This window comes from Deinococcus indicus (assembly GCF_002198095.1).
Taxonomy (GTDB): domain Bacteria; phylum Deinococcota; class Deinococci; order Deinococcales; family Deinococcaceae; genus Deinococcus; species Deinococcus caeni.
Genome location: NZ_NHMK01000024.1, coordinates 56,276 through 109,085 on the forward strand (window position 1 = coordinate 56,276; position 52,810 = coordinate 109,085).

Annotated in this window: 46 protein-coding genes and 1 riboswitch (1 of these 47 only partly in view); of the genes, 21 read left to right on the top strand and 25 right to left on the bottom strand. The window is 70.2% G+C overall.

The features are described from left to right. A protein-coding gene (accD, locus tag CBQ26_RS15430) for an acetyl-CoA carboxylase, carboxyltransferase subunit beta (protein ID WP_088249524.1) crosses the window boundary here: on the top strand, positions 1-138 show its 3' portion. It extends 717 nt beyond the left edge of the window; 138 of the gene's 855 nt are visible here — the last part of the coding sequence; the start codon falls outside the window, past its left edge; the stop codon is at positions 136-138. Then, positions 135-1,109: an acetyl-CoA carboxylase carboxyltransferase subunit alpha gene (locus CBQ26_RS15435; protein ID WP_088249525.1), complete on the top strand. Its 975-nt coding sequence runs from the start codon at positions 135-137 to the stop codon at positions 1,107-1,109. Before accD ends, CBQ26_RS15435 begins: the two co-directional genes overlap by 4 nt. Before the next feature lie 103 nt (positions 1,110-1,212). Here the strand turns inward: CBQ26_RS15435 and ttcA are convergent, their stop codons facing one another. Continuing rightward, positions 1,213-2,103: a tRNA 2-thiocytidine(32) synthetase TtcA gene (gene ttcA, locus CBQ26_RS15440; RefSeq protein ID WP_088249566.1), complete on the bottom strand. Its 891-nt coding sequence runs from the start codon at positions 2,101-2,103 to the stop codon at positions 1,213-1,215. Positions 2,104-2,355: 252 nt separating this feature from the next. Between ttcA and CBQ26_RS15445 the strand changes: the two genes are divergently transcribed. The 4 genes from CBQ26_RS15445 to CBQ26_RS15460 all read left to right on the top strand — a co-directional run bounded on the left by CBQ26_RS15445 (position 2,356) and on the right by CBQ26_RS15460 (position 11,758). After that, positions 2,356-4,734: a transglycosylase domain-containing protein gene (locus tag CBQ26_RS15445; RefSeq protein WP_088249526.1), complete on the top strand. Its 2,379-nt coding sequence runs from the start codon at positions 2,356-2,358 to the stop codon at positions 4,732-4,734. A gap of 647 nt (positions 4,735-5,381) precedes the next feature. Continuing rightward, on the top strand, positions 5,382-7,682 hold the full coding sequence (locus CBQ26_RS15450) for a hypothetical protein (RefSeq protein ID WP_088249527.1): 2,301 nt from the start codon (positions 5,382-5,384) through the stop codon (positions 7,680-7,682). A 65-nt stretch (positions 7,683-7,747) separates the two neighbouring features. After that, complete coding sequence (locus CBQ26_RS15455) at positions 7,748-11,491, top strand: GEVED domain-containing protein (protein WP_088249528.1); 3,744 nt, start codon at positions 7,748-7,750, stop codon at positions 11,489-11,491. A gap of 27 nt (positions 11,492-11,518) precedes the next feature. Further along, positions 11,519-11,758, top strand: a complete 240-nt coding sequence (locus tag CBQ26_RS15460) for a hypothetical protein (RefSeq protein WP_088249529.1) — start codon at positions 11,519-11,521, stop codon at positions 11,756-11,758. 224 nt (positions 11,759-11,982) lie between these two features. Here CBQ26_RS15460 and pnp read toward each other — a convergent pair whose 3' ends face one another. Next, positions 11,983-14,148, bottom strand: a complete 2,166-nt coding sequence (gene pnp, locus CBQ26_RS15465) for a polyribonucleotide nucleotidyltransferase (protein ID WP_088249530.1) — start codon at positions 14,146-14,148, stop codon at positions 11,983-11,985. An 87-nt stretch (positions 14,149-14,235) separates the two neighbouring features. Between pnp and CBQ26_RS15470 the strand changes: the two genes are divergently transcribed. The 6 genes from CBQ26_RS15470 to CBQ26_RS15495 all read left to right on the top strand — a co-directional run bounded on the left by CBQ26_RS15470 (position 14,236) and on the right by CBQ26_RS15495 (position 20,004). Further along, entirely contained in the window at positions 14,236-14,436 is a 201-nt protein-coding gene (locus CBQ26_RS15470; RefSeq protein ID WP_088249531.1) for a hypothetical protein, read from the top strand. Positions 14,437-14,518: 82 nt separating this feature from the next. After that, positions 14,519-15,346: a 2,5-didehydrogluconate reductase DkgB gene (gene dkgB / locus CBQ26_RS15475; RefSeq protein ID WP_088249532.1), complete on the top strand. Its 828-nt coding sequence runs from the start codon at positions 14,519-14,521 to the stop codon at positions 15,344-15,346. A gap of 92 nt (positions 15,347-15,438) precedes the next feature. Next, positions 15,439-16,548, top strand: coding sequence for an oxidoreductase (locus CBQ26_RS15480; RefSeq protein ID WP_088249567.1), 1,110 nt, complete (start codon positions 15,439-15,441; stop codon positions 16,546-16,548). 124 nt (positions 16,549-16,672) lie between these two features. Then, positions 16,673-17,338 (top strand): Type 1 glutamine amidotransferase-like domain-containing protein, encoded by a 666-nt coding sequence (locus CBQ26_RS15485; RefSeq protein ID WP_088249533.1) that lies wholly within the window; start codon positions 16,673-16,675, stop codon positions 17,336-17,338. A gap of 72 nt (positions 17,339-17,410) precedes the next feature. After that, entirely contained in the window at positions 17,411-19,450 is a 2,040-nt protein-coding gene (locus tag CBQ26_RS15490; protein WP_088249534.1) for a molybdopterin oxidoreductase family protein, read from the top strand. 11 nt (positions 19,451-19,461) lie between these two features. Further along, the gene (locus CBQ26_RS15495; protein WP_088249535.1) at positions 19,462-20,004 is read left to right on the top strand and encodes a dihydrofolate reductase family protein; all 543 of its coding nucleotides are present in this window, start codon (positions 19,462-19,464) and stop codon (positions 20,002-20,004) included. Positions 20,005-20,016: 12 nt separating this feature from the next. On the opposite strand, the gene CBQ26_RS15500 is transcribed toward CBQ26_RS15495, so the two are convergent. The 3 genes from CBQ26_RS15500 to ruvB all read right to left on the bottom strand — a co-directional run bounded on the left by CBQ26_RS15500 (position 20,017) and on the right by ruvB (position 22,735). Beyond that, positions 20,017-20,376 (bottom strand): ArsC/Spx/MgsR family protein, encoded by a 360-nt coding sequence (locus CBQ26_RS15500; protein ID WP_172418127.1) that lies wholly within the window; start codon positions 20,374-20,376, stop codon positions 20,017-20,019. Between the two features lie 42 nt (positions 20,377-20,418). After that, the gene (locus CBQ26_RS15505; RefSeq protein ID WP_216360378.1) at positions 20,419-21,654 is read right to left on the bottom strand and encodes a NupC/NupG family nucleoside CNT transporter; all 1,236 of its coding nucleotides are present in this window, start codon (positions 21,652-21,654) and stop codon (positions 20,419-20,421) included. Positions 21,655-21,739: 85 nt separating this feature from the next. Further along, on the bottom strand, positions 21,740-22,735 hold the full coding sequence (gene ruvB / locus CBQ26_RS15510) for a Holliday junction branch migration DNA helicase RuvB (RefSeq protein ID WP_088249536.1): 996 nt from the start codon (positions 22,733-22,735) through the stop codon (positions 21,740-21,742). A 120-nt stretch (positions 22,736-22,855) separates the two neighbouring features. On the opposite strand from ruvB, the gene CBQ26_RS15515 reads away from it, so the two are divergent. Next, positions 22,856-23,635, top strand: coding sequence for a VOC family protein (locus tag CBQ26_RS15515; RefSeq protein ID WP_088249537.1), 780 nt, complete (start codon positions 22,856-22,858; stop codon positions 23,633-23,635). Positions 23,636-23,651: 16 nt separating this feature from the next. On the opposite strand, the gene CBQ26_RS15520 is transcribed toward CBQ26_RS15515, so the two are convergent. The 5 genes from CBQ26_RS15520 to CBQ26_RS15540 form a co-directional block, all read right to left on the bottom strand. Then, positions 23,652-24,362 (bottom strand): SCO family protein, encoded by a 711-nt coding sequence (locus CBQ26_RS15520; protein WP_088249538.1) that lies wholly within the window; start codon positions 24,360-24,362, stop codon positions 23,652-23,654. 103 nt (positions 24,363-24,465) lie between these two features. Next, entirely contained in the window at positions 24,466-26,922 is a 2,457-nt protein-coding gene (locus CBQ26_RS15525; RefSeq protein WP_088249539.1) for a cbb3-type cytochrome c oxidase subunit I, read from the bottom strand. Further along, positions 26,919-28,154 carry a cytochrome c oxidase subunit II gene (gene coxB, locus CBQ26_RS15530; RefSeq protein WP_229844103.1) on the bottom strand — a complete coding sequence of 412 codons (1,236 nt, stop codon included), beginning with the start codon at positions 28,152-28,154 and terminating at the stop codon, positions 26,919-26,921. The genes CBQ26_RS15525 and coxB overlap by 4 nt, the downstream gene beginning before the upstream one ends. Positions 28,155-28,437: 283 nt before the next feature. Next, on the bottom strand, positions 28,438-29,373 hold the full coding sequence (locus tag CBQ26_RS15535; RefSeq protein ID WP_088249541.1) for a heme o synthase: 936 nt from the start codon (positions 29,371-29,373) through the stop codon (positions 28,438-28,440). After that, positions 29,370-30,404, bottom strand: a complete 1,035-nt coding sequence (locus tag CBQ26_RS15540; RefSeq protein ID WP_088249542.1) for a COX15/CtaA family protein — start codon at positions 30,402-30,404, stop codon at positions 29,370-29,372. Before CBQ26_RS15540 ends, CBQ26_RS15535 begins: the two co-directional genes overlap by 4 nt. A gap of 153 nt (positions 30,405-30,557) precedes the next feature. Between CBQ26_RS15540 and CBQ26_RS15545 the strand changes: the two genes are divergently transcribed. Then, positions 30,558-31,037 carry a DUF420 domain-containing protein gene (locus CBQ26_RS15545; protein WP_088249543.1) on the top strand — a complete coding sequence of 160 codons (480 nt, stop codon included), beginning with the start codon at positions 30,558-30,560 and terminating at the stop codon, positions 31,035-31,037. A gap of 212 nt (positions 31,038-31,249) precedes the next feature. After that, positions 31,250-32,071 carry a 3-methyl-2-oxobutanoate hydroxymethyltransferase gene (gene panB, locus CBQ26_RS15550; RefSeq protein WP_088249544.1) on the top strand — a complete coding sequence of 274 codons (822 nt, stop codon included), beginning with the start codon at positions 31,250-31,252 and terminating at the stop codon, positions 32,069-32,071. Between the two features lie 340 nt (positions 32,072-32,411). Here the strand turns inward: panB and CBQ26_RS15555 are convergent, their stop codons facing one another. From CBQ26_RS15555 to CBQ26_RS15565, 3 genes are all read right to left on the bottom strand, one after another. Next, positions 32,412-33,764: a Glu/Leu/Phe/Val family dehydrogenase gene (locus CBQ26_RS15555; protein WP_229844104.1), complete on the bottom strand. Its 1,353-nt coding sequence runs from the start codon at positions 33,762-33,764 to the stop codon at positions 32,412-32,414. Positions 33,765-33,822: 58 nt separating this feature from the next. Then, positions 33,823-35,067: a Glu/Leu/Phe/Val family dehydrogenase gene (locus CBQ26_RS15560; protein WP_088249545.1), complete on the bottom strand. Its 1,245-nt coding sequence runs from the start codon at positions 35,065-35,067 to the stop codon at positions 33,823-33,825. 554 nt (positions 35,068-35,621) lie between these two features. Beyond that, positions 35,622-36,602, bottom strand: coding sequence for a polyprenyl synthetase family protein (locus CBQ26_RS15565; RefSeq protein ID WP_088249546.1), 981 nt, complete (start codon positions 36,600-36,602; stop codon positions 35,622-35,624). 166 nt (positions 36,603-36,768) lie between these two features. Here CBQ26_RS15565 and CBQ26_RS15570 point away from each other — a divergent pair, with 166 nt between their 5' ends. After that, positions 36,769-37,353: a hypothetical protein gene (locus CBQ26_RS15570; protein ID WP_088249547.1), complete on the top strand. Its 585-nt coding sequence runs from the start codon at positions 36,769-36,771 to the stop codon at positions 37,351-37,353. 81 nt (positions 37,354-37,434) lie between these two features. On the opposite strand, the gene CBQ26_RS15575 is transcribed toward CBQ26_RS15570, so the two are convergent. From CBQ26_RS15575 to CBQ26_RS15590, 4 genes are all read right to left on the bottom strand, one after another. Then, positions 37,435-38,406 carry a phosphotriesterase family protein gene (locus tag CBQ26_RS15575; protein WP_088249548.1) on the bottom strand — a complete coding sequence of 324 codons (972 nt, stop codon included), beginning with the start codon at positions 38,404-38,406 and terminating at the stop codon, positions 37,435-37,437. Positions 38,407-38,554: 148 nt separating this feature from the next. After that, complete coding sequence (locus CBQ26_RS15580; RefSeq protein WP_088249571.1) at positions 38,555-39,280, bottom strand: aminotransferase class IV; 726 nt, start codon at positions 39,278-39,280, stop codon at positions 38,555-38,557. Next, a complete protein-coding gene (locus tag CBQ26_RS15585) occupies positions 39,277-41,211 on the bottom strand; it encodes a chorismate-binding protein (RefSeq protein ID WP_244898058.1) in 1,935 nt (644 codons plus the stop codon). Before CBQ26_RS15585 ends, CBQ26_RS15580 begins: the two co-directional genes overlap by 4 nt. 38 nt (positions 41,212-41,249) lie before the next feature. Next, positions 41,250-41,753 carry a GNAT family N-acetyltransferase gene (locus CBQ26_RS15590; protein WP_088249549.1) on the bottom strand — a complete coding sequence of 168 codons (504 nt, stop codon included), beginning with the start codon at positions 41,751-41,753 and terminating at the stop codon, positions 41,250-41,252. Positions 41,754-41,967: 214 nt separating this feature from the next. Here CBQ26_RS15590 and CBQ26_RS15595 point away from each other — a divergent pair, with 214 nt between their 5' ends. Both CBQ26_RS15595 and CBQ26_RS15600 read left to right on the top strand, forming a co-directional pair. Next, entirely contained in the window at positions 41,968-42,426 is a 459-nt protein-coding gene (locus CBQ26_RS15595) for an RrF2 family transcriptional regulator (RefSeq protein WP_088249573.1), read from the top strand. Positions 42,427-42,497: 71 nt separating this feature from the next. Then, on the top strand, positions 42,498-43,583 hold the full coding sequence (locus tag CBQ26_RS15600) for a quinone-dependent dihydroorotate dehydrogenase (RefSeq protein ID WP_088249550.1): 1,086 nt from the start codon (positions 42,498-42,500) through the stop codon (positions 43,581-43,583). Positions 43,584-43,737: 154 nt separating this feature from the next. Here CBQ26_RS15600 and sugE read toward each other — a convergent pair whose 3' ends face one another. The 7 genes from sugE to CBQ26_RS15635 form a co-directional block, all read right to left on the bottom strand. Then, positions 43,738-44,052, bottom strand: a complete 315-nt coding sequence (gene sugE, locus CBQ26_RS15605) for a quaternary ammonium compound efflux SMR transporter SugE (protein WP_088249551.1) — start codon at positions 44,050-44,052, stop codon at positions 43,738-43,740. Positions 44,053-44,138: 86 nt separating this feature from the next. Next, a riboswitch (guanidine-III (ykkC-III) riboswitch) is annotated at positions 44,139-44,209 on the bottom strand. 141 nt (positions 44,210-44,350) lie between these two features. Continuing rightward, entirely contained in the window at positions 44,351-45,604 is a 1,254-nt protein-coding gene (locus CBQ26_RS15610; RefSeq protein ID WP_088249552.1) for a serine hydrolase domain-containing protein, read from the bottom strand. Then, a complete protein-coding gene (locus tag CBQ26_RS15615) occupies positions 45,604-46,311 on the bottom strand; it encodes an ABC transporter ATP-binding protein (RefSeq protein WP_088249553.1) in 708 nt (235 codons plus the stop codon). Before CBQ26_RS15615 ends, CBQ26_RS15610 begins: the two co-directional genes overlap by 1 nt. Further along, the gene (locus CBQ26_RS15620; RefSeq protein WP_088249554.1) at positions 46,304-47,125 is read right to left on the bottom strand and encodes an ABC transporter ATP-binding protein; all 822 of its coding nucleotides are present in this window, start codon (positions 47,123-47,125) and stop codon (positions 46,304-46,306) included. The genes CBQ26_RS15615 and CBQ26_RS15620 overlap by 8 nt, the downstream gene beginning before the upstream one ends. Next, the gene (locus CBQ26_RS15625; RefSeq protein WP_088249555.1) at positions 47,118-48,110 is read right to left on the bottom strand and encodes a branched-chain amino acid ABC transporter permease; all 993 of its coding nucleotides are present in this window, start codon (positions 48,108-48,110) and stop codon (positions 47,118-47,120) included. Before CBQ26_RS15625 ends, CBQ26_RS15620 begins: the two co-directional genes overlap by 8 nt. Next, positions 48,107-48,973 (bottom strand): branched-chain amino acid ABC transporter permease, encoded by an 867-nt coding sequence (locus CBQ26_RS15630; protein WP_088249556.1) that lies wholly within the window; start codon positions 48,971-48,973, stop codon positions 48,107-48,109. The genes CBQ26_RS15625 and CBQ26_RS15630 overlap by 4 nt, the downstream gene beginning before the upstream one ends. 82 nt (positions 48,974-49,055) lie before the next feature. After that, on the bottom strand, positions 49,056-50,192 hold the full coding sequence (locus tag CBQ26_RS15635) for an ABC transporter substrate-binding protein (RefSeq protein ID WP_088249557.1): 1,137 nt from the start codon (positions 50,190-50,192) through the stop codon (positions 49,056-49,058). Between the two features lie 342 nt (positions 50,193-50,534). On the opposite strand from CBQ26_RS15635, the gene CBQ26_RS15640 reads away from it, so the two are divergent. Both CBQ26_RS15640 and CBQ26_RS15645 read left to right on the top strand, forming a co-directional pair. Beyond that, entirely contained in the window at positions 50,535-50,936 is a 402-nt protein-coding gene (locus tag CBQ26_RS15640) for an acyl-CoA thioesterase (RefSeq protein ID WP_088249574.1), read from the top strand. Next, a complete protein-coding gene (locus tag CBQ26_RS15645; RefSeq protein ID WP_229844106.1) occupies positions 50,933-51,556 on the top strand; it encodes a histidine phosphatase family protein in 624 nt (207 codons plus the stop codon). Before CBQ26_RS15640 ends, CBQ26_RS15645 begins: the two co-directional genes overlap by 4 nt. Positions 51,557-51,621: 65 nt before the next feature. On the opposite strand, the gene CBQ26_RS15650 is transcribed toward CBQ26_RS15645, so the two are convergent. After that, positions 51,622-52,308, bottom strand: coding sequence for an HD domain-containing protein (locus CBQ26_RS15650; protein WP_229844107.1), 687 nt, complete (start codon positions 52,306-52,308; stop codon positions 51,622-51,624). A gap of 106 nt (positions 52,309-52,414) precedes the next feature. Between CBQ26_RS15650 and CBQ26_RS15655 the strand changes: the two genes are divergently transcribed. Then, on the top strand, positions 52,415-52,810 hold a 396-nt coding region (locus CBQ26_RS15655), incomplete at its 3' end, for a response regulator (RefSeq protein WP_143342172.1).

The window sequence follows — 52,810 nt, forward strand, 5'->3', positions numbered from 1 at the left end:
AGCCTCCCGGACGGGTTCCAGCGGGCCGAGTTCCTGCTGTCGCACGGCATGGTGGACGCCGTCGTGGACCGCCGCGAGCAGCGCGAGTACCTCGCGTCCCTGCTGGGCCTGCTGACCCGCCGCGAGGTGAGCGCGTGACCGCCCCCATCGACACCCTGAAGGAACTCGAGGCCCGCGTGCGGGACCTGGAAGTCACCGCGCAGCGCACCGGGCAGAACCTCGACGCGGCCATCACGCCGCTGCGCGCCGAGGTGGACCGCCTGCGCGCCGCCCAGAACCCGGCGCAGCCGCCCGCCCCGAAAGGCGACCCGACCCGCTGGGAACGGGTGCAGCTGGCCCGCGCGCCCGGCCGCCCCACCGCGCTGGACTACGTGGAGCACCTGTGCACCGAGTTCACGGAACTGCACGGCGACCGCCGTTACGGCGACGACCCGGCCCTGATTGGCGGCCCGGCGCGCTGGCAGGGCGTGCCCGTCATGCTGCTGCTGCAACAGAAGGGCCGCGACACGAAAAGCAAGATCAAACGCCGTTTCGGCAGCGCCAACCCGGAAGGGTACCGCAAGGCCGTGCGCCTGATGGACCTCGCGGACAAGTTCGGGTTGCCGGTCGTGGCGCTCGTGGACACCCAGGGCGCCTACCCCGGCCTGGAAGCCGAGGAACGCGGCCAGGGCTGGGCCATTGCTGAGAGCATCCGCCGCATGCTGAACCTGCGCGTGCCGGTCGTGAACGTCGTGATCGGCGAGGGCGGCTCGGGCGGCGCGCTCGCCATCGGCGTGGGCAACCGCGTCCTGATCCAGGAGAACGCGTGGTACTCCGTGATCTCGCCAGAAGGCGCGGCCAGCATCATCTGGAAGGACGCCAGCAAGGCCCCCCTGGCCGCCGAGGCGCTGCGCCTGACCGCCCCGGACCTGCTGGAACTCGGAATCGTCGAGGAAGTCATCCCGGAACCCGAGGGCGGCGCGCACCTGAACCCGCAGCAGGCCGCCCAGGCCGTCGGGGAGGCCGTGACCCGGCACCTGCGCGACCTGATGGCGCAGTCACCCACCGACCTGAAAACGGGCCGCGCCGCCCGCTTCCGCCGCCTGGGTGCTTACACCGAAACGACCTGACGCCCAACGACCTGACGCCCATTCCGCAGGGCGCGGGGCCGCGCGCTGAAGGGTGCGCGGCCCCGTGGTCGTCTCCGTCAGCGGGGCCGTTCAGCCGTCCGTATCAGCCCAGCATGTCGAGTTCCTGCACGCCGCTCAGGAATTCGCGCTGTGGGTAGTCGTCGGGGTCGAAGCCCCGGTCGCCTTCGGCGGGCGTGACGCTCAGGGACGCGAAGTCGAACAGGGCGGGGTCCATCAGGTGACTGGGCGACACGCGGGTCAGGGCGCGGGCGATGTTCGTCAGGCGGCCCGGATGTTCGCGTTCCCAGCCGGCCAGCATCTCGCCGACCACCTTGCGTTGCAGGTTCTCCTGGCTGCCGCACAGGTTGCAGGGAATGATCGGGAAGGCGCGGGCGTGCGCGTAGCGGATGATGTCCGCCTCGGGCACGTACGCCAGGGGGCGGATCACGACGTTCGTGCCGTCGTCGCTCTGGAGTTTGGGCGGCATGGCCTTCAGGCGCGCCCCGAAGAACAGGTTCATGAACAGCGTCTCCAGGATGTCGTCGCGGTGGTGGCCGAGCGCGATCTTTGTCGCGCCGAGTTCGCGGGCGTGGCGGTACAGCGCGCCCCGGCGCAGGCGGCTGCACAGCGCGCAGGTGGTCTTGCCGGGCCGCGTCTTCTCCCTGACCACGCTGTACGTGTCCTGCCGGATCAGGCTGTGCGGCACGCCCAGTCCGGTCAGGTAGCGGGGCAGCACGTCGGTCGGGAAGCCCGGCTGGCCCTGGTCGAGGTTCACGGCGATCAGCTCGAACGGAATGGGGGCCTTGCGTTGCAGGTGCAGCAGCACGTCCAGCAGCGTGTAACTGTCCTTGCCGCCGGACAGGCAGACCATGACGCGGTCGCCGCTCTCGATCATGCGGTAGTCGCCGACGGCCTGCCCGGCCGCCCGGACGATGGGGGCCAGCAGGCGGGCGGGATCGGTGGTGGGTGCGGGTGGGGTGGGGGAGTGGGTCATGGCGCGCACCCACGATCCTACCCGCTCGGCGGCGGGGCGTACGAAGGGCGGATCAGGGGTGGGCCGGCCCGCGGCTGGCGTGCGTGCGGGGCGGCGGTTCCGGCCTTCCTGACGCGCCGCTCATGCTTTGGGGGGATGCCGCGCGGCGGCCGGCGGCGGCATACTGCCCCGCATGACGCCTGCCCCTCCCGCCCCGGCTGACCGTGACGCCGTTCCGGCGCGGCCCCCCGCCCGCCCGGTACAGTGAGCCGGATGAGGTTCTCTGGTGTTCTGGGCGGCGCGCTGCTGGTCGTCGCGGCGGGAGTGGGCGGCGCGTGGTACGCCTGGGGTCGGGACCTGCCCAGCGTCTCGGACCTGGACGTGCTGGAGTACAGCGGCCAGACCCGCGTGTACGACCGGGCCGGCAGTCTGGTGGGTACGCTGTCGCCCAGCCTCAGCAGCGGCGGCAGCGTGAACCGCGACCTGCTGAAAGCCTCGCAGATCAGCCCGTGGCTCCAGAAGGCCGTCGTGACCAGCGAGGACCGCCGTTTCTACACGCACAGCGGCGTGGACGTGATCGGCATCGCGCGTGGGCTGGTCAAGGGCGTGCTGGAAAACGACCTGGAGGGCGGCAGCTCCATCACGCAGCAGGTCGTGAAGAACACCCTGCTGGCCGACCTGGAAGGCGCCCGCACCGCCGAACGCAAGTTCAAGGAGGCGGTTCTGGCCTTCCAGCTGGAACGCAACTTCAACAAGGACCAGATCCTGAACGCGTACCTGAACGTCATCTACTGGGGTGACGGCGGCAGCCGCGACATCATCGGGGCGGGCAGCGCCGCGAACGCGTACTTCCGCAAGAACGCCGCCGACCTGAACCTCGCCGAGAGCGTGTACCTCGCCACGATCATTCCCGCCCCGAACCGGCGCTACAAGGAATTCCGGGCATTCCGGCCGCTGATGAAGGACCTGCTCTCGCGCATGGTCGAGGACGGCCAGATCACGCAGGCCGAGGCGAACGCCGCCTGGAAGACCCCCATCTACCCCGCCGGGTGGCGCATCGGCTGGAACGACGACGGCACGCTGCGTTCGGCCGTGCTGGAACGCCCCTCCCGGCTGGGCGAGAACATGAACCTGCTGGGCGGCGCGCGCCTCTACCCCAACCAGTTCTACCTTCAGGCGGTCGAGAAGGAACTGCTGCCCCTGATCGGCCGCAAGGCCCTGTACGGCGGCGGGAAGATCTACACCGGCATGAGCGCCGCCGCGCAGGCGGCCGCCGAGGCAGCCAGTCGCGGCGCGGACCTGCCGGAAGGCGCCACGCTGGGCGCCGCCCTGGTCCGCCCGGACAGCGGCGAGGTGCTGGCCCTGGTCGGGCAGAAACTCACGGACGGTCGCCCCGGCGACTGGAACAACGCCACGCAGGCCCGCCGGCAGGTGGGCAGTTCCATCAAGCCGCTGCTGTACGCCCTGGCCCTGGAAAAAGGCTGGAAGCAGAGCGACACCGTCCTCGACGCACCCATCAGCGGCCCGTACCAGCCCATGAACTACGACCGCCGCTGGACCGGCCGGTACGTGACCCTGCGCTACTCGCTGGACCACAGCCTGAACCTGCCCACCGTCAGGATCGGGCAGGAACTCGGCATTCCCACCTTCGAGGCGAAACTGCGCGACCTGGGCCTCACCCCGCCCCCCGACGGCGGCCTGTCCCTGACCATCGGCACGCTGGAAGCCAGCCCCCTGCAGATGGCCGCCGCGTACGCCACCTTCGCGAACGGCGGCCTGTACTACGCGCCCACCCTGGTCCGCAAGGTCGAGGACCCGCGCGGCAAGGTCATCTACACCCGCCCGGCCCCCACCCCGAAACGCGTGTGGGACGCCCAGACCGCCTGGCTGGGCCTGGACATGCTGCGCGGCGTCGTGAACGACCTGACCCCCGCCCAGGGCGGCCTGGCGACCCGCGCGCAGATTCCCGGCTGGCCGGTCGGCGGCAAGACCGGCACCACCAACGACATCAAGGACCTGTGGTTCGCCGGCGTGACCCCCACCGTCGCCGGCGCCGTCTGGGTCGGGAAGCAGGAGGGCGGTCCGCTGCCCTCCTGGGCGCTCAGCGGTCAGATTCCCACCCCCATCTGGCAGCGGGCGGTCGCCGGCGCGCTGGCCGGGCAGACCCCCGGCACCTTCACGGAACCGTCCGGTATCACGTACCGCGTGGTGCGGCAGGTGAACATGGCCTTCCGCGACAGCGACGCCGACAGCGCACCCGTCGCCCGTGACGGCAACGGAGCGCGCACCGGCGGCTTCTTCCCGCGCCGCAACGCCCCCGCCCAGCCGGCCGCGCCCGAACCGGACCCCACCCCCGCCCCCGCCGAGATCGCGGTTCCGGACCCCGAACCCACCCCCGAACCGACCCCCACAGACGTCATTCCCGCCACGCCGCCCGAACCGGACCCCGCCCCCACGCCCGAACCCGTCACGCCCGCCCCCACCCCGGACGTCCCGGTGCAGGACCCGCCCGATCCGCTGCCCACCGAACCCGATCCCGGCTTCATCCCTGAACCGGACCCTGCCGATCCGGGCGCGATTCCCAGCGATCCGGGCATCCCGGACGGCCAGGACACCACCGATCCCGTCAACGAGATCCTCCCGCTGGACTGACCGCGAGGTTCAGGCGTGCCGGGGGATTCCCTCGCAGAGTGGCGCCGTGGAGTAGGGATGACACGGACCGCCGTTTGTTGCGCCGACAATCCGGAACCCGTGTCGCTCCCTCTCTGCGGGGCAGCTCTCCGAGTCGCATCCGCTCGGACCCGGCGGGCTTTGCAGCCCATTCAATCGGAGTCCGGATGAGAGCGGAGGCCGGGCCTTCCCCCGGATGCCCCCTCCCCCCCGTGAACGGCGCCGGTTTCGGCGGTCGGGCGCGTCCTGTCGCGGAGTCGCCCCCGGACATTGCGAATGAACGGCAGATGAGGCTCATGCCGTGCTGGACGACCCTGACGGGTCCATGACCTGTCGCCTGAGCTTCAGATGAAGGTGGCCTTCATGTTGCTGACAGGCCCTCTTACACGGGCCACATGAAGGCCCTCGGCCCCCTGTGGGCCGCGCTGCCGTCACTCCGGAAACGACCGGCGCGGCGCCTTTAACCATTTCGGCCCGCAACCGAGAGGTAAGAACCACCGGCCTACCCTTCATGAGACGTCCAGCAAGACGCCTCGTGTCGCAGCCGCCTTCCCCCGGTGGCTGCCGTCGTCCTCTCCCGCCGGGCTGACCCACAGTCCACGCCCACCCGCAGAACCGGAGGAACCACCATGCGATCCGCACCCCGCATCCTTGCCCTGCTGGCTGCCCTGGCCGCCGGTTCTGCCGCCGCCGCCGGGACCCTGGCCGGCACCACCATCACCAACACCGCCAGCGCCGAATTTCCCGACCCCCGCGACACGAACACGCAACTCAGCAGTGTCTCCAACACCGTGACCACCGTCGTGCTGCCCCGACCCGACTTCGACGTGACCTACCTGAGCGGCGCCACCGACGGCGGCACGCAGACCGTGCTGGGCACCACCACCGTCGTCACCGCCAACGCCGTCCCCGGACAGGTCATCACCACCGACCACGCCCTGCTGAACAACGGGAACGTCACGCTGGACATCATCCTGAACGCCGACACCACCGGCAGCGACCCCGGCGCGACCGTCCAGTACTACCTCGTGAACCCCGACGGCAGCCGCGGCAGCCAGATCCCCCAGGGCAGCGCCGTGACCGTGCCCGCCGACGACCCCGCCACCAGCGGCACCGACGAGGGCCGCGTGCGGATCGTTCAGGTCATCACCCTGCCCACCAACCCCGGTCAGATCACGCCCACCAGTGTGTTCGGCGCGTCCCCGGAAGGCACCGTGCTCGGCACCGCCGGGGCCGACCCGCTCGTCACGCCCGGCAACGGCTACGCCAGCGGCACCACCAACCAGGAACAGGCCGAGCCGGTGGACACCGACCTGCAATTCACGCGCGTCACCGTGTACACCCCTAGCCTCGACAATGCCGCCGGTGGCGGCGCGACCACGCCCGTCGACTCGGTCGGCGCGCCCATCGGCAACCCGGCGCTGCTGCCACCCCTCACCAGCGTCACGGTGCCCACCGTCCCGGCCGGCACAAGCGCCACGCCCGCCCCGGTCCTGCCCGGCAGCGGCTACGTGACGCCCGGCGCGCCCGCGACCGACCCCACCCCCGGCGGCACGCCCATCGCCCGGATCTCCGGCGACGAGCAGATCGCGTACCCGCAGGCGGACGCCAACACCACCGCCGACACGGTCCTGTTCACGAACACCCTGTCCAACGGCGGCGTGCTCGACGACCGCGTGCAGCTGTTCCCCGCGCTGGCCGACGGCACCGCTGACCCCGCCTACACCTTCAACGCCGCCACCGGCACCTTCACGAACACCGCGACCGGCGTGACCGTCCGTTTCCTGGACCCCGTGACGGGCAGCGTCATCCTGCCCTCCACCGACCCTGCCAACCCCACGGTCGCCACGTACCCCACCCTGATCGTCCCCAGCGGCACCCAGGCCGTGTACCGCACCGAGGTCACCTTCCCCGACCCCGACGACAGCGCCGCCATCCCCTCGTACAGTGTCCTGATCGGCGCGGACTCCCTGAGCGACGCCGACCTGATCTCGAACAACTCCACCCGCGACACGGTCGTGCCGCCCGCCGCGCAGTTCGGAGACACCACCCCAGCCCTCGGCGCGGTCGCTACCCCCGCCCCCGTGCAGAGCGTGGACCCCGGCGGCGCCGCCACCGACGGCAGCAGCAGCGTCAGCACCGACGCCACCGCCGCCTTCCCCATGGACGTCGTGAACAACGGCCAGTACAACGACAGCTACTCCCTGCGCGGCAGCGTGACCGTTACCGACGCCGTCACGGGCGCCACGACCACCCTGCCCGTCCAGTACTACGCCGCCGACGGCACCACCCTGCTGCCCCGCCTGAACACCGACCCCGCCAGCCCCGACTACCACACCTTCATCACCCCCGTCCTGGCGGCCGGCAGCGAGAGCGCCTTCGTGGCCGCCGTGACCGTCCCCGCCGGCACGCGCGCCGCCGACTACACCGTCACCCAGACCGCCAGCGGCAACTACAGCCGGACCAGCGTCACCGACGCCAACGACCTGATCCGCGTCACGCCCACCGGGAACGTCGCCGTCGCCAAATTCGCCGCGAAGGCCGGGGTCACGGCCGGCAGCGACCCCCGCAACGGCATCGACAATCCCGCCGGGTACACCGCCACCGGCCTGACCGGCGCCCGCACCCAGGAGGACATCGCGTACCGCATCATCGCCCGGAACAACTACAACACCCCGGTGCCCATGTTCCTGCGCGACACCGTTCCCACCAACACGACCCTGAAAAGCTTCACCGTCAACCCGCTGCCCACCCGCACCATCTACCGCGTCGGCGGCAACACCGGCACCTGGACGGCCACGCCCCCCGCCGCCGGACTGCCCGCCGGGACCGTCATCGACATCGCCCCGGACACCGACAGCAACAACCTGCCCGACCCGGTGGCGCCCGGCAGCACCCTCACGGTGGATTTCGTGGTCACGGTGCAGTGAACTGTGCAGTGACCCGCCCGCCCGGCCCGTGACCCTCACATTCCCAGCACGCAAGGAAGTGGCCCGTGACGACGAAGACCCCCCACCACCCCCACCGCCCGATCTGGCGCGCCCTGCTGACCGCCGCCGCCCTGACCGCTGCCGCCCTGACCGCGCCCGGCCCGGCCGGGGCCTACCAGATCGTCGGCGACCTGAGTCCCACCGCCACCACCTGGAGCGGTACGGCCGGCACCTTCCAGACGACCGCCAGCAACTACGCCGGCGGGACGGCCTCCGCGACCTTCCGTTCGGGCCTGGGCACGACCTTCACGGCTGCCCGGGACACGGCCGCCAACCAGAACTCCCTGTACGTGAACGACGGCGGGGGCGCCATCAAGACCGCGATGAACGCGCGCGCCGGAACGTACGTGGGGTACTCGCCGAGCTTCACGACCAGCGACGTGGAAGGCGTGGCGCTGCTGACCCGCGACACCCGCCAGAACGGATCGTTCACCACTTACTCCGTCACCAACCCGAACGACACGACCCAGGTGCAGTTCATCCGCTTCTACGCCGACACGACCTGCTACCCCACCAGCAGCGCGCTGGACAGCGCCGCGACCTGCAGCCGGGGAAAACTGACCGTCACGTTCACGCGGCCCGTCACCAATCCCGTGCTGCACCTGTCCGGCCTGGGCGGCAACTCTGCGATCGGTTCGCCCGCCGTGGACGCCTGGGGGATCGCCACGAACTTCCGCCTGACGAACGCCGGGGGCAGCATGACCCTGCTCGGCACGCCCGCCAACCTGGCGATCACCACCGTCGCAGGACAGCCGCAACTGGGGGCCGCCGCGTTCCGCTCCGGCAGCGACTACATCCAGGGCACCTGCACGCCCGCCACCGGACTGGCCGCCGGGTGCGGCAGCGTGCAGGTCAGCGGCACGTACACCCAGCTGAACTTCGACGTGTCCATGACCATCGTGCGCGTCCTGACCGGCACGCCCGGCCGCGTGTACCCCATCGCCGGGTACGACACCAACCTGGCGGCCGGATCGACCCGCAACGCCAGCATCGGCGCGGACGCCACCAACTTCGCGCTCAGCGTCTCCGAGGACTTCGGGGACGCGCCCGCCAGTTACGACCCGGTGGCCGCTGCCAGTCACGTGCTGGGCGACCTGAAACTGGGCGCGACCATCGACGCCGAGAACCCCGGCACCCTGAACGGCGGCACGGCCGTCACGCCTAGCCCCAGTGCTGTTACGGCTGGTGCAGACAACACCGGCACGAACGGTGACGGTGCCGACGAGGACGCGGTCACGACGTTCCCGGCCATCCATGCCAGCACCACCGGCTACGCCCTGACCGTCCCGATCAGCGGGGCCAGCGCCGCCGGGCAGGTGTGCGGCTGGATCGACTTCGACCGGGGCGGTACGTTCGGGAACGTCGCGTCCGAACGGGCCTGCGCGGCGTTCGCGTCCGGCGCGACCAGCGTCACCCTGAACTGGTCGGGCCTGAGCGGCCTGAGCGCCGGCACGAACTACGTGCGCCTGCGCGCCAGCTACGACGCGACCGGCGTGCAGAGCCCCACCGGCCGTCTGGACAGCGGCGAGGTCGAGGATTACCGCCTGACCATCACGCCCGCCGCCGATCTGAGTGTCACCAAGACCGACGGCGTGACCAGCGTGAACGCGAACACCCCCACCAGTTACACCATCCGCGTCACGAACAACGGCCCCAGCAGCGTGACGGGCGCCGTCCTGCGCGACCCGGCCGTGAGCGGCCTGACGGTCCTGAACCTGACCTGCTCCGGCACGCCGGGCCAGTGCACGTCCGGCACGACCCCCACCACCGCCCAGTTGCAGGCCGGGTACGCACTGCCCACCCTGAACAGCGGGCAGTTCTACGAGCTGACCCTGACCACCAACGTGACGGCCACCGGCAGCGTCTCGAACGTCGCCACCATCACCGCGCCCGCCGGAACCGTGGACCCCACTCCCGGCAACGACAGCGCCACCGACACCAACACCGTGAACCCCACGCCCACCGATCCCTTCCCGGCCAGTCTGTGCCGCCCGAACCCCGGCACGAACGCCTACGCCGACATCTTCGCCCGCTGGGACCACAACGGCAGCGGCGGCACCAGCCCGGCCGGCGCGATCGAACCCGCCGCGAACAACCCGGCCGGCGCGGTCGGCGCGTCCGCCGCGAACGAGGCCGTCACGGGCGTCACGGCCGCCATCAACTCCTACGACCTGAACCTGCGGCGCAGCACCCTGGACGCCGGCGTGAACACCGGCAAGTACCTCCAGTACGCCTTCACGACCACCTCCAGCTTCGGTGGGCAGCACGTCGAACTGTACGGCCTGGGCGCCATGGTCTACAGCAGCCCCGGCAACGTGCAGGCGACCGGCACGTACCGCGTCCGCCTGGAGATCGCCACGAACGCCGCCTTCACGTCCCCCACGGTGTTCAGGGCTGCCATCAGCTTCGACAACGGACTGGCCAGCACCGCCGACGCCGCCGCCTACTCGAACCAGGGCGCCTACGCACAGACGTTCCTGCACTGGAATGCCGACACCCTGATCGCGCTGCAACCCGCCACCACCTACTACGTGCGCGTGTACCCGTACGCGCCCGGCGCGACCGGCTACGACAACGGCACCCCCTACCCCGGCGACGTGGTCCTGTTCGACGACTTCATGCTGAAAGCCAAGGGCTGCAACGTACCGCCCACGGCGCTCGACGTGACGACCGCAGTCCTGACCGGCACCGGCACGGCCAGCATCGCCCCGCTGAGCGCCTCGGACCTCGCGGGCGGCACCATCCAGTCGTTCACGGTCTCCACGCTGCCCCTGGCGACCCAGGGCACGCTGCTGTTCGCGGACGGCCTGACCCCCGTGACCGCCGGGGCGACCCTGACGCCCGCGCAGGCCTCCGCGCTGACCTTCCGGCCCACCCCCGGCTTCTCCGGGAACGCCACGTTCACCTTCACGGCCACCGACAACAACGGCGCCACCGACACCACCCCCGCCACGTACACCGTGCCCGTCTCGTTCATCACGGACCTGAGCGTCACGAAGACCGCCCCCGCCTTCGCCGTGCCCGGCGAGACCCTGACCTTCGGCATCACGGTCACGAACACCACCGCCGTCCCCGCCGCCGCGTACACCGTGACCGACACGCTGCCCGCCGGCCTGACCTTCGCCAGTGCCAGTCAGGGCGGCACGTACGACAGCGCCTCGCGCACCGTCACCTGGACGCTGCCGGCCCTGGCCGGGAACGCCACGCAGACCCTGACCCTCACGGCCGCCGCGCCCGGCGAGGCGCAGGTCACGGGCGGCCTGACCCGCGTGCAGAACACGGCCAGCGTCGCCCTGCCCGGCGAGACGGCGCTCGGGAACAACACCTCGGCCCCCACCGACACCCGCCTGATCCTGACCAGCGTCCGCAAGGAGGTGCGGAACGTCAGTGCCGGAACAGCGTTCGGCACCAGCGGCGGCGGCAAACCCGGCGAGATCCTGGAGTACTGCCTGATCACCCGCAACCTGGGCGGCGCGGACCTGGGCGCCCCGACCGGGTACGTTGTCAGGGACGCCGTGCCGGGCAACGTCACCGCCCGCCTGGACGCCTACGACCCCGACGAGCCCGGCACGGGCACCGGATTCGGCGTCAAGCTCACGCGTGGCTCAGCCACCACCTACCTGCCCAGTGCATCGGCCACCCTGACCGGCGGGGGCGGCACCTTCGGCAGCGGCGCCCTCAGCGTGAACCTGGGCGTCCTGACCGCCGGGGAGACAGTCACCACCTGCTTCCAGACCACCATCCGCTGACGCCCCCCACCCCGCTACACTGGGCGCATGAGCCTCCTGCACTGGCTGATCACGCTGCTGGCCGCCGCCCTGTCCTTCGGCAGCGTGACCCTGCTGGGCCGCAGCCTGCCGCGCGTGTCCTGGCTCGGCGTGGCCGGCGAACTGCTGACCTTCGCGCTGCTGGGCGTGCTGCTGACCCAGGGCGCGCCAGTGTACGCCCTGCTGATCGTGATGATCGCCGGTTCGGCCGGCACGGCGCTGGTCCTGGGCCGACTGCTGAAAAGCTGAAACGGCCCGTGCGGCGACAGCAGAAACGGGGAGCCGCAGCCCCCCGTCCATCAACCATCAACTTTCAACCATGAACCGCCGTGAACCTCGTACGGATTCCGTCTGTTTCGCTGACAGATCGGAACATCACCGATCTGCCAGCTCCACGCCCGGAACCCGTGTTTCTCCCACTCGCATCCGCTCGGATTGAACGGGCTTTGCAGCCCATTCAATCGGAGTCCGTATCAGTCGCGGCGGGGTGGGCGGCCGCCACGGTCCCCGCCGGGGCGGGGCGCGCGGGGTTCGCGGGGCGCGATCTTGCCTTCGAGTTCCGGGCGGATCAGGTCGATCTTGCCGCGGTCGTCGATGCCGGCGATCTTCACACGCAGCTTGTCGCCGACGTTCAGGACGTCCTCGACGGCATTGATGCGTTCCTCGCTCATCTGGCTGATGTGCAGCATGCCGTCCTGGCCGGGGTACAGGTTCACGAACGCCCCGAACGGCGCGGTCTTCACGACGGTGCCGTCGAATTCCTCGCCGACCTTCGCCTCGCGGGTGATGCTCTCGATGCGGGTCCTGACGGCCTCGGCGGCGCTGCCGTCGGCACTGAAGATGCGCACGGTGCCGTCCTCCTCGACCGTGACCTGCGCGCCCATGGCTTCCAGCTCGCGGATCTGCTTGCCGCCGGGCCCGATGACCTTCCCGATCAGTTCCGGGTTGATCTTCAGGCTCACGATGCGCGGCGCGGTCGGGCTGAGTTCCGCGCGGGGCGCGGCCAGCACCTCGGCCATCTTGCCCAGGATGTGCAGGCGGCCCTCGCGGGCCTGCGCGAGCGCCTCACGCATGATCTGCGGGGTGATGCCGCCCACCTTGATGTCCATCTGCAGGGCCGTGACGCCCTCGGCGGTGCCGCAGACCTTGAAGTCCATGTCGCCCAGCGCGTCTTCCAGGCCCAGGATGTCGGTCAGGACGCGGTAGCGTTCGCCCTCGATGACCAGACCCATCGCCACGCCCGCCACCGGCGCCTTGATCGGCACCCCGGCGTCCATCAGGGCCAGCGTGCCGGCGCACACGGTCGCCATGGAGGAGCTGCCGTTCGATTCCAGCACCTCGCCCACCAGACGGATCACGTACGGGAACTCCTCGAAGGTCGGCAGCACGGCGCGGATGGCGCGCTTGGCGAGGTTGCCGTGCCCGATCTCGCGGCGGGACTGCCCGCCCATGCGCTTGACCTCACCCGTGGAGTACGGGGGGAAGTTGTAGTGCAGCAGGAACTTGTCGTTCTCCTCGGTGGTCAGGTCGTCCACGAGCAGGTTGTCACGTTCGGTACCCAGCGTCGCCACGCCCAGCACCTGCGTCTCGCCGCGCGTGAAGATCGCGCTGCCGTGCGCGCGGGGCAGGGGGCGGGCCTCGATCCAGATGGGCCGCACGGTGCGGCTGTTGCGGCCGTCGGCGCGCAGGTCGTCTTCCAGGATCAGGCGGCGCAGCTCCTGCTTCTCCGCCTTCCCGAACGCCGCCTTCAGGGCCAGGATCTGCTCGGCGGCGCCGTCTGCGTCCGCGTCGGGCACGCGCGCGGCGATCACGGCGTCACGCACGGCCTTCGTGCGCGCAGAGCGGTCCTTCTTCTTCACGGCCAGCAGCGCGTCGCGCAGCCCGGCGGCGCGGGCGGCCTCGGCCACCTCGGGCACCAGATCGGTGCTCAGGTCACCGTCGGCCAGGAAGTTGAACTTCTCCTGCCCCAGCTCGGCGCGCATCGTCTCGATCAGGTCGATGACGCCCTGCATCCCGGCGTGCGCGAACTCGATGGCCGCCACGAGGTCCTCCTCGCTGGCGCCCTGCGCGCCCGCCTCGACCATCATCACGGCGTCGCGCGTGCCCGCCACGACCAGATCCAGGCTGCTGCGTTCCAGCTGATCGGCGGTGGGGTTCAGGATGAACTGCCCGCCGACCTGACCCACGCGCACGCACGCGGTCGGGCCGTTCCATGGAATGTCGCTGAGGCTCAGCGCCGCCGACGCCCCGATGGGTCCCAGCACGTCCGGCAGGTTCTGCTGGTCGGCGCTGATGACCGTGATGATCACCTGCGTCTCATGACGGTAGCCCTTGGGGAACAGCGGACGGATCTGCCGGTCCGTGATGCGCGCCGACAGGATCGCTTTCTCGCCGGGCCGGCCCTCGCGGCGGTGGAAGCTGCCGGGAATCTTCCCGACCGCGTAGTGACGTTCCTCGAACTCCACCGTCAGCGGCAGGAAGTCCAGCGTGCTCTTCTCCTCGCGCGCCTGCGCCGTCACCAGCAGCATGGTGTCCCCGTAACGCAGGGTCACGCTGCCACTGACCAGCTTGGCCAGTCTGCCCGTCTCGATGCTCAGTTCCCGGTCACCCAGCATCGTCTTGTAAGTCTTTCCGATCATAACGGTCAGTCTATCCCGCCCGGACACGCGAGCACCGGGGCGGGAGGACCGTGCAACCCGGCCGCCCGCCGCTGCGTACTGCCCGGCATGTGGGACCTGCTGACCGACGTGCTGTCTGATGTGCCGGGCAACGCTCACCTGCCGTGGCGGACGTGGGTGCGGCTGGCCGGCTGGCTGGTCGGGCCGCTGGCGCTGCTGGCCGGACTGCTGCTGCACCAGGATGCCGTCAGTGTCGTGGGTGGCCTGCTGTCGGCGCTGCGGCTGCTCTGGCATCTGCGGACCCGTTGACCGGGGGGCGGCGGCCACCCTCCCTTCATGCACGCGGCGCGCACCTTGAGTTCCCGGCCCGCACGGGTGGATAGTGCGCCATATGAGCACCGACAAGTTTGGTTCCGTTCCGAAGTTCGGCCTGGGCACGTTCCGCCTGAAGGATCAGGTCGTGATGGATTCCGTGCGCGCCGCGCTGGACCTGGGTTACCGCGCCATCGACACCGCGCAGGGTTACGGCAACGAGGCCGAGATCGGCGAGGTGCTGGCCGAGAGCGGCATTCACCGCGACGAGCTCTTTCTGACCACCAAGATCAAGCCCGACAACTACAGCCGCAGCAGTCTGGTCGCCAGTCTTCAGGACAGCGTGGAGAAACTGGGCGTGGAAGCGGTCGACCTGACCCTGATCCACTGGCCCGTCCCGAACGGCCCCGTGAAACCCGAGGAGTACCTCAAAGCCCTGGCGGACGGGCTGGATCAGGGTCTGACCCGGCAGATCGGCGTGTCGAACTTCAACATCGAGGGCCTGAAACAGGCGCGCGCCATCCTGGGCGACGTGCCCATCGCCACCAACCAGGTCGAGATCCACCCGTACCTCCAGAACCGCCGACTGGCGGAGTTCGCGCGGGGCGAGGGCATTCACCTGACGTCGTACATGACGCTGGCGGTCGGGAAGGTCATGGACGACCCGGTCATGCAGGACATCGCCCGCGCGCACCGCGCCACGCCCGCACAGGTGGCGCTCGCCTGGGCGCTGACGCAGGAGTACTCGGTGATTCCGTCCAGCACCAAACGCAAGAACCTCCAGAGCAACCTGGGCGCCCTGACCCTGCGCCTGACCGACGAGGACATGACGCGCATCGCCGGACTGGAACAGGGCGAGTCCGCCCGCATCGCCAACCCCGAGAGCGCCCGGCCGGTCTGGGACTGACCGCGCTGCCGGGAAGGACATACCCGGATTCCCAGCGTTCCTTCAGGTGAACGGCACCCACGCCTTCATCTGACCCTGCCAGGATGCCGGTCATGCCGATCAAGCGACTCTCTGACCTTTCCGCTCCTCAGAAGGCGGCCCTGATCACGGCCGGACTGGCGCAGGTGGGCCTGTTCGCCGCCGCGTGGGGCGACCTGAGCCTGCGCCGCCCGGACGCCGTGCGCGGCCGCAAGGATGCGTGGCGGGCGGGCCTGTTCGTGAACACGCTGGGGCCGCTCGCCTACCTCGCGCGGGGCCGCCGGGGCAGCGACTGGACCGAGGCCGACGTGCCGGACCAGACCGGCCGGGTCGTGGTCGTGACCGGCGCGAACAGCGGCCTGGGCCTGGAAACCGCGCGCGTGCTGGCCCTGCGCGGCGCGACCGTGATCATGGCCTGCCGCAGCGAGCAGAAGGCACAGAAGGCCGCCGCCGGCATCCGCGCCCTGCACCCGAAGGGCGAGGTCGTCCCCATGACCCTGGACCTGGGCGACCTGAATTCCGTGAAGGCCTTCGCGGACGCCTTCCGGGCGCGGTACGACCGCCTGGACATCCTGGTGAACAACGCCGGGATCATGATTCCGCCGCTGGGCCGCACCGCGCAGGGCTTCGAGACGCAGTTCGGCGTGAACCACCTGGGCCACTTCGCCCTGAGTGCCGCGCTGCTGCCGCTGCTGGAACGCACGGGAGGCGCGCGGGTCGTGACGGTCAGTTCCTTCGCGCACCGTTTCGGGGAACTGAACCTCGCGGACGCCAACTGGCACGCCCGGCCCTACGCGCCCATGCCCGCCTACGGCCAGAGCAAACTGGCGAACCTGCTGTTCACGTACGAACTGCAACGCCGCCTGAACGCCGCCGGGAAGGACGTGCTGGCCGTCGCCGCGCACCCCGGCTGGGCTGCCACCGGGTTGCAGGGCGACAGCCGCGGCTCGACCCTCGCCAACCGCCTGTTCGCGCAGCCGCAGGCGACCGGCGCGCTCCCCACCCTGTACGCCGCGACCGCCCCGGACGTGACGGGGGGCGCGTACTACGGCCCCAGCGGCCTGCTGCAACTCGGCGGGAACCCTCAGCGGGTGGACTCGAACGCCCGCTCGCACGACACGCAGGATGCCGCGAACCTCTGGGCGCTGTCCGAACGGCTGACCGGCGTGACCTTCCCGGTCTGAAACGGACTCCGATTGAACGGGGGCGCCCGGTGCGTGGCCCGGTGCGTGGACAGTAGACTGGGCGCACCATGAACCCCACGAAGGACGGCACCCCGGAGCCTGTCACGACCGGCCTGATCCCCGCGTGAACCTGCTGCTGACCTCCGGTGGCGTCACGAACGCCAGCATCCACGCCGCGCTTGTCGAGATGCTCGGCAGACCCACCGCCGAGTGCCATGCGCTGTGCATTCCCACCGCGCAGCACGGCCACCCCTGGTGCACGCCCGGCAGCGCGTGGCGCTTCGTGGCCGGGCGCAGCCCCGCCCCGATGGTGGACCTGGGCTGGGCCAGCGTGGGCCTGCTGGAACTCCTCGCGCTGCCGCACCGGCCCCGCGACCGCTGGGAGGCGTGGGTGCGCGCCGCCGACGTGCTCCTCGTGGACGGCGGCGACGCGGCGTTCCTGGCTCACTGGCTGCGGCAGACCGGACTGGCCGACCTGCTCCCCGAGCTGAAGGACACCGTCTGGGTGGGCGTCAGCGCGGGCAGCATGGCCCTGACGCCCCGCATCGGTTCGCAGTTCGTCTCGTGGGCCGGGGCGGACGGTGACGACCGCGGGCTGGGCCTCGTGGACGTCTCGATCTTCCCGCACCTGAACTACCCCGATTTCCCCGACAACCGCATGGCGAACGCCGAGGCGTGGGCCGCGCAGATCGGCGGGCCCGCCTACGCCCTGGACGACCAGAGCGCCCTGCGGATCGTGGACGGCGTGACTGAAGTGATCTCGGAAGGGGAGTGGCGCGCCTTCCCGTGAGCGCCACCTTCCCGCCTCTGTCTGCCTGAAGCGGCCCTCCCGGTGGGCCGGCGGGGCGCGTATTCTCGCGGTATGACCGCGCCCGATTCCCTTTCGCGTGATGTGCTGCTCACCTGCCCGCTGGACTGCCCGGACGCCTGCCGCCTGAAGGTGACGGTGGGCCGCGACGCGCCGGGCGGGCCGGAGCGGATGCTGAAGGTCACGGGCGACGCCGCGCACCCGGTCACGCGGGGCTTCGCGTGCGCCAAGACCGTGCATTACCCGGCCCGCGCGAACCACCCGGACCGGCCGCTGTACCCCCTGAAACGCGTAAACGCCAAGACCGAGCCCGAGCCAGTCTGGGCGCGCGTGACCTGGGACGAGGCGCTGGACGACATCGCCGCGCGCCTGCGCACCCTGCTGGACACGCGCGGGCCGGGCAGCGTCCTGCGCTACAACTACGCGGGCACGATGGGTCTGATGGAGGGCACGCACGTGCACGCGCTGTTCCGCGCGCTGGGCGCCCCGGAACTGGACGAGACGATCTGCGCCACGGCGGGCACCGAGGCCTGGAGCCTGGGCTACGGCACGCGCTTCGGGGTGGACCCGGCGGACGTGGCGCACGCGCGGCTGATCGTGCTGTGGGGCATCAATTCCCTGAGCACGAACAGTCACCTGACGCCGCACCTGACGGCGGCCCGCAAGGCCGGGGCGAGGATCGTGTGCGTGGACCCGTACCGCAACCGCACGGCAGCCTTCGCGGACGAGCACCTGAAGATCATTCCCGGCACGGACGCCGCGCTGGCCCTGGGCGTGATGCACGAACTGTTCGCGCACGGCTGGACCGACGAGGCATACATCGCTGAGGCGACCACCGGCGTAGAGGAGCTGCGCGAGGCGGCCCGCGAGTGGACGCCCGAGCGCACCGCGCAGGTGACCGGGCTGGACGCGGACGTGATCCGCGCGTTCGCCCGCGCGGTCGGCACGACGCGGCCCACGTACTTCCGGGTGGGGTACGGCATGACCCGCCACGAGCACGGCGGCACGAACCTCCGCGCCGTAACCCTGCTTCCCGCCCTGACCGGCGACTGGCGGCACCGGGGTGGAGGCTGCACCCTGAGCACCAGCGGCGCGTTCCGGCTGAACCGCACCCGGCTGGGGGCCGCGCACCTGATCCGCCCGGACGCGGCGCGCGTGAACATGAACGAGTACGCCGCCGCCCTGCGCCCGGAACGGGGCTTCGGCGCCACGTTCATCTACAACTGCAACCCGGCGGTCGTCGCCCCGGACGCCGGGCGGGTCCGCGCGGGCCTGCAACGCGACGACCTGCTGGTCGTCGTGCTGGAACAGGCCATGACCGAGACGGCGCGACTGGCCGACTACCTGCTGCCCGCCACGACCTTCGCAGAGCACGCCGACGTGTACACCAGCTACGGCCACCACTACCTGGGCTACAACCCCGCCACGCTGGACGCCCCCGGCGAGGCCCGCCCGAACTCCTGGGTGTTCCAGGAACTCGCGCGCCGCCTGGGCGTCACCGAGCCCAGCGTGTACTGGACGGTGGACGACCTGCTGGAGGAACTGCTGACCAGCGACCATCCCCTCGTGGCCGGCATTACCCCGGAGAAGTTGAAGGCCGAGGGCAGCGTCCGCCTGAACCTCCCCGACGGGTTCCTGCCGTACGCGCACGGCGCGGAGACGCCCAGCGGGAAGGTGCAGCTCAGCCCCGCGCCCGCCCACCGCGAACCCCTGGCGGGCCTGAACGCCGAGTACCCGGTGCGGCTGCTCACGCCGCCCGCGCATCACTTCCTGAACAGCACGTACGGCAACCTGGCGAACCTCAACCGCGCCGAGGGGAACGAGCCGCACCTGCTGCTGCACCCGCATGACGCGCAGGCGTCCGGCGTGACCGACGGGCAGCTCGCCACGCTGACCAGCGAGATCGGCAGCGTGCAGCGCCGCGTGAAGGTCACGGACGCCGCCCAGCCCGGCGCGGCCATCCTGGAAGGGACGTGGTGGGGCCTGAGCGCGCCGGACGGCCGCAGCATCAACGAGATCACCGCTCAGACCCTGACCGACCTGGGCGGTGGGAGCACCTTCCACAACACCCGCATCCGCATCGAACCCGTTTAAGGAGGTAAGGCGTGCGCCCACTGATCGTCACCGAATTCGTATCCCTGGACGGCGTGTACGAGGAACACTCGCCCTGGCGTGCGCCCTACCGCCCGGACGACGGACCGTTCAAACGCGACGAACTGTTCGCCAGCAGCGCACTGCTGCTGGGCCGCACCACCTACGAGGAATTCGCGGCGTACTGGCCCACCGCGACGGGCGCGTTCGCGGAGCGCATGAACGCCCTGCCGAAGTACGTGGCGACCTCCCGCCCCGGCCCGCTCGACTGGAACGCCACTCCCCTCGGGCCGGACGTGCTGGCGGACGTGCAGGCGCTGAAGGCGCAGCCGGGCGGCCCGCTGCTCGTGTATGGCAGCGGCACCCTCGCCCAGACGCTGCTGCGCTGTGGGCTGGTGGACGAACTGCGCCTGATGGTCTTTCCGGTCATCGTGGGGCGCGGCAGGCGCCTCTTCGACACGCTGGAGCACGTCCCCCTGACCCTGCTGGACACGCGGGAGATGGGCGCGGGCGTGCTGCTCCTCACCTACGGGCCGGACGCCGCGAAGCCCGTCTGAACACCTGTCCGGTCAGCTGCCCGCCAGCATGGCCTTCCAACCCTCGATGTCCTCGCCGACGGTCAGGTGCTTCCCGGCGCGCACCAGCGGCAGGCGCAGCAGCTCCGGGTCGTCGATGACCTTGGCGATCACGCCGTCCTCGGTGGTGCGCAGGTACGCGAGGTTGCTGCGTTCGTAGGCCTTGCCGGTCAGGTCCAGCAGGGCGTTCAGGCCGAACTTCTGCACGAAGCGCGTCAGTTCGCCCTTCGCGATGGGCCGCTCCTTCAGGTCCACGAAATGGATCTTGATCTTGCGTTCCTTGAAGAAGCGTTCGGCGGCGCGCGTTTCCTTGCTCTTGCGCGTGCCGAACACCTGTACCTGCAACTCAGTCATGCCTCAAGTGTAGTGGGGAGTGTCCGCGGGGAGGCCCGGCGGTCAGGCGAGCAGCATGCCGGCCAGGGTGCCGCTCAGCAGGTTCGCGAGCGTCCCGGCGGCCACGGCGCGCAGGCCCAGCTGCGCGATGTCCGGCCGGCGGCTGGGGGCGAGGCTGCCCAGGCCGCCCAGCAGGATCGCGAGGCTCGACAGGTTCGCGAACCCGCACAGCGCGAACGTCACGATGGCCTCGACCTTGGGGCTCACGCCGCCGGCCTTGAGGGTGTTGGCGAACTCCACGAAGGCCACGAACTCGTTCGTGACGAGTTTCTGCCCGATGAAACTCCCGGCGGTCGTCGCGGACTCCCACGGCACGCCCATCAGGAACGCCAGCGGCGCGAACAGGTAGCCCAGCAGCAGCTGGATGCTGAGGTCCGGCGCGCCCACCAGCCCGCCGACCAACCCGATCAGGCCGTTCAGCAGCGCGATCAGGCCGATGAACGCGATCAGCATCGCCCCGACGTTCAGCGCGAGGCCCAGGCCGCTGCTCGCGCCGCGCGCCGCCGCGTCGATCACGTTCACGGGGCGGCCCTCCGGGTCCTCGGGAATGTCGCCCTTGTAGTCCTGGGTGGGTTCGGTTTCCGGGAAGATCAGTTTCGCCATCAGCAGACCGGCGGGCGCGGCCATGAACGACGCGGCGATCAGGTAGTCCAGCCGCACGCCCAGCAGCGAGTACCCCACCAGCACGCTGCCCGCCACGCTGGCCAGCCCGCCGACCATCACGGCGAACAGTTCCGAGCGGGTCATGCGTTCGATGAAGGGCCGCACGACCAGCGGCGCCTCGGTCTGCCCCACGAAGATGTTCGCGGTGGCCGACAGGCTCTCGCCCCGGCTGGTCTGCAGCAGGCGGCTCAGGCCGCCGCCCAGGAAGCGCACGACGGCCTGCATGATGCCCAGGTGGTACAGCACGGCGATCAGCGCGCTGAAGAACACGATGATCGGCAGCACCCCGAACGCGAAGATGAACCCCGCCCCGTCCAGAGAGCCGTTCGTGAGGTTCCCGAACACGAAGTTGATGCCCTGCTGCGCGTTCCCCACCACGCCCTGCACCGCCGACGACACGCCGTCCAGGCCGCGGCGGCCCAGCGGCCAGCGCAGCACGATGACCGCGAAGGCCAGCTGCAGCAGCAGCGCCAGCCCCACGGTGCGCCAGTTCACGGCGCGTCGGTTCACACTCAGCAGCAGGCCCAGGCCGATCAGTACGGCCACGCCTCCCAGTCCCCACAGAACATCCAGCATCCCGCCAGGGTAATGCAGGCAGGTGAGGACCGCCCCGGACGGGCGTCCCGCCGCGCGGGGATCGACCTGCTGCTGAGCGTGGTGGTCAGTTCGTGTAGAACCCCAGGTCGTGGTCCCCGCCGCTGACCGGCAGGCCCAGGTGGTCATAGGCGTGCGCGGTGGCGACCCGGCCGCGCGGCGTGCGTTTGATGAAGCCCAGCTGGATCAGGTACGGCTCGTACACGTCTTCCAGGGTCAGGGCGTCCTCGCTGATGGCGGTTGCCAGGGTGTCCACGCCGACCGGGCCGCCCGCGAAGCGGTGAATCAGGGTTTCCAGGTACTTCTTGTCGCGGTCGTCCAGGCCGGCGCTGTCCAGGCCAAGGCGGTCCAGGGCGTCCTGCGAGCGGCCCAGCTCGATGGTCGCCTCGCCCGCCACGTCGGCGTAGTCGCGTACGCGCCGCAGCAGCCGCTTGGCGATGCGCATGGTGCCGCGCGAGCGGGCGCCGACCTCCAGCGCGGCCTCCTCGGTCAGGCCGAAGCCCAGCAGGCGCGCGTCGCGGATCAGGTTGGTGGCGATCTCCTCGGGGGTGTAGTACTCCAGGTGTTCGATGATCCCGAAGCGGCTGCGCATGGGCGCGCTGATCAGGCCGGGGCGGGTGGTCGCGCCCACCAGCGTGAAGCGCGGCAGCGGCAGCTCGATGGTGCGCGCCGCCGGCCCCTGGCCCAGCACGATGTCCAGCTTGAAGTCCTCCATGGCGGGGTACAGGTGTTCCTCCGCCACGCGGCCCAGGCGGTGGATCTCGTCGATGAACAGCACGTCGCCTTCCTCCAGGCTGTTCGTGAGGATGGCGGCCAGATCGCCGGGTTTCTCGATGGCGGGCCCGGAGGTCACGCGGATGTTCACGCCCAGTTCGGCGGCGATGATGTGCGCCAGGGTGGTCTTGCCCAGTCCAGGCGGCCCGAACAGCAGGGTGTGGTCCAGCGCTTCCTTGCGGCCCCGCGCGGCCTGCAGGTACACGCCGAGTTTGTCCTTGAGTTTCTCCTGGCCCACGTACTCGGTCAGGGTCTTGGGACGCAGGGCGGCGTCGAGCGGTTCGGTCATGTTCCGCAGCATAGCGCGACTTCGTTGTGAGCGGAATACCTGCTGCACAATTTGACAGAATCTAATTGCGGGATTATGCTGGAAATGTAACCCCGAATTCCCTTCACCCCGGAGGTCCCCGTGTCCAGTGTTCTCCAGCACCCCGCCGGCACCGCCATCTGGTTCGACCTCAGCACCCCCCACCCCGCGCAGGCGCAGGCGTTCTACCACGCCCTGTTCGGCTGGACCGCCCAGGACATGGGCGCCGGGTACGGCCACTACCACCTGCTGTGCCAGGACGGCCACCCGGTCGCGGGCCTGGGACCGGCCACCCCCGGCACCGAACACCAGCCGCCCGCCTGGACCGTCTACTACGCCAGCGACGACCTGACCCGCGACGCCGCGCGCCTGCACGACCTCGGCGGACACACCCTCGCCGGTCCCATGCAGGTCGGCGAACTGGGCCGCATGCTGGTCGCCACCGACCCCGGCGGAGCGCCCTTCGGCCTGTGGCAACCCCAGAACTTCGCGGGCTTCACCCTGGCTGGCGAGCACGGCAGCCCCGCCTGGCAGGAGGTGAACACCCGCGACGCCGAGCAGGCCGCCGCCTTCTACGGCGCGCTGTTCGGCGCGCAGGTCACCCCCGTACCGGGCGGCGCGACCTACCTGATGCTCCGGCGGGACGGACAGGAGGTCGGCGGCATCCTGCACATGGACCCCGCCCACTGGCCCGCCCACATCCCCCCGCACTGGATGCCCTACTTCGCGGTGAACGACGTCCAGCGGGCGGCGGCGCTGGCCCCGCAGCACGGCGGGCAGCTCAGCGTGCCTCCCTTCGGGTCGCCCTACGGCACCATCGCCATCCTGACCGACCCGCACGGCGCGGTGTTCAGCGTCATCCAGCTGCCCGACCCCGCCTGACCGGCGCGGGCCCGGATCAGTTCGCGTACTCGCGGATCAGGCGTGGCAGGTCGCGGTCCAGTTTGCCGTTCACGACCGCCTCGTTTCCGTACACCCGCACGAAGCGGCCCTGGCCGTCCACCACGCTCACCTGATCGCCATGCATCCGCGCCGCGACGGCCGCCGACGCCCCGGCCGCCTGCGCGTTCGCCGCGCCGTCTCCCGCCTGGGCGGCGCCGCCCATGTGGGCGCTGTGGTCCGTTCCGTGATCCGCGCTCGCCAGCGGCGGTTTCACGTTCGCCACGAACATCACCCGCGCCGCCTCGTCGATGGTGGCGGCCTCGCCGGTCAGGCCCGTGAACGCCGGATCGAAGCGTTCCAGGTACGCCCGCACCACCGGGGCCGTGTCGTGCGCCGGGTCCACCGTGATGAACTGCACCTGCACCCGCCCGCGCTGATCGTCCGGCAGCGTCGCGAGGGTGTTCTTCAGGCTCGCCAGGGTCGCCGGGCACACGTCCGGGCAGCGCACGAACCCGTAGAACACCAGCCGCAGCCGCCCGTCGGTCGCGGCCAGCGTCGTCGGCTGCGCCCGGTCGTCCACCAGTGCCAGGGCCGGCAGGGGCAGCGGCGTGTCCAGCGCCTCGCCCCCCAGTGCCGGCGACTGCCCCTGCCGGAACAGCAGCAGCCCGCCCAGCACCGCCGCGACCACCAGAAGACCCACCGTCAGCACCCTCGAGAACCCTGTCATGCCCGCAGGGTAGGGGAGAGGCGCGGGGTGGGGTGTCCCCCGACACACAACGCGAAAGGGACGCCCTTGCAGGCGCCCCCTTCTTGGCTTCTACAGGCCGGTGTTACCAGGCGTAGAAGATCGCGACGATCAGCAGCCACACGACGTCCACCAGGTGCCAGTACAGGCTGGCGGGCGTGATGGACCCGTGGTTGTACTTGTCCATCTTGCCGGTCATGGCCTGGTAGAAGGGCAGGGCCACGCCGGTCCCGCCGATCAGGATGTGCAGACCGTGCAGGCCGACGATGATGAAGAAGCACGCCTGCCACAGGTTCTGTTTCCAGTCGCTTTCCACGCCGAACAGCGTGAACTCGTACACCTGGAAGATCATGAACACGGCGCCCAGCAGCAGCGTGATGAACAGGCCCAGGCGGAAGCGGGTCAGCTTGCCGTGGTGGTTGTCCTGCTCGGCGCGGTGAATCACGAAGGAACTCGCGACCAGGATCAGGGTGTTCAGCGCGGCCAGCCAGATGGCGGGGCGCAGCGCGGGCGGCTCGGCGGCGCCGATCACGCGCAGGTACACGTACCCGGCGATCAGCACGCCGAACAGACCGACTTCGCTGATGATGAACCACGCCATACCCATGAAGCCGTTGTCGTACTTGGTCAGGTGGTGGTGCGCGACGGGCACGTCGTATTCACGGGTGCCGGCCCACTTGAACAGCGCGAACAGGAACAGCGGGATGCTGATGTACAGCACGATGGACGCGAACAGAGCGCCGGGCGCCATCTCGAAGAAGGGCTTCAGGCCGCCGGCCGGGGTGTAGTTGGTGAACCAGCCGAAGCTCAGGCCGTAGCCCATCAGCAGCAGCGCGGCGGCGGTCAGGAACGGGCCCCAGCTGTCCACGGGCAGGTGGATGCTCTTGGGGTCCACGGGGGTCAGGGTCTCGCCACTCTGCTCCCAGTCGTACAGGGGGCGTTCGGTGGGGAAGTTGGTGGGGAACTCGTGCGCGAAGTTGTACGCGGCGGGCGGGCTGGCGGCCGTCCACTCGAGCGTGAAACCGCCCCAGGGGTTGGCGCTGGCCGTGGCGGGCGCGCGGAAGCTCTGCAGCATGTTCAGGACCCACACGATGCCGCCGGCCAGCAGGATCAGGGCGCCGACCGTGGAGATCAGGTTCAGTTCACTCCAGGCGAAGTTCCCGGCCGGGTAGGTGTAGTAGCGCCGGGGCATGCCCAGCAGGCCCAGGATGTACTGCGGCAGGAAGGTCATCCACGAGCCGATCATGAACAGCCAGAAGTGCCACAGGCCCAGCTTCTCGCTCATGAAGCGGCCGGTCATCTTGGGCCACCAGTAGTACAGGCCGCCCATCGCCAGGAACGCCGTGCCGAACATCATCACGTTATGGAAGTGCGCCACGACGTAGTACGACATGGTGACCTGGTAGTCGAAGGGAATCATGCCCAGCGAGACGCCGGTGATCCCGCCGATCAGGAAGTTGAAGATGAAGCCCACCAGCCAGTACGTGGGGGATTTCAGCACGATCCGCCCGCCCCACAGGGTGCCGATCAGGTTGAAGATCTTCACGCCGGTCGGGACGGCCACGATCAGCGTGGCGATCATGAACGCGATTTGCCAGGAGTCCGGCAGGCCCACGGCGAACATGTGGTGCACCCACACCAGCAGGCTGACCAGCACGATCGCCAGGATCGAGTACACCATCACGCGGTACCCGAACAGCGGCTTGCGGGCCATGGTGCTGGCGATCTCGGCGCCGATGCCCAGGTACGGCAGCAGCATCACGTACACGGCCGGGTGAGAGTAGAACCAGAAGAACTGCTGGAACATGACGGGGACGCCGCCGATGCCGGGGTTGAACATGCTCAGGCCCAGCTTCAGTTCCAGGTACGTGACGAGCGCCGCGGCGGTCAGGCCGCCCAGCGAGATCAGCTGCAGGATGGAGGTCGCGAAGACGCTCCACACGAAGATGGGCATCTTCCACAGGCTCATGCCGGGGGCGCGCATGTTCACGATGGTCGCCGCGAAGTTCGCGCTGCCCAGCAGCGACGCGATGCCGTTCAGGGTCAGCGCCACCATCAGCACGCTCACGCCGGTCTGGTTGGCGTCCACGCTCAGGGGGTAGTAGAAGGTCCAGCCGACGCCGGGCGCCCCGCCGTTCCACAGGCCCAGGATCACCAGGATCAGGCTGAAGATGAACAGCCACACCGCAAACGTGTTGATGCGCGGCAGCGCCACGTCACGGATACCCAGTTGCAGCGGCAGGAACCAGTTCCCGAAGCCGAACAGCCCGATCGGAATCAGGAAGAAGAAGATCATCAGCGCGGCGTGGACGGTCAGCACCTGGTTGTAGGTGTTGCCCACCAGGAAGGTGTTGTCCGGAACGGCCAGCTGCAGGCGGATCCCGACGGCCAGCAGGCCCGCGATGGCGAAGCCCAGGATGCTGGTCAGGATGTAGAGCGTCCCGATCTTCTTGTGATCGGTGGTCATCATGTAGTCCTTCAGGACCGCCCAGACGCCGGGGCGGGCGTGGGTGTCCTTCAGGGGTGCGTGCTGAACGGTCACTGGTTGCCTCCGGTGGCGCCGGCGCCGATGACGGGGCTGCCGCGCCAGTAGTCCGCCTCTTCGGGCAGTTGCAGGCTGCGCAGGTACGCGGCGATGTCGTCGATCTCGGCGTCGGTCAGGGTGCCGCCCTTGACGAGTTCACCCTTGGTGTTGCGGTACTCGCTGCCGTCGTACGTGGGCATGAGGCTGCCCGGCTTGACGCGGGGGCTGTTCTTCAGCCAGTCGCTGAGCTGCTTGGCGGCCTTGGGATCTTCCCACTTCTTGTCCGTCATGGCTTCCCACATGCCGGCGCCCAGGGTGCGGCGCGTGCCGAAGAAGCTCAGGTCCGGGCCGGCCACGCCGCCCGCAGGGGTGCCCTGCACGCGGTGGCAGGCGGCGCAGGACACGGCGCCCGTGCTGGACTTACCCTGCATGAACAGCGCGTACCCGCGCGCCTCGGCGCTGCCGGGGGCGGGTTCGGGGGCGCGGTAGGCCTTCATGGCGGCCAGGGTCGCGTCGTAGCGTTCCTGATCGAGCGCGACGACCTTGTAGCGCATGTTGGCGTGGCTGGCCCCGCACAGCTGCGAGCAGTTGCCCTGGTACGCGCCGGGACGTTCCGTGTCGACCTGCCAGGTCTTCTGCACGGCCGGCATGGCGGCGCGCTGGCCGCCGATGTTCGGCGCCCAGAAGCCGTGGATGACGTCGCCACTGGTGATGGTCAGCGCGACCGGCTGTTTGGTGGGCATGATCATCTCGTTGCCGTTGGTGACCACGCCGCCGGCGTCGCTGGTCGTCTCGGGGTACGCGAAGTTCCACCAGAACTGCTTGCCCAGCACGTCGATCTTGGTGGCCTGCTCGGGCGTGGGGTTCAGGATCGCCATGGAGCGCACCGTCAGGATGCTCAGGCCGAACACGATGATCACGGGGACGGCCACCAGAATGACTTCCAGGCGGTTGTTCCCGTGGAACTGCGCGGGCGGCGCGTCGTGGCGGTCCTCACGGAACTTCTGCACCGTGTAGAACAGCGCGTACGACACGCCGACGAAGATGATGATCGACAGGACGATCGCCCAGACGCTCATCCACCAGATTTCGCGGTTGTAGGCAGACGACATGTCCCCGATGAACAGGGACTGGTTGGCCTGCTGACAGCCGGTGAGCAGTGTGGCGCCCAGCGCCGCCGCCGCGATGGGCCGCGTGATGGGTCGCCTCCGTGTGCCGCTGTGGCGGTGTTTGGTGGTGTTCAACTTCACTCCTTTCCTCTGCTTGCAGTCTAAAGCGTCACGCCGGGTTATGCGCCTCACGCAGCCTGCCGCCGGGCGACAGGCCCGGGGAGGCGACACACCCAGCATTCTACCGACCGGTCAGGCATACCCGCCATGAGACACCATGAGGAGCGGGCAAGTGTCCTGACCGGCTCCCAGCGGGGCCGCACCCACCTTCCGGACACGGCCATCATGCTCCCCGCCCACGCCCCCCGCATGAGGGAACGGGCCCTGCCGTCACCGACAGGACCCGCCCGGATAGCACCCGCCGTTACAGCAGGGACGCGAACACCATGCGGTCGGCGGCAGCCGCCACGAACAGCAGCGCCAGGTACAGCATCGAGTACAGGTACAGCGGCACGGCCACGCGCCGCTCGACCTTGTTCCCGGCCATCACGTGCCGGTACAGCCGCCAGGACAGCACCAGCAGCCACGCGCCCAGCCCGGCGGCCGTCACGAAGTAGATCGCGCCGACCTCGCGGAAGAACACCGGCATCACCGACAGCACCACCGTGTAGATGGCGTACAGGCCGATCTGCGCGACCGTCAGCTTGTCGCCGTGAACGACGGGCAGCATGGGAATCCCGACCTCGCGGTACTCGTCCTTGATCATCAGCGCCAGCGCCCAGAAGTGCACGGGCGTCCAGAAGAAGATGATCGCGAACAGGAACCACGCGAACAGGTTCAGGTCGCCCGTCACGGCCGCCCAGCCCACCAGCGGCGGGAAGCACCCGGCCGCGCCGCCCAGCACGATGTTGTGCCAGGTGTTGCGCTTGAGCAGCTGCGTGTACACGACCACGTACGTCAGGAAGCCCGCCAGGCTCATCCAGGCGGCCAGCGGCGTCGCCCACACCCACAGCATCAGGAACGACGCGACCTGCAACACCCCGCCGAAGATCGCGGCGCTGCGCGTGCTGATCAGGCCGCTGGTCGTGGGCCGCTGCGCCGTGCGGGCCATCTTCAGGTCGATGTCGCGGTCGATGATCATGTTGAACACGCCCGCCGACCCCGCCGACGCGTACCCGGCCACGCTGACCACCAGCAGCAGCCACAGGTCCGGCACGCCCCGCTCGGCCATGAACATGGCGGTCACGGTCGTCCACAGCAGCAGGCTGATGACCTTCGGTTTGGTCAGGGACAGGTAGTCACGCCAGGTGGCGCGCTCCCGCACGGCTCCGGCGTCGGCCGGGATGGTTTCGGTCGTCATAGGTTCACGTTCCTCACGGCCCGTCCGGGGCCGTCACTGCCTGAAAAGTCCGCACCGGCAGCCGGTCCGGCGTGCGACTGAACACGCAGGGCCGTCAGGGCGCGGTACACCAGCATAACGGTCGCCAGCCACAGCAGGCACGACAGCAGCAGGTGCGTCAGCTGCATCCACGCCGGGGCCTTCAGGACCACGTTCGTCAGGCCCGCGACCATCTGCGCGCCCAGCAGCGCCCACAGGACCGCGCTCCAGCGGTTCGTCCCGGCGCCCGGCCGTTCGCGGCGCAGGAACACGCCCAGCCACACCAGGAACGCGCTGGTCAGCACGGCCAGCATGGGGTGCACGACGCGCATGTTCTCGATCACGGTGGCCGTCACGCCGAAGTCCCGTTTGACCGTCTCGATGGGCGTGCTGCCGTCCGCCGGGGCGAACAGCAGGTCCCCCAGCGCCGTGACCGCGCCCGCCATGCCCAGCACCAGCAGCAGCGCCAGCCCCACGAAACTCCAGGCGCCCACCAGCCCCTGACGGCGCAGGCGCAACTTCGGCTCGCCGGACGCCCACAGCACCGTCAGCAGCAGCGCGCCCAGCAGCAGGAAGGTGTTCGCCAGGTGAATGCCCTGCACGAACCCGCGCGCCGGATCGGTGCTGTCGGCCGTCAGGCCCAGCAGGACCTGCACGCCGCCCACCAGCCCCTCGAGAATGATCAGGCCCAGGCTCAGCACGGCCCCCAGGCGGACCGGGTGGCCGCGCCCCGTGGACCGGAACGCCAGGACGACCAGCCCGATGGCGAGCAGGCCACTCGCGGCGCTGGTCAGGCGGTGACTGAACTCGATGACCGTGTGCAGCGTCGGGCTCTGCGGCACGACCACGCCGTTACACAGCGGCCAGTGGTCCCCGCAGCCGGCCCCGGCGCCACTGATACGTACGACGGCGCCCCACAGGATCACCAGCACGTTGTAGATCAGGGCTGCCCAGGCCAGCCGGGGAAGCCACGCACCCGCACCCGTGCGGGGAACTGTCCGCGTTCCACTCATGTTTCACCTTCCTCGCCGCCAGAGCACCCTGGCGGGGCGGCGGTCAGCGGCCCGCATTCTACCCGCACCCCCTGGCAGCCGATTGTCCCCCCTGTCCCCCCCGCGCGGGGGCGGACACCTGCCCTGCGCCGCCCCCCGTACACTGGGGCCGATATGGCGGAAACGATCAACCAGTGGGCAGTCATCACGATTGTCCTGAGCGGCCTGGCCCTGTGCGTGGGCGTGTACCTCATCCGGCGCGGCATGCGTGAAGCGCACATGCGCGCCATGATCGTCGCCGTCGCGCTGGCGAGCGTGTTCCTGGTGCTGTACCTGACGCGCCTGAGCCTGGGCTACGAGAAGAAATACGACGGTCCCGAGGAGTGGCGCACGGCGTACTTCGTGCTGCTGATCAGCCACATCATCCTGGCGACCGCGAACCTGCCGCTCGCCCTGGGCGCCCTGTGGAACGCCGTCAAGGGCCTCAAGGCCGCCGGGAACCTGGGCAACATCGACGCGCCGGCCGCGCGCGGATACTTCAACCGGCACCGCGCCTGGGTCCGCTGGACCGTCCCGGTGTGGCTGTACGTGGCCGTGACCGGCTGGATCATCTATATCGTGCTGCACAGTTACGGCGAGGTCATCAAGGGCTGATACAGACTCCGATTGAATGGGCTGCAAAACCCGCTGGGTCCGAGCGAAGCGACTCGTAGAGTTGCCCCGCAGAGTAGGAGAGCAACGCCCCTCCGGACATGGATCCGGCAGGGGCGGTAACGTCCCGGATTGTCGGCGAAACAAACGGCAGTCCGTATGACACCCAGGGCTCGGCGGAGGCGGGCGCGGCGCGCCTCTGCTACCCTGCCCGCATGAAACGCAGCATTCCGGAGTTGCAGCACTCCGACGCACCGCTGGTGATGGTCACCGCCTACGATTACCCCGGCGGGCGGCACGCCGAGGCGGCCGGCGTGGACCTGATCCTGGTCGGGGACAGCCTGGGCAACGTGGTGCTGGGCTACGACAGCACCGCGCCCGTCACGCTGGGCGACATGATCCACCACGCCCGCGCGGTGCGGCGCGGCGCGCCCGGCACGTTCATGGTCGTGGACCTGCCGTTCGGCACGTACCACACGGGCGTGCAGGACGCCATGCGCAGCGCCGTGCGGGTCATCCAGGAGACCGGCGCCGACGCCATCAAGATGGAGGGCGCCACGCCCGAAATCCTGCAGGTCGTGCAGACCCTGACCCGCAACGGCATTCCCGTCATGGGTCACGTGGGCCTGATGCCGCAGACCGCGACCGCCCAGGGCGGCCTGCGCGTGCAGGGCAAGGACGACGGGACGGCCCGCGCCACCCTGGACGGCGCCGTGGCCCTGGAAGCCGCCGGGGCGTTCAGCGTGGTCCTGGAGGCCATTCCGGCCCGGCTGGCGAACCTGATCAGCGAACGCCTGAGCGTGCCCACCATCGGCATCGGGGCGGGCGTCGGCTGCGACGGACAGGTGCTCGTCACGCACGACCTGCTGGGCGTGTACGAGGGTGAGGACAAGAAGATCGCCAGACGCTACGCCGAGGTGGGCCGCCTGTCCCGCGAGGCCATCGAAACCTACGCCGCCGAGGTCCGCGCCCGCGCCTTCCCCACCAAGGAGAACTCCTTCGTCATGAAAGACGACGTGCTGGGCAAACTGTACTGATAAGGACTCCGATTGAATGGGCTGCAAAGCCCGTTCAATCCGAGCGGATGCGAGCAGGAGAGAAACGGGTTCCGGACGTGGAGCCGGCAATCCGGTGACGTTCCGGATTGTCGGCGAAACAAACGGAATCCGGATGGCGGATGGCGAGCCGGAGCCTGTGCCGCGCGGCCGTCTGGACCGGCTGCCCTCAGGCCTGCCTCTGCCCCAGGCGGGCCTGCCCCTGCGCGTGCCGCCCAGATAAGGGGGAGCGGTGAACGGTTGATGGTTGAAAGTTGATGGGTGACGGAAGCGTTCCCGCTCTCCGTCACCCATCCTCCATCAACTATCGACCATCAACTTCTTACGGGTACAGGCCGCGCAGGGCGCGCGCTTCGAGCACGCGGGTGCAGGCGACGATGTACACGGCGGTGCGCAGGGTCACGCCGTGGCGTTCCTTCACGTCCCAGAGGCTCACGAAGGCCTCGCTCATGATGCGGTCGAGGCGTTTGTTGATCTCGTCCTCTGTCCAGAAGAACGAGCTGAAGTCCTGCACCCACTCGAAGTACGACACGGTCACGCCGCCGGCGTTGGCGAGCACGTCCGGCACGACAGTCACGCCGCGCTCGGCGAGCAGGTCGTCGGCGGCGGGAATGGTGGGGCCGTTGGCGCCCTCGACGATCAGCTTGGCACGGATGCGTCCGGCGTTCTCCAGCGTGATCTGTTTTTCCAGCGCGGCGGGAATCAGGACGTCGCAGTCCACGTCCCAGAACTCGTCGCGTTTCAGTTCCTCGGTGCCGGGCAGGCCCAGGATCGAGCCGGTGCGGCGCAGGTGCTCCAGCGCGGCGGCCGGGTCGATGCCGGCGCTGCTGTGGACGGTGCCGCTCACGTCCTGGATGGCCACGATCCGCGCGCCGTGCTCGTGGAAGATGCGTGCGGCGGCCTCGCCGACGTTCCCGAAGCCCTGCACGGCCACCCGCGCGCCCTGCATGGGCATCCCGAGTTTCTTCATGGCCTCGGCGCCCGAGACGAACACGCCGCGTCCGGTGGCGTCCGCGCGGCCCAGGCTGCCGCCCAGCGACACGGGTTTGCCGGTCACGACGCCGGTGGCGGTGCGGCCCACGTTCATGGAGTACGTGTCCATCATCCAGGCCATGGTCTGCGGGTTGGTGTTCACGTCCGGCGCGGGGATGTCCTTTTCCGGCCCGATGATCAGGCCGATCTCGGTGGTGTAGCGGCGGGTCAGGCGCTCGAGTTCACCGGTGGAGTACTTGCGCGGGTCGATGCGGATGCCGCCCTTGCCGCCGCCGTACGGGAGGTTCACGGCGGCGTTCTTGATGGTCATCCAGGCCGAGAGCGCCATGACCTCGCTGAGGGTCACGTCCTGGTGGAAGCGCACGCCGCCCTTGGCGGGGCCGCGCGAGGTGTTGTGCTGCACGCGGTAGCCCTCGAAGTGCGCGACGGTGCCGTCGTCGAGGTGGATGGGGACGTCCACGACCAGGATGCGTTTGGGCCGCTTGAGCGTCTCGACCCAGTACGCGAGTTTGCCCAGGTACGGCGTGACGCGCTCGACCTGTTCGAGGTAGATCTCGTACGGCCCGAGGTTGTTCGGGTCGAGGTAGCTGGGAATGTCGTGCGCGCCGTACTTCTTCTGGGGCTGATGGCCGGAATTCTGCTGGCCGGGGTTCTGATGGCTGGGGTCCTGGGTGGCGGTCATGGTGGGGGCCTCCTTCGGAGGGGGGAAAACAGGTGGGGGGGGGTAGGTTCGGCGCCGGTTACGGGTACAGGCCGCGCATGACGGTCGCGTTGTGCAGGCGGTTCAGGGCCAGGGCGTACGCGGCGGTGCGCATGTCGGTCCGGCGGGTGCGCATGAATTCCAGGACGGCGTCCACGGCGGCGTCCACGCGGGCGTCGATGGCGGACTCGATCTCTTCCTCGCTCCAGAAGAAGTTGCTGGCGTCCTGCACCCATTCGAGGTAGTTCACGACGACCCCGCCGATGCTGGCGATCAGGTCGGGAATCACGGTGACGTTCTGCCCGTGCAGGAAGCGTTCGGCCTCGGGCAGCACGGCGCGGTTGGTGGTTTCCACGACGTAGCGGGCGCGCACGGCGTGGGCGTTCCCGGCGTTCACGCTGCCGTAGTCGTAGGCGAGCATCAGCAGGTCCACGTCGAGTTCGATGACCTCGTCGGCGGTGATGTCGGTGGCGAAGCCGCGCACCGTGCCGTGCGCCTCGCGGTGGGCGCTGAGCGCGTCGAGGTCCAGGCCGCCGCTGGCGTACGCCGCGCCGTCCTGGTCGCTGACGGCCACGATCAGCGCGCCGGCCGCCGCGAGGGTCTGCGCGGCCTTGCGGCCCCCGTCCCCGAAGCCGTACACGGCCACGCGGGCGCGCTCGACGCTCTCGCCGTTCTCGCGCAGGACGCGCGCGGCGACCAGGGCGGCGCTGCGGCCACGGGCGTCCTTGCTGCCGTAGCTGCCGCCCAGCGCCAGGGGTTTGCCGACGACCACGCCGTTGCTGGTCTGGCCGGTGTTCTCGTTGTAGGTGTCGAGCATCCAGGCCATGACCTGCGCGTCGGTGCCGATGTCGGGGGCCAGGATGTCCTCGCGGTGGCCGATCAGTTCGACCAGTTCGCTGGTGTAGCGGCGCATCAGGCCCTCGAGTTCGTGGGGGCTGAGGCCACTGGGGTCCACGTCCACGCCGCCCTTGGCCCCGCCGAGCGGCAGGTCGGCGACGGCGGCCTTGAGGGTCATGATCGCGGCGAGGACCTCGCACTCGTGGGCGTTGATGCCGGCGCGCAGGCGCACGCCGCCCATGCTGGGGCCGCGCGAGGTGCTGTGGACGGTGCGGTAGCCGCGGAACACGCGGATGCTGCCGTCGTCCATGCGGACCGGGAGGTTCACGCTGACGGTGCGTTTGGGGTATTTGAAGTACGCGAGGGACTGGTCGGTGACCTCGCAGTGGGGAAGTGCCTGCTGGAGTTGCTCCATGAGCCCCTGCCAGTTGAGTCCTGATGCCCGCATGAACGGTCTCCTTGTCCTTCCGGGTGGGGAAGGGGGGTGGGTGCTTCCGGGACCGTCCGGTCCGGGAAGTCGGGGCGGTGAGCGGAGGTTTTGGCCCCCAGAGCATACACGCCGCGCCGTAGTCGCATAGACAGGTGCGGGGCCACGGTCGGCCCGCTGCCAGGGTGGGCTGAACGGATCTTACGCCCAAGTTGTATCCAGTATTCAATCCGCCGTCAACCCCGGTTTGCCCCGCTCCTCACGCGTAAAACGGGAAACGATTCCAGCGCAGCATTCTTGCGCCGGACCCCCACCCGACCTGACAAACGGCAGGTCAAGGGAAAGGGCACCCTCCCGGCACCACCCGACCCAGGGTCACGCCCGGCGTCCTGACCCGCAGGACACCACACCGTCACTCGGGCCGGAAAGACCCGCGACACCCTGCCGTCGCCACAACGCCCGGCAGACGCCCACCCGTCACACAGATGGCGATTGCCACCCTGACGACCCGGAAGGGCGCCGGATGCTCAACGCCACGCCTGGAATCCATTTCTCTGCCTGTCGTTTTGCTCGGATCAGTTCAGGCGGTCAATCTCACGCTGCGCCAGCCGCGAGAGCGCCTCACGCGCCTCGGAGGGCGGCAGCACGTCCAGCGCCCGGATCGCCAGCCGCGCCCGGCGGCGGATCTCCTCACGCGTGCGCTCCAGCGCGCCCGACTGCGCCGCCAGCGCCCGCACCCGCTCCACATCCCCCGGCTGCGCCGCCCGCCGCTCCAGCACCGACCGCACCTCGTCGGCATGCGCGCCGTCCAGCAGCGCCAGCACCGGCATCGTCGCCTTGCCCTCGCGCAGGTCGCCCCCCACCGGCTTCCCGATCACCGCTTCCTCACCCGACAGGTCCAGCAGATCGTCCTGCATCTGGAAGGCCATGCCGTACTCCCGCCCGAAGGTCGCCAGCGCCTCCTGCGCGGCAGCGGACGCGCCCAGCAGCACCGCCGGCGCCGACGCCGCCAGCTCCGTCAGGGCCGCCGTCTTACCATGAATCACCTGCAGGTAATGCCGCAACTCGTACTCCTGGTACGCCGCGAGCTGGAACTGCAGGACCTCGCCCTCACAGATCACGCTGGCCGTCTGCCCGAACATGCGCGTCAGGACCGGACTGCCCGGCAGGCCCGACAGCAGCACCAGCAGGCGCGACAGCATGAAATCGCCGCTCATGACACTCACCACGTTCCCGAACCGCCGGAACGCCGCCTGCTGCCCCCGGCGCGTATCCGCGTCGTCGATCAGGTCGTCGTGCAGCAGCGACGCCGAGTGCAGCAACTCCACACCCACACCCAGGTCCACCACGTCACTCCAGCGGGCCGCCGCGCCGCCCGGCCGCGCCCCCAGCGCCTGCGCCGCCAGCAGCACCAGCGTCGGCCGCACGCGCTTCCCGCCCGCCGCGACCAGATCGTCACCGATCAACTCGATGAACTCCACGTCCGAGCGCAGCACCTCACGCAGACGCGCGTCGAAAGTCACGTCCGGAACGCAGAGGTCCGCCACACCAGTCATGCGCGCAGTATAGGAAACGTCCGGGGGGCAAAACGTACCGCCCGCCGCCAAAACACCCCCGGCGAGGGGAGAAAACAGGGTGCATGAAGACCTGCATGAAGAAACGCCGCGCTCCGTACCCGCTTGTCCCTCGCCAGTCACATGTCCCTCATGCTAAAACGCTCGTATGGAAAGTGTCGTTGCTCTCTTCCGCGAACCACAACAGGCGCAGGGTGCGTTGCAGGCCCTGCAACAGCGCGGCTTCGAACGTGAACACCTCGGATTCGCCCTGACCGACGTGGTCGCCGAGAATGACATCGCCCAGCAGACCGGCGTCAGCCCCGAAGCCGGCCAGCCGGCCGGGTCGGCCGCCGTCATCAAGGGCGCCCTGCTGGGCATCGTGGGCGGCCTGGTCATCACCGTGCCGATCTGGCTGCTGCTGCTGATCATCCCCGTCACCCGCATCTACCAGGAAGGCGGCCTGCTGGGCGTGCTGTTCGGCGTGATCGGCGGCGGCGCCCTGGGCGCCCTGTTCGGCGCGCTGGCCGGCAGCGACCACGGCGACTACGTGAACCTGCTGCGCCGCATGGGCGTTCCCGCCGCGCAGGCCGAGAAGTTCTACGCCGGCATGAAGGGCGGCCACGTCATGGTCATCGCCCGCGACCCCAGCGGCGCGCGCGCCGACGAAGCCCTGAGCCTGATGCGCAAGCACGGCGCCGTCAAACTCGACGACGCGGTCGGCGCCGGCCAGCTTCAGAGCGAACGCCACTGAACCAGCCGCGCATTCCCGGTAGTGCAGTCAGGGCGGCCCCGTCGAGATGGCGGGGCCGCCCCTTCTGTTGAGCTGCGGGCGTCAGCCGAACAGTCGCGCGGGGTTCCCGACCGTCATCTGTCGCAGCTGCTCGGCCCCCACGCCCCGGCGCTCCAGTTCCGGCAGGATGTCGTCCGTCAGGTGCAGCGGGTGCCAGTCCTTCACGGCACCCAGGATGGCGTCCGGCATGGGAATCGGGCGGCCCAGCCACTGCCAGATCGAATCGTGCGACAGCAGGATCCGGTCCGCGAAGCCCTCGCCCAGCAGCGTGGTCAGCACGTCCAGCCGCTGCGCGTCGGTGGGCGTGCCCACCAGCCCCTGCAACCCCAGCCGGTCGAAGGCGACGCTCACGCCGTGCGCCAGCGTCTCGCGGTGGTACGCAGGGTCCGTGTTGCCGTCCATGTGCCCGATCATGATCCGGGCCGGGTCCGCGCCGTGCGAGAGCAGCAACTGCGCTTGCTGCGGCCCCTGCCGGCCCTCCTGCGTGTGTGTGATGATCGGCACGCCCGTGTCCCGCTGCACGCGCGCCGCCGCCCGGAAGAACATCTGCTCGTAGGGCGTGATCGCGTCGCGGCTGCTCGCCAGCTTGATCACCCCCGCCCGCACGCCGCTCGTGCCGATGCCGGCCGTGACCTCGTGGCGCATCAGTTCCTCGATCTCGGCCTCGCCGCCCCCCAGCGACGCCCGGAACTTGAAGTACGTCGCGGCCCCCTCGCCCTCGTAGTAGTAACCGCTGCTGCACAGGATCCGCAGGCCGCTGCGTTCGCTCAGATCCCGCAGGAACGCCGGGTCGCGCCCGCACTCGTTCGGGGTGGCGTCCACCAGCGTCCGCACGCCACGCGCCAGCAGGCTGCGGGCCACGTCCTCGCAGGCATTCAGGGCCGCCTCCCGGTCGAACGGACCGAGCGTCAGGTCCCCCTGATAACCGGGGTACCCGAACAGGAGGTGCTCGTGCGGCAGGGTGAATCCCAGTTCGCTGGCAGGAACGGGGCCGGTAACGGTCTGTGCACTCATGCGGACCTCCTGCGGGCCGTGAAGCCCGGTCGATACGGAACCCGGATGGGCAGGCCGCGCCCGCCCCGGCGGATGGGTTGTGTCAGGAGGTCATGCTGTCAGCCGGGCAGAGGCCCGTCAAGCGGAACTGCCCGGCCGCCGGGCCAGATCAGTGTTGGGCCAGATCAGTGCCGGGCCAGACGAGCGACGGGTCGGTCGTGTCCGGCCACGCTGCGTTCAGGTCACGCGCCGGGTACGTGCCGCTCAGGCCCTCCAGGCGGGTCACGGGTACCACGCCCACGCCGCTGCCGCACACCCAGGCGCGGGTCACGCGGGCCAGTTCGGCCGCGGGGACGGGCCGGGTGACGTGCGGCGTGCCCAGCAGGAAGGTGGCGCGGGTCACGGAGGGCAGCCCGCCGGCCGGGACGACCAGGGCGCCGTCCAGTTCCAGCAGCGGCGAGGTGCGGCTGCCGTCCACGACCTGCCCGTGTGCGTCCAGCAGCAGACCCTCGAAGGCGGGCGCGGCCTCCCGCACGGCGAGGCGGTACGGGAGGTAATTGCCGGTCTTGTGCGCGCCCAGCTGCGGGTGAACCTGCACGCCGGTCAGTCGGACGGTCACGCCGCCGTCCGGGCGGGGGCCGGGCGTCAGGGGGCGGTGCGAGGCGAAGGTGCCGCTGTCCGTGACGGTCACGCGCAGCAGGCCCCAGGGGTGCGGGTCCAGGGGGGGCGGGTCGGGGTCCGGGGCGGGCAGGCCCAGGAACGCGCAGGTGTCGCGCAGCCGTGCGAGGTGTTCGGGCCACAGCAGCGGCGCGCCCCGGCGGGTGCGGACGGTCGTGAAGGCGGTCGCGCCGTGCAGCCACGCGGGGTCGTTCACGCCGTCCGGCAGTGGGTTCATGTCCGCTGCCACGCGGCACTCAGGGTCAGCCAGTTGCCCAGCAGGGTGCGCCCGGCGGGACTCAGGACGCTTTCCGGGTGGAACTGCACGCCCCACGCGGGCCGCCCCGGCACCTCCAGCGCCATGACCTCGCCGTCCGCGCTGGTGGCGGTCACGAGGTCGGGGTTCAGGCCGCGCACGACCAGCGAGTGGTACCGCCCGAACGGCGCGTCCTGCGGCACGCCCGCAAACAGGCCGGTCCCGGCGTGCCGCGCGAACTCGGGCCGCCCGTGGACCGGCTGCGCCCGCTCCACCCGGCCGCCCAGCACCTGCCCCAGCGCCTGGTGGCCCAGGCACACGCCCAGCAGCGGCACGTTCCCTTCCAGGCACGCGCCCGTCAGTGCCAGCGTGACGCCGCTGGAGTCCGGCGTGCCGGGGCCGGGGCCGACCAGCACGGCGTCCGGGGCGAGGGCCAGCAGGTCCGCCAGTCCCTCGTCCTGGGAGCGCACGTCCACCTGCGCGCCCAGCGCCCGCAGGTCATGCACCAGATTCCAGGTGAACGAGTCGCGGTTGTCCAGCAGCAGCACCCGCAGGCCCGTGTGCGTGGCGGCGGGCGGAGGCGACCACGGCACGCCCGGCGTGGGCGGCGCGGGCGGCTGCGCGGCGCGGCCCGGCACGCCCGCCAGCACGCTCAGGAGGGCCTGGGCCTTGTGGACGGTTTCCTGCGCCTCGCGCGCCGGGTCGGCGTCGATGACGGTGCCGCCGCCCGCGCGGACCTCCACCGTCCAGTTCCCCGTCTCGCCCCGCGTGAAGGCTGCCGTGCGGATCAGGATGTTCAGGTCCACCGCCGCGCCGCTCACGAGGCCCAGCGCCCCGGTGTACCAGCCGCGCGGTCCCGGCTCCAGCGCCGCGATGGCCTCCATGACCCGCTCCTTGGGCGCGCCCGTGATCGTCCCTCCGGGGAAGGTGGCGGCCAGCACCTCGCGCAGCGTTGTGTCCGCGCGGGCCTGCGCCGTGACCTCCGACACCAGATGCATGACGTGGCTGTAGCGCTCGACCAGCATCAGGTCCGGTACGCTGACGCTGCCCGGCGCGGCCACGCGGCCCAGGTCGTGCCGCACGAGGTCCACCAGCATGGTGTGCTCGGCGACCTCCTTGCCACTGGCGCGCAGTTCGGCTTCCAGGGCGGCGTCCTCGGCGGGCGTCTCGCCGCGCCGCCGGGTGCCCGCGATGGGCCGCGCACTCAGTTCATCCCCCTGCCCGTCATCTCCCTGCCCGCTCGGGTCACGCTGCCAGCGCACCAGCCGCTCCGGGCTGCACGACACGACCACCTCGGCGCCCAGGTCCGCGAAGGCCATGAACGGACTGGGGTTCACCTCGCGCAGCCGCAGGTACGCCGCCAGCGGATCACCGGTCGCCTCGGCCCGCACGCCGCGCGACAGGTTCACCTGATACACCTCGCCGGCCCGGATCAGTTCCTGCACGGCCCGCACGCCCGCCGGGTAGTCCACGTCGTCCGCGCCGAACGGCCCCACGCTCAGGGTCGGCTCCGTTCCGGGGTCAAGGGCCAGCAGCGCCGCCCAGTCCACATGCGGCTCGCCCACGATCTCCAGCGTGCCCGCCGCGCGGTCCCACACCAGCCCGGACGGGTACTCGCCCCACCACATCGCCTCGCCGTGCGGGGCGTGCGCGGCCAGCCCGAACGCGCGGGCCGCCTCGTACTTCAGGCCGCCCAGCCACGCCGGAAAGAACGCGTCTCCCGGCAGGCGCGGCGGCAGGTCGTGCGACACCCGCGCCGGCCACGCGCTCAGGAACGACCGCGACCCGTACGGCACGACCGGCCCCAGCGACTCCAGCAGCACCACGCCCGGCGCGCCCTGGGTACGCAGGCGGCGCAGCACGTCCGCCGGGGACGGGAAGAGGTGATCAGGCAGGGCAGCGGGGCCGTTCACGCGCCGGATTGTACCGGGGCTGGCCGCGCCACGTTCCTTCAGGCGGATCCGGGACCGGGCGGCCACGCGAGGGCGAGCGTCATGACCCACTGCGCCCCGACGGGTCCCTGGCGCTCGCCCGTGACCGTGAACCCGGCCTTCTCGTACACGCGCCGCGCGGCGGGGTTGCGTTGATTCACGACCAGCACGACCCGCCGCGCCTCCGGGAACAGGCTGGGGACCAGCGACGGCAGCTGGCGCATGGCGGCCGTTCCCACGCCGCGCCCCTGCCGGGAGGTGTCGATGCTCAGGGAGCTGACCGCCACGGCGTGCGGGTCCGGTTCACTGAGGCACTTCTCGCAGTGCGGGCCGCTGGAGAGCGCGAACAGGCCCGCGACCTCGTCGCCGTCGAGGATGGTCACGCCCCGGCGCTGCGGGTCGCCGCGCAGATCGGGCAGCAGGTCGGCCGGGTGCGTCGTGAACGGCCGCTGCTCGGGCGGGAGCGTCAGGGCCAGCAGCGCGGCCTCGTGGTGGGCGCTGAGCGGGACAAGCCGGGTGGTCATGCCCGAGCATGACACGGCCGCGCCGGGAGGGGCGTTGTTCTCGTCGGCTGCGGGGCCGCTCTACGGGTCGCTTCGCTCAGACCGGACGGTCCCTGCAGCCCATTCAACCGGAGTCCGTCTGACCCCACCGATCCTTAATGATACACGAGAATCATTCGCGTTAACTCCTGAAACCCTTACACTGCGCCCGGAATTAGGGCGTAGAATGGACGGCATGTGGGTGTCGACCAAAGCACAGTACGGCCTGCGCGCCCTGATCGAGATCGCGCGGCGCGGCGGCGAGGCCGTACCCCTCAAGGACGTCTCGGAACGCCAGGGCATCAGCCAGCACTACCTGGAACAGATCGCCAGCAACCTGCGCCGCGCCGGGTTCATCAAGAGCATCCGCGGCGCGCACGGCGGCTACCGCCTCGCCCGCCCCCCCCACGAGATCAACGCCTACGACGTCGTCACCGCCATGGAAGGCAGCATCGCGCCTGTCCAGTGCGTCGAGGACGACCACGTCTGCGACAGCCAGAACGTCTGCGGCACCCAGAGCCTCTGGTACCGCGTGGACACCGCCCTGCGCGACGTGCTGGGCAGCACCACCCTGGCCGACCTGATCGAGGAAAGCGACCGCCAGCAGCACGCCCGCCTCGTGCAGCTCGAACCCCACTACCCGCCGCTGGGCTGACCCGGCCCGCCCGGCAAGGGGGGAGAGGCGCCGCGCAGGGTGCCCTCCCCCCATCGCCTATGCTGGGGGCCGTGTACCGTTCGCTGATCAAGCCGCTGCTGTTCCACCTGGACGCCGAGGACGCCCACCACCTCACCATTGACGGACTGCAGCTCGCCTCGCGCGTGCCCGCGTGGCCCGCCCTGGCCCGCCGCGTGACCGCGCCCAGTGCGCCCGCGCTGACGCAGACGCTGTGGGGCCGCACCTTCAGCAGCCCGGTCGGACTGGCCGCCGGACTCGACAAGAACGGCGTGGCCGTCCCCGCCTTCAGCGCCCTGGGCTTCGGCTTCCTGGAAGTCGGGACCGTCACGCCGCTCCCGCAGGCCGGGAACGACCGCCCCCGCCTGTTCCGCCTGCCGCCCGACCAGGCACTCATCAACCGCATGGGCTTCAACAACGGCGGCGCGGCCGCCCTGCACGCCCACCTGCGCGCCCTGCCGCACCGCACCGCGCCCGTGTGGGTGAACATCGGCCGGAACAAGGTCACGCCCAACGAGGCCGCCACCGACGACTACCTGAAATGCGTCACGGCCCTGCAGGACGTGGCCGACGCCTTCGTGGTGAACGTCAGCAGCCCCAACACGCCGGGCCTGCGCGCCCTGCAGGCCGCCGATGAACTCGCGGCCCTCGTCCGCGCCGTCGTGAACGGCGTGGAGGCCGGGCGCGTACGGACCCTGAATGCCCCGCCGGTCCTCGTGAAACTCGCGCCGGACCTGCACCCCGCCGACTTCGAGGCCAGCGTGGACGCCGTCGTGAACGCCGGAGCGTCCGGCCTGATCATCAGCAACACCACCCTGGACCGCGCGGGCCTGACCCACCCGCACCAGACGCAGACCGGCGGCCTCAGCGGACGCCCCCTGACCACCCGCAGCACCGAGCTGATCCGCGCCGCGTACCGCCAGACCGCCGGACGCACCCCCATCGTCGGCGTGGGCGGCATCTTCACCGCGCAGGACGCCTACGACAAGATCCGCGCCGGAGCCTCCCTGACCGAGGTGTACTCCGCCCTGGTCTACGAAGGCCCCGGCCTCGTGCGCCGCCTCCACACCGGCCTGAACGCCCTGCTGGAACGCGACGGCCTGCGCAGCGTCAGCGAGGCCGTCGGCGCGGATGCCTGATACGGACTCCGATTGAAAGGGCTGCAAAGCCCGTTCAATCCGAGCGAAGCGAGTGGGAGCAAAACGGGTTCCGGACGTGGAGCCGGCAATCTGGCGAAGTTCCGGATTGTTGGCGAAACAAACGGAATCCGTATGAACCCGCCAGCCGCGCCCGTCAGCTCGTGGCTTTCAGGCCGATGATCGCCACGACCATCAGCGCCATGAACGCCAGCCGCGCCGGACTGGCCGACTCGCCCAGCAGCACGATGCCCAGAATCCCGGCGCCAACCGCGCCGATCCCCACCCACACGCCGTACGCCGTCCCGATGGGCAGCGTCTTGGTCGCCAGCCCCAGCAGCGCCATGCTGGCGATCATGCTCGCCACCGTCAGGACCGTGGGGAGCGGGCGGGTAAAGCCCTCCGTGTACTTCAGACCGATGGCCCAGCCGACTTCCAGCAGACCGGCGATAAACAGCAGCGTCCATGCCATGTGACACCTCCAGAGGATGGTATTCAGATTGATCGGGAGTGCCCCGAAATCGACCTGAACCGAATGAAGCGAGAAACCGTGACCGTGTTACGCCGTCTTGTCTTGACCGGGTACGGCGGTGCTCTCGTCCGGAGTGCGGCCCCTCTGGGGGCGACTGAACCCAGAATAAGCCACCCGTGTAAGCAGACGGGTACAGAACTGTAAACGTGTCCCTACACAAATAAAAAACCCTCTCCGTGGGGAGAGGGCCCTGCGTAGCAGGGGGTGAGGGGTATCTGCCACGCCACCGGAGTTCTTCTCAGGCGAGACTGCGGGGCCGGGTGGGCGTGTCGGTCAGGGCGGCGTACACGAAGGTCCGCAGGTCGTCGCGCACGCGGTCGGGGGAGAGGAGCAGCTGCGTCATGAAGATCACGGCGAGGTCCTCGGTGGGGTCCACCCAGAAGTACGTGCCGGCCGCGCCGCCCCACGAGTAGTCCCCGGCGTTCCCGGCGCGCAGGGTACGCACAGGGTCGAGCGTGACGGCGAACCCCAGGCCGAAGCCCACGCCGGCGGCGCTGGTTTCCGAGACGGCGATGGGTGACAGGGCCATGCGGGCGATGTCGGCCCCGCCGGGCAGGTGGTTGCGGGTCATGAGTTCCAGGGTCTTGGGGCTGATCAGGCGCGTGCCGTCCAGTTCGCCGCCGCGCAGGAACAGGCGGCACAGGCGCAGGTAGTCGGCGGCGGTGGAGACGAGGCCGCCCCCGCCGGACACGAAGCGCGGAGGGCGCGTGAAGCGTCCGGCGGTCGGGTCGAACAGCACGCGGCCCTGCCCGGTCAGGGCGTAGCAGGGCAGGAAGCGGTCCAGTTTGTCGGCCGGAACGTGAAAGCCCGTGTCCGTCATGCCCAGCGGCGTCAGGATGCGTTCCTGCACGAAGTCCTCGAAGGGCTGTCCGCTCAGGCGTTCGATCACGTAGCTGAGCACGTCGGTGGCGGCCGAGTAGTGCCAGTGCTCGCCGGGCTCGTGTTCCAGCGGCAGCTCCGCCAGAGCCGCGACGAATTCCGGCAGGGTGGTCTTCACGCCCAGGCCCAGGTCGCGGTACGCGCCGTCCAGGTGCCCGCCCTGCTGGATGTGGTAACTCAGGCCGGACGTGTGGCGCAGCAGGTCCACCATCTGCATGGGGCGGCGCGGCGCGGCACTGCTGAAGCTGCCGTGCGTGCCGCCGGTCCACACGCCCAGGTTCGCCCACTCCGGCAGCACGGAGCTGACCGGGTCGCTCAGGGCGCTCAGGCCTTCCTCGACCAGCATCATGAACGCGAGGCTCGTGATGGGTTTGGTCATGGAGTAGATGCGGAAGATGTGATCGTCCCGCAGCGGCGTGCCGGCCTCCACGTCCGCGAGGCCCTGCGCCCGCTGGTGAACGACTTGCCCCCGGTGGTACACCAGGGTCAGGGCGTTCGGGAGGATGCCGGTGTCCAGGTAGCGGGTTTTCAGGTGCGTTTCCCAGCGCTCCAGGCGGGCCGGGTCCAGGCCAGCTGGGTCCAGGCCTGCCCCGGCGGGCGCGGCGCGGGTCATCAGACGCCCAGGTACGCGCTGCGCACGCGGTCGTCGGTCATCAGCGCCTGCTGCGGGCCGTCCAGCGTGATCTGTCCGCCTTCCAGCACGTACCCCCGGTGCGCGATGCCCAGGGCCGCGAAGGCGTTCTGCTCGGCCAGCAGGACCGAGACGCCCTCGGCGTTCACGCGCTGCACCGCCTGGAACACCTGCTCGACGACCAGCGGCGCCAGCCCCAGGCTGGGTTCGTCCAGCAGCAGCAGTTGCGGGCGGGCCATCAGCGCGCGGGCGATGGCGACCATCTGCTGCTGCCCGCCCGACAGGCTCCCGGCGGGCGCGCCGCGCTTCTCGACCAGCGCGGGGAACAGTTCGTACACGCGTTCCAGCTCCCGCGCGGTGCCGCTGGCGTCGCGGCGGTGCACGAACGCGCCCAGGCGCAGGTTCTTCTCGACGCTCAGTTCCGGGAACAGCAGGCGGCCTTCCGGGCACTGCGCCACGCCGTTCGCCACGTTGACTTCCGGGCGTCCGGTCGTGAGGCTCCTGCCGTTCCATGTGGCGCTGCCGCCGCTGGGGCGTTGCAGGCCGCTCAGGGTGCGGAACAGGGTGCTCTTGCCCGCGCCGTTCGCGCCGAGCAGCACCACGATCTCGCCGCTCTGCACGGTCAGGTTCACGCCCCGCAGCGCCGTGAAATGCCCGTACTTCACGTTCAGGTCGCGGATCTCAAGCATGTGCCCCTCCCTTCTGCAGCGTGGTCTCTGCGGGGGTGGTCTGGCCCATCTGCCCGCCGTGCGCGTGCGATCCCAGGTACGCCTCGATCACGGCCGGGTCGCGGCTGACCTGCGCGGGCGTGCCCTGCGCGATCTTCTGCCCGTGGTGCAGCACCAGAATCTGATCGGCGAGTCCCATCACGAGGCTCATCTTGTGTTCCACGAGCGCGACCGTCAGGCCGCCCGCGACCAGTTCGCGGATCAGGGCCATCAGGTTCACGGTCTCCTCGGGGTTCATGCCGGCGGCCGGTTCGTCCAGCAGCAGCAGTTTCGGGTCGCTGGACAGCGCCATGGCGATCCCCACCCGTTTCTGCCCCTCCTGCGTCAGCGCCCCGGCGGGCAGGTGCGCCTGCGCCGCCAGCCCCACGCGGGTCAGGGCGGCCATCGCCCCGTCGCGGCTGCCCTGCACGTCCTGCCGTTCACGGCCGGTGCGCAGCAGCGCGTCGAGCAGCCCGGCGCGCGTGCGGACCCGGTGGCCGATCATGGCGTTTTCCAGCACCGACAGTTCCCGGTAGATGGTGGTCGTCTGGAAGGTGCGGGCAATGCCGCGCGACACGACCTCGTGCGTCTTCAGGCGCGTGATGTCCTCCCCGGCGAACTGGATGCGGCCCGAGGTGGGCTGGTAGAACCCGCTGATCAGGTTGAAGAAGGTGCTCTTGCCCGCGCCGTTCGGCCCGATGATGGCCGTGATCTGCCCGGCGGGAATGCTGGCCGTCACGTCCTTGACGGCGTGCAGTCCGCCGAAACGAATTCCCAGATCCTGAACTTCAAGCACGGTTCACCTCCTGCGCCTGCGCGCGGCCCTGCGCCCGCACGGCCCGTCTGGCGCGTTCCCGCAGCCACAATCCCACCAGTCCCTGCGGCGCGAACATCACCAGCACGACCAGCAGTGGCCCGAAAATCAGGAAGCGGTAGTCTTCCAGGCCCTGCAGCGCCTGCGTCAGGCCGTACATCAGCGCGGTGCCCAGCAGCGGCCCGGCCAGGGTGCCCAGCCCGCCGACCAGCAGGTACAGCAGGATCGTGAACGTCTGCGCCGGGGACGCCGCCGCCGACCCCAGGAACCCGATGTACACGGCGTACACGCCGCCCGCGAAGCCCGCGATGGCCGTCGAGAACATCATGGCGCGCAGTTTGTGGGCGTACACGTTGATGCCGGCGCTGCGCGCGAGGTCCTCGCCGCCCCGGATGGCGATCAGGGACAGGCCGAAGGTGCTGCCGCGCGCGCGGGCGACCGCCACGACCGTCAGGACCAGCGACACGAGCGCCAGGTAGTAGAACCCGGCCGAGAGTTTCAGGCCCAGCGCCTGCGCGAAGGCTTCCAGGCCGGCGGGGGGGTTCACGCCGTTCAGGCCCTCGTTCCCGCCGGTCAGCGAGTCCCACTTGTTGATGACCAGCATGATGATCACGCCCACGCCCAGCGTGAAGATCGCGAACACGTCCCCGCGCGTGCGGAACGCCACCAGCCCCAGCAGCAGACCCAGCGCCGCGCACAGCAGCACCGCCGCCGGCCACGCCAGCCAGAAACTCCACCCGGCCTTCAGGGTCAGGATGCCGACCGTGTACGCGCCGATGGCGAAGAAGCCCGCGTGCGCCAGCGGCAGCTGCCCGGTGTAGCCCAGCAGCACGTTCATGCCGTACGCGACCATCGCGAAGATCATGATGTTCACGCCGATGTCCAGCAGGTACCCGCTGGGCCGCAGCAGCGGCAGCAGCGCCGCGACGACCAGCAGCGCCGCCCAGCCCCAGGACACGCGTTTCATGCGCTCCTCCGGAACAGACCCTGCGGTTTGAGGGCCAGGACCAGCACCAGCACCGCGAAGCCGATCACGTCCGCGAAGTCCGTGCTGATGTACGCCCCGCCGAACGTCTCGGCGAAGGCCAGCAGGAACGCGCCCACGATGGCGCCTGGCACGCTGCCCATGCCGCCCAGGATGATGATGGCGAACACCTTGAGGTTCATGACCTCACCCATGCTGGGCGACACCAGGTTGATGGGCGCGATCAGGGCGGCCGCGACCGCCGCGAGCGCCCCGCTGATCGCGAAGGTCAGCATGCCCACCCGGTTCGTGTCGATGCCCACCAGCCGCGCGCCCTGCCGGTTCTGGCTCATGGCCTCGATGGTCGCGCCGGTCAGGGTGCGTTTCAGGAAGTAGTTCAGGCCGAACACCACCAGCACGCTCGCGGCGATCACCAGCAGGCGCTGCCCGGTGACGGTCACGCCGCCCACGTTCACGATGGTATTGATGGGTGACGGCATGGTCTGGAATTCCGGGCCGAACACGCGCGGGTGCGCGATGGCGGCCTCCATGAAGAACAGCACCCCGATCGCGGCGATCATGGGCTGCACGTGCGGCGCGTCCCGCAGCGGGTAGAAGATGAAGCGTTCCATCAGGGCGGCGATGGCGGCCACCAGCAGCGCCGCCACCAGCAGCGACAGCAGGTACGGCCAGCCCAGCCGGGTCAGTCCCGCGAAGGTGAAGTAGGCGCCGAGCATGTACAGGCCGCCGTGCGCGAAGTTCGGGACGCGCATCACGCCGTAGACCAGCGTCAGGCCCAGGGCGACCAGGGCGTACACGCCGCCCAGCGCCGCGGCATTGAAGAGTTGTTGCAGGAACAGGGTCAAGGGAACACTCCGTGGGAAAGGCAGGGACGGATCACGCTGGAAAAAAAGCGCCCCGACCGATGCGGGGCGCGGAGAGGGGTGCTTACTTGAAGACTTTCGCCATGCGCAGCTTGGTGTACTTGCCGCCCTTGACGCTGGCGATCACGAACTCGGCGTCCACGTGGCCTCCGGCGGTCACGCCCGCGAGTTTGTACACGGTCTTGCCGAGCGGCAGGGCCTTGGCGGCGGCGTCCAGTTTCGCGCGGATCGCCTTGGGGTCGTCGGTGGTGCCCGCGAGTTCCATGGCCTTGGCAATGATGTTCATGCCCATGTAGTTCAGCGCGGCCTCGCTGGTGGGGATCTTCTTGAACTGACGCTGGTACTGCGCCTTGAACACCTGCGTGCCGGCGTACTCGATGGTGGGCAGGATGCCCACGCTGCCGTCCAGGTACGAGCGGGGCACGATGGTGTCCATCTGCTCGAACTTCGCCTGGTCCATCACGATGAACCCGCCCTTGAAGCCCTGCTCGCGCGCCGCCTTCACGACCAGCGCGGTGGGCTGGCTGGGACCGCCGATGAACAGCACGTCGGGTTTCTCGGCCAGGGCCTTGCTGACGGCGCTGGAGTAGTCGACGGTGGTGTTGTAGTCCACGCCGTTGTTCGCGCCGACCGTGCCGCCCTGTTTCTTCCATTCCTCGACCAGACCCTCGGTCCACTGCTTACCGTAGGCGCTGGTGGTGGGGATCAGTCCCAGTTTCTTGCCGAAGGCTTTCATCTGGGTGGCCGTGAACGGCTGGAAGTAGTTGTCGAAGCGCGGCGGCAGCATGAAGGTCATGGGGTTCTTCGCTTCGAGGATCTTGGGTTCGCTGGAGTACGCCACGAGCAGGAATTCCGGGTCGCGGGCCGTCAGGGGCTGCACGGTCAGGATGCCGCCCGAGTGCGGAACGAACACGATGTTCGCGCCCTGGCTGGTCAGGCGGCGCACGTTGGTGGCCGTCTCGTTGGGCAGGTAGCGGTCGTCCAGCGACACGAGCTTGAAGGTGACCTTCTCGCCCTTGACGGTCACGCCGGTCTGGTTGAGTTCCTTGATGGCCATCTCGAGGCCGCTCTGCACGTCCTTGCCGTAGAAGGCCGCGCCGCCCGAGAGGGGGCCGGAGTACCCGATGCTGACGACCTTGTCGGCCAGGGCGGAACCGGCCAGGGCAGCGAACAGGGCGGGGAAGAGGAGACGTTTGTTCATAGGAACCTCCCGTGGACAGCGCGAAGGGACACCAGCTGCCCCGACTTCTGAAACGCTGAACGTAGTACAAGTTGTGAGTGCAGATCATGGTGGCACGCGCCCGGTGGGGTGTCAATCACCCTTCGGGTCACCACCGGCGGCTGGCACATGAAAAGTCGGCGGCGCGCCAGAAGCTCAGACGCGCCGGAAAGAGGCCGCCTGGGGCGCCGAACGAAAGCCCAACGAAAGATGCTGGGTCGATCCAGACCGCAACACCCCCGCCCACGCAGCCGCGCCCTACACTGATGAGCTGTGACCGACCCCGCCCCCACCCGCAACCCGGCCCCCCGCAGCCGCGCCCGCATGCTGGAACTGGTGTTCCCCAAGGACACCAACTACCACGGCACCGCCTTCGGCGGCTGGGTGCTGTCCCTGATGGACAAGGCCGCCAGCATCGCCGCCGTCCGGCACGCCGGGGGGAACGTCGTGACCGCCCGCATGGACGGCGTGGACTTCCACGTACCGATCCGCGTTGGAGACGCCGTCGCCCTCGACGCGCAGGTCGTGAAGGTCGGCCGGACCAGCATGACCATCCGCGTGGACGTGTACCGCGAGGACATGCCCACCGGCGAACAGGAACTCGCCACCACCGGGTACTTCGTGTTCGTGGCGCTCGACGACCACAACCGCCCCCGCCCCGTGCCGGCCCTGGCCGACGGGCACGACACCAGCAGCGCCCACCCGGACCCCGAGGCCCGCCCGTGACGACCCCCGAACACCCACTGCACCTGACCCTGGTCCGCCACGGCGCGACCGACTGGAACGGCGCCGGCCGCTGGCAGGGCTGGACCGACACCCCGCTGGGCCAGCTGGGCGAAACGCAGGCCGCGCGCCTGCACGCCCGCCTGCGCGGCCGCGCCTTCGACCGCGTGTACAGCAGCGACCTGAGCCGCGCCGCCCGCACCGCCGAACGGACCCTGCCCGGCCAGCCCCTGACCCTGGACGTCCGCCTGCGCGAACTGAACTTCGGGCAGTTCGAGGGCGTCACCACCGCCGACGTGCAGCGTGACCCCGCCTACCACGACTGGCAACGCGACCCCTGGGCCCTGCCCGCCCCCGGCGGCGGCGAGAGCCTCGCGCAGGTCGGCGAGCGGCTGCGCGACTGGGCCGGGGAACTCTCGCCGGGCCGCGTGATCGCCTTCACGCACGGCGCCGCCATCCGCGCCCTGCTGTGCACCCTGTTCGACTGGCCCGCCCGGCCCGTGCCCGGCTACGTGCTGCCCTTCGACTACCAGCTGGCCCACACCAGCCTCACCACCCTGACCCGCGCCGGGGACCGCTGGACCCTCATGACCTACAACGACCACGCCCACCTAGAAGACTGATCCGGACCCGCAGAGTGGCGGCAATACGGGTTCCGGGTGATCCCCGGACCCGCCGGCCGTCCGGATCAGGCCGGCGGCTCGACCTCCAGCTCGGCGGCCAGTTCGGTCAGGAAGGCGCGCATGGTGCGGGTGCGGCGCCGCGCCTCGACCTGACCGGCGGCCGTGAGGAAGGTGCCGTCCAGGCGCAGCAGCTTCGTGAAGAAGTGATCCACCGTGAACGCCAGGTCGTCCGGTTCGCGCGCCTGCGCCCAGGGATCGAGCGGGTCCAGCAGCGCCCGCCCCAGCTGACCGCCCACGCCCGCCACGCGCAGCACCCCCAGCGCGCCCAGGGCGTCCAGGCGGTCGGCGTCCTGTAGCGCCGCGCCCAGCGGCGTCTCCGGCCGCGCGCCGCGCGAGTAGCTGTGGTCCCGCACGGCCAGCGCGACCTCGTTCACCCCGTCGGGCGTGAACCCCAGGCCCGGCAGCGCCTCGCGCACCGCCTGCGCGCTCCGTTCGCTGGCCTGCGCCCGCTGCGGGTGGTTCTTGGGGAGGTTCACCACGTCGTGCGACAGGGCCGCCGCGACCGCCAGGACCGGCGGCACGTCCGGCGCGCAGCGCAGCGTCCAGCGGGCCACCCGCAGCAGGTGCGCGTCGTCGTGCGCGGCGTCCGGGCGCATCTGCGTCTGCACCCAGGCCCACACGCCGTCCAGGCGGGCATCCAGGGCCAGCAGCGGTTCCAGCGGGACGGGCGGTCGGGCAGAGGGGAGGGTCACGCGTGCAGTATGCCAGCCGCCCACACGCGGTCCGGTGTGCAAAATGTCACGCCCGCCCGCACAACCGTGACGGCCGGGTGACGCCCGTTCAGTTACGCTGCGCACCATGACCGCCCACCTGCCCCGGCGCCCCTCGATCCTGATCGTGGACGACAGCCCCGGGGTCCGCCAGACCATGGAGTTCCTGCTCGCGCCGCACCTGCCGGTCCGCGTGGCCGACAGCGGACAGGCCGCCCTGGCCGCCCTGACCCCCGACACCGCCCTGGTCCTGACCGACGTGCGCATGCCCGGCATGGACGGCGTGGAACTGGCCCGCACCCTGCGACGCACCCACCCGCACCTGCCCGTCGTGTTCATGACCGGCGTCGTCGAGGACGACCTGCGCGCCGAGGCCCGCGAACTGGGCGTTCTGGACGTCCTGCGTAAACCCCTGCGGCCCGGCGTGCTGTTCCCGGCCCTTCAGGAATGGCTGGCCGACAGCGCCGCCACCCTGCCCGCCGCC

What these genes read in the sequence shown, in the direction of transcription:
- CBQ26_RS15610 (WP_088249552.1), bottom strand. Translation starts at nt 45,604, where the DNA reads ATGACCCGCGCCGCGCCCGCCGGGGCAGGCCTGGACCCAGCTGGCCTG.
- CBQ26_RS15535 (WP_088249541.1), bottom strand. Translation starts at nt 29,373, where the DNA reads ATGACGACCGAAACCATCCCGGCCGACGCCGGAGCCGTGCGGGAGCGC.
- CBQ26_RS15625 (WP_088249555.1), bottom strand. Translation starts at nt 48,110, where the DNA reads ATGAAACGCGTGTCCTGGGGCTGGGCGGCGCTGCTGGTCGTCGCGGCG.
- CBQ26_RS15590 (WP_088249549.1), bottom strand. Translation starts at nt 41,753, where the DNA reads ATGACCACCCGGCTTGTCCCGCTCAGCGCCCACCACGAGGCCGCGCTG.
- CBQ26_RS15555 (WP_229844104.1), bottom strand. Translation starts at nt 33,764, where the DNA reads ATGACCGCCACCCAGGACCCCAGCCATCAGAACCCCGGCCAGCAGAAT.
- CBQ26_RS15470 (WP_088249531.1), top strand. Translation starts at nt 14,236, where the DNA reads ATGTGGGACCTGCTGACCGACGTGCTGTCTGATGTGCCGGGCAACGCT.
- CBQ26_RS15460 (WP_088249529.1), top strand. Translation starts at nt 11,519, where the DNA reads ATGAGCCTCCTGCACTGGCTGATCACGCTGCTGGCCGCCGCCCTGTCC.
- ruvB (WP_088249536.1), bottom strand. Translation starts at nt 22,735, where the DNA reads ATGACCGAACCGCTCGACGCCGCCCTGCGTCCCAAGACCCTGACCGAG.
- panB (WP_088249544.1), top strand. Translation starts at nt 31,250, where the DNA reads ATGAAACGCAGCATTCCGGAGTTGCAGCACTCCGACGCACCGCTGGTG.
- dkgB (WP_088249532.1), top strand. Translation starts at nt 14,519, where the DNA reads ATGAGCACCGACAAGTTTGGTTCCGTTCCGAAGTTCGGCCTGGGCACG.
- CBQ26_RS15640 (WP_088249574.1), top strand. Translation starts at nt 50,535, where the DNA reads ATGCTGGAACTGGTGTTCCCCAAGGACACCAACTACCACGGCACCGCC.
- CBQ26_RS15450 (WP_088249527.1), top strand. Translation starts at nt 5,382, where the DNA reads ATGCGATCCGCACCCCGCATCCTTGCCCTGCTGGCTGCCCTGGCCGCC.
- CBQ26_RS15570 (WP_088249547.1), top strand. Translation starts at nt 36,769, where the DNA reads ATGGAAAGTGTCGTTGCTCTCTTCCGCGAACCACAACAGGCGCAGGGT.
- CBQ26_RS15615 (WP_088249553.1), bottom strand. Translation starts at nt 46,311, where the DNA reads ATGCTTGAGATCCGCGACCTGAACGTGAAGTACGGGCATTTCACGGCG.
- CBQ26_RS15445 (WP_088249526.1), top strand. Translation starts at nt 2,356, where the DNA reads ATGAGGTTCTCTGGTGTTCTGGGCGGCGCGCTGCTGGTCGTCGCGGCG.
- CBQ26_RS15565 (WP_088249546.1), bottom strand. Translation starts at nt 36,602, where the DNA reads ATGACTGGTGTGGCGGACCTCTGCGTTCCGGACGTGACTTTCGACGCG.
- CBQ26_RS15575 (WP_088249548.1), bottom strand. Translation starts at nt 38,406, where the DNA reads ATGAGTGCACAGACCGTTACCGGCCCCGTTCCTGCCAGCGAACTGGGA.
- CBQ26_RS15505 (WP_216360378.1), bottom strand. Translation starts at nt 21,654, where the DNA reads ATGCTGGATGTTCTGTGGGGACTGGGAGGCGTGGCCGTACTGATCGGC.
- CBQ26_RS15490 (WP_088249534.1), top strand. Translation starts at nt 17,411, where the DNA reads ATGACCGCGCCCGATTCCCTTTCGCGTGATGTGCTGCTCACCTGCCCG.
- CBQ26_RS15635 (WP_088249557.1), bottom strand. Translation starts at nt 50,192, where the DNA reads ATGAACAAACGTCTCCTCTTCCCCGCCCTGTTCGCTGCCCTGGCCGGT.
- CBQ26_RS15480 (WP_088249567.1), top strand. Translation starts at nt 15,439, where the DNA reads ATGCCGATCAAGCGACTCTCTGACCTTTCCGCTCCTCAGAAGGCGGCC.
- CBQ26_RS15580 (WP_088249571.1), bottom strand. Translation starts at nt 39,280, where the DNA reads ATGAACCCACTGCCGGACGGCGTGAACGACCCCGCGTGGCTGCACGGC.
- CBQ26_RS15540 (WP_088249542.1), bottom strand. Translation starts at nt 30,404, where the DNA reads ATGAGTGGAACGCGGACAGTTCCCCGCACGGGTGCGGGTGCGTGGCTT.
- sugE (WP_088249551.1), bottom strand. Translation starts at nt 44,052, where the DNA reads ATGGCATGGACGCTGCTGTTTATCGCCGGTCTGCTGGAAGTCGGCTGG.
- ttcA (WP_088249566.1), bottom strand. Translation starts at nt 2,103, where the DNA reads ATGACCCACTCCCCCACCCCACCCGCACCCACCACCGATCCCGCCCGC.
- CBQ26_RS15520 (WP_088249538.1), bottom strand. Translation starts at nt 24,362, where the DNA reads ATGACAGGGTTCTCGAGGGTGCTGACGGTGGGTCTTCTGGTGGTCGCG.
- CBQ26_RS15560 (WP_088249545.1), bottom strand. Translation starts at nt 35,067, where the DNA reads ATGCGGGCATCAGGACTCAACTGGCAGGGGCTCATGGAGCAACTCCAG.
- CBQ26_RS15595 (WP_088249573.1), top strand. Translation starts at nt 41,968, where the DNA reads ATGTGGGTGTCGACCAAAGCACAGTACGGCCTGCGCGCCCTGATCGAG.
- CBQ26_RS15545 (WP_088249543.1), top strand. Translation starts at nt 30,558, where the DNA reads ATGGCGGAAACGATCAACCAGTGGGCAGTCATCACGATTGTCCTGAGC.
- pnp (WP_088249530.1), bottom strand. Translation starts at nt 14,148, where the DNA reads ATGATCGGAAAGACTTACAAGACGATGCTGGGTGACCGGGAACTGAGC.
- CBQ26_RS15500 (WP_172418127.1), bottom strand. Translation starts at nt 20,376, where the DNA reads ATGACTGAGTTGCAGGTACAGGTGTTCGGCACGCGCAAGAGCAAGGAA.